57 protein-coding genes (2 of these 57 running past the window's edge) are annotated in these 56,487 nt (G+C 52.4%); 20 read left to right on the top strand and 37 right to left on the bottom strand.

The genetic code is table 11. The features are described from left to right. The 9 genes from recO to rpoE all read right to left on the bottom strand — a co-directional run. Positions 1-95, bottom strand: partial view of a DNA repair protein RecO gene (gene recO / locus AEST_RS03990; RefSeq protein ID WP_238534555.1) — the 5' portion only. It extends 649 nt beyond the left edge of the window; 95 of the gene's 744 nt are visible here — the first part of the coding sequence; the start codon lies at positions 93-95; the stop codon falls past the left edge of the window. After that, positions 55-957 carry a GTPase Era gene (gene era / locus AEST_RS03985; RefSeq protein WP_008607245.1) on the bottom strand — a complete coding sequence of 301 codons (903 nt, stop codon included), beginning with the start codon at positions 955-957 and terminating at the stop codon, positions 55-57. Before era ends, recO begins: the two co-directional genes overlap by 41 nt. After that, positions 947-1,621 carry a ribonuclease III gene (rnc, locus tag AEST_RS03980; RefSeq protein ID WP_039925061.1) on the bottom strand — a complete coding sequence of 225 codons (675 nt, stop codon included), beginning with the start codon at positions 1,619-1,621 and terminating at the stop codon, positions 947-949. Before rnc ends, era begins: the two co-directional genes overlap by 11 nt. 8 nt (positions 1,622-1,629) lie before the next feature. Beyond that, positions 1,630-2,553 carry a signal peptidase I gene (gene lepB / locus AEST_RS03975; protein ID WP_008607242.1) on the bottom strand — a complete coding sequence of 308 codons (924 nt, stop codon included), beginning with the start codon at positions 2,551-2,553 and terminating at the stop codon, positions 1,630-1,632. Positions 2,554-2,565: 12 nt separating this feature from the next. Continuing rightward, the gene (gene lepA, locus AEST_RS03970; protein WP_008607241.1) at positions 2,566-4,365 is read right to left on the bottom strand and encodes a translation elongation factor 4; all 1,800 of its coding nucleotides are present in this window, start codon (positions 4,363-4,365) and stop codon (positions 2,566-2,568) included. 151 nt (positions 4,366-4,516) lie between these two features. Next, entirely contained in the window at positions 4,517-4,978 is a 462-nt protein-coding gene (locus tag AEST_RS03965; protein WP_008607239.1) for a SoxR reducing system RseC family protein, read from the bottom strand. Then, a complete protein-coding gene (locus tag AEST_RS03960; protein WP_008607238.1) occupies positions 4,978-5,919 on the bottom strand; it encodes a MucB/RseB C-terminal domain-containing protein in 942 nt (313 codons plus the stop codon). The genes AEST_RS03965 and AEST_RS03960 overlap by 1 nt, the downstream gene beginning before the upstream one ends. Position 5,920: 1 nt before the next feature. Continuing rightward, positions 5,921-6,529 (bottom strand): sigma-E factor negative regulatory protein, encoded by a 609-nt coding sequence (locus AEST_RS03955; protein ID WP_008607237.1) that lies wholly within the window; start codon positions 6,527-6,529, stop codon positions 5,921-5,923. Between the two features lie 34 nt (positions 6,530-6,563). Further along, positions 6,564-7,139 (bottom strand): RNA polymerase sigma factor RpoE, encoded by a 576-nt coding sequence (gene rpoE, locus AEST_RS03950; protein WP_008607236.1) that lies wholly within the window; start codon positions 7,137-7,139, stop codon positions 6,564-6,566. Positions 7,140-7,344: 205 nt separating this feature from the next. Between rpoE and nadB the strand changes: the two genes are divergently transcribed. Continuing rightward, a complete protein-coding gene (gene nadB / locus AEST_RS03945) occupies positions 7,345-8,952 on the top strand; it encodes an L-aspartate oxidase (RefSeq protein ID WP_008607234.1) in 1,608 nt (535 codons plus the stop codon). Here nadB and AEST_RS03940 read toward each other — a convergent pair. Together AEST_RS03940 and AEST_RS03935 are read right to left on the bottom strand one after the other, a co-directional pair. Beyond that, complete coding sequence (locus AEST_RS03940) at positions 8,942-9,370, bottom strand: protein YgfX (protein ID WP_238534554.1); 429 nt, start codon at positions 9,368-9,370, stop codon at positions 8,942-8,944. The genes nadB and AEST_RS03940 overlap by 11 nt on opposite strands. Continuing rightward, positions 9,357-9,608, bottom strand: coding sequence for an FAD assembly factor SdhE (locus AEST_RS03935; RefSeq protein ID WP_008607232.1), 252 nt, complete (start codon positions 9,606-9,608; stop codon positions 9,357-9,359). The genes AEST_RS03940 and AEST_RS03935 overlap by 14 nt, the downstream gene beginning before the upstream one ends. 118 nt (positions 9,609-9,726) lie before the next feature. Between AEST_RS03935 and ygfZ the strand changes: the two genes are divergently transcribed. The 4 genes from ygfZ (at position 9,727) to dbpA (ending at position 13,829) form a co-directional block, all read left to right on the top strand. Continuing rightward, positions 9,727-10,698 carry a tRNA-modifying protein YgfZ gene (ygfZ, locus tag AEST_RS03930; RefSeq protein WP_008607231.1) on the top strand — a complete coding sequence of 324 codons (972 nt, stop codon included), beginning with the start codon at positions 9,727-9,729 and terminating at the stop codon, positions 10,696-10,698. A 9-nt stretch (positions 10,699-10,707) separates the two neighbouring features. Beyond that, positions 10,708-11,193, top strand: a complete 486-nt coding sequence (locus tag AEST_RS03925) for an FKBP-type peptidyl-prolyl cis-trans isomerase (protein WP_008607230.1) — start codon at positions 10,708-10,710, stop codon at positions 11,191-11,193. A 152-nt stretch (positions 11,194-11,345) separates the two neighbouring features. Next, positions 11,346-12,296, top strand: coding sequence for a M23 family metallopeptidase (locus tag AEST_RS03920; protein ID WP_039925058.1), 951 nt, complete (start codon positions 11,346-11,348; stop codon positions 12,294-12,296). Between the two features lie 147 nt (positions 12,297-12,443). Next, positions 12,444-13,829, top strand: coding sequence for an ATP-dependent RNA helicase DbpA (gene dbpA, locus AEST_RS03915; protein ID WP_008607227.1), 1,386 nt, complete (start codon positions 12,444-12,446; stop codon positions 13,827-13,829). Here the strand turns inward: dbpA and arfB are convergent. From arfB to yaaA, 3 genes are all read right to left on the bottom strand, one after another. Further along, positions 13,826-14,242, bottom strand: a complete 417-nt coding sequence (gene arfB / locus AEST_RS03910; RefSeq protein ID WP_008607226.1) for an alternative ribosome rescue aminoacyl-tRNA hydrolase ArfB — start codon at positions 14,240-14,242, stop codon at positions 13,826-13,828. The genes dbpA and arfB overlap by 4 nt on opposite strands. Before the next feature lie 6 nt (positions 14,243-14,248). After that, positions 14,249-15,547: an inosine/guanosine kinase gene (locus tag AEST_RS03905; protein ID WP_039925029.1), complete on the bottom strand. Its 1,299-nt coding sequence runs from the start codon at positions 15,545-15,547 to the stop codon at positions 14,249-14,251. A gap of 163 nt (positions 15,548-15,710) precedes the next feature. After that, positions 15,711-16,487 carry a peroxide stress protein YaaA gene (yaaA, locus tag AEST_RS03900; RefSeq protein ID WP_008607224.1) on the bottom strand — a complete coding sequence of 259 codons (777 nt, stop codon included), beginning with the start codon at positions 16,485-16,487 and terminating at the stop codon, positions 15,711-15,713. A 411-nt stretch (positions 16,488-16,898) separates the two neighbouring features. On the opposite strand from yaaA, the gene tal reads away from it, so the two are divergent. From tal to AEST_RS16965, 3 genes are all read left to right on the top strand, one after another. Further along, complete coding sequence (gene tal, locus AEST_RS03895; RefSeq protein ID WP_008607222.1) at positions 16,899-17,849, top strand: transaldolase; 951 nt, start codon at positions 16,899-16,901, stop codon at positions 17,847-17,849. Between the two features lie 12 nt (positions 17,850-17,861). Next, positions 17,862-19,484, top strand: a complete 1,623-nt coding sequence (pgi, locus tag AEST_RS03890) for a glucose-6-phosphate isomerase (protein WP_008607221.1) — start codon at positions 17,862-17,864, stop codon at positions 19,482-19,484. Between the two features lie 153 nt (positions 19,485-19,637). Further along, positions 19,638-19,811: a DUF3545 family protein gene (locus AEST_RS16965; RefSeq protein WP_008607219.1), complete on the top strand. Its 174-nt coding sequence runs from the start codon at positions 19,638-19,640 to the stop codon at positions 19,809-19,811. Positions 19,812-19,881: 70 nt separating this feature from the next. Here AEST_RS16965 and ung read toward each other — a convergent pair whose 3' ends face one another. The 5 genes from ung to AEST_RS03865 form a co-directional block, all read right to left on the bottom strand. Next, positions 19,882-20,544: a uracil-DNA glycosylase gene (gene ung, locus AEST_RS03885; RefSeq protein ID WP_008607218.1), complete on the bottom strand. Its 663-nt coding sequence runs from the start codon at positions 20,542-20,544 to the stop codon at positions 19,882-19,884. After that, a complete protein-coding gene (gene thrC / locus AEST_RS03880) occupies positions 20,544-21,827 on the bottom strand; it encodes a threonine synthase (protein ID WP_008607215.1) in 1,284 nt (427 codons plus the stop codon). The genes ung and thrC overlap by 1 nt, the downstream gene beginning before the upstream one ends. 5 nt (positions 21,828-21,832) lie before the next feature. Further along, on the bottom strand, positions 21,833-22,786 hold the full coding sequence (gene thrB, locus AEST_RS03875; protein WP_008607213.1) for a homoserine kinase: 954 nt from the start codon (positions 22,784-22,786) through the stop codon (positions 21,833-21,835). A 3-nt stretch (positions 22,787-22,789) separates the two neighbouring features. Then, entirely contained in the window at positions 22,790-25,246 is a 2,457-nt protein-coding gene (thrA, locus tag AEST_RS03870; protein ID WP_008607211.1) for a bifunctional aspartate kinase/homoserine dehydrogenase I, read from the bottom strand. Positions 25,247-25,562: 316 nt separating this feature from the next. Then, the gene (locus AEST_RS03865) at positions 25,563-26,498 is read right to left on the bottom strand and encodes a sensor domain-containing diguanylate cyclase (protein ID WP_008607210.1); all 936 of its coding nucleotides are present in this window, start codon (positions 26,496-26,498) and stop codon (positions 25,563-25,565) included. A gap of 139 nt (positions 26,499-26,637) precedes the next feature. Between AEST_RS03865 and AEST_RS03860 the strand changes: the two genes are divergently transcribed. After that, complete coding sequence (locus AEST_RS03860) at positions 26,638-28,386, top strand: sensor histidine kinase (RefSeq protein WP_008607209.1); 1,749 nt, start codon at positions 26,638-26,640, stop codon at positions 28,384-28,386. A gap of 47 nt (positions 28,387-28,433) precedes the next feature. Next, on the top strand, positions 28,434-29,333 hold the full coding sequence (locus AEST_RS03855) for a recombination-associated protein RdgC (RefSeq protein ID WP_008607208.1): 900 nt from the start codon (positions 28,434-28,436) through the stop codon (positions 29,331-29,333). 48 nt (positions 29,334-29,381) lie between these two features. On the opposite strand, the gene AEST_RS03850 is transcribed toward AEST_RS03855, so the two are convergent. From AEST_RS03850 to AEST_RS03785, 14 genes are all read right to left on the bottom strand, one after another. Further along, complete coding sequence (locus AEST_RS03850; protein WP_008607207.1) at positions 29,382-30,221, bottom strand: HDOD domain-containing protein; 840 nt, start codon at positions 30,219-30,221, stop codon at positions 29,382-29,384. After that, complete coding sequence (locus tag AEST_RS03845) at positions 30,218-32,884, bottom strand: ATP-binding protein (RefSeq protein WP_008607206.1); 2,667 nt, start codon at positions 32,882-32,884, stop codon at positions 30,218-30,220. Before AEST_RS03845 ends, AEST_RS03850 begins: the two co-directional genes overlap by 4 nt. A gap of 68 nt (positions 32,885-32,952) precedes the next feature. Next, positions 32,953-34,242, bottom strand: a complete 1,290-nt coding sequence (locus AEST_RS03840; protein ID WP_008607205.1) for an NCS2 family permease — start codon at positions 34,240-34,242, stop codon at positions 32,953-32,955. A gap of 51 nt (positions 34,243-34,293) precedes the next feature. After that, the gene (gene nqrM, locus AEST_RS03835; RefSeq protein ID WP_008607204.1) at positions 34,294-34,506 is read right to left on the bottom strand and encodes a (Na+)-NQR maturation NqrM; all 213 of its coding nucleotides are present in this window, start codon (positions 34,504-34,506) and stop codon (positions 34,294-34,296) included. A gap of 14 nt (positions 34,507-34,520) precedes the next feature. Further along, positions 34,521-35,528, bottom strand: coding sequence for an FAD:protein FMN transferase (locus AEST_RS03830; RefSeq protein ID WP_008607203.1), 1,008 nt, complete (start codon positions 35,526-35,528; stop codon positions 34,521-34,523). A gap of 66 nt (positions 35,529-35,594) precedes the next feature. Further along, complete coding sequence (gene nqrF, locus AEST_RS03825; protein WP_008607202.1) at positions 35,595-36,821, bottom strand: NADH:ubiquinone reductase (Na(+)-transporting) subunit F; 1,227 nt, start codon at positions 36,819-36,821, stop codon at positions 35,595-35,597. A gap of 19 nt (positions 36,822-36,840) precedes the next feature. Beyond that, a complete protein-coding gene (gene nqrE, locus AEST_RS03820; protein WP_008607200.1) occupies positions 36,841-37,449 on the bottom strand; it encodes an NADH:ubiquinone reductase (Na(+)-transporting) subunit E in 609 nt (202 codons plus the stop codon). A gap of 10 nt (positions 37,450-37,459) precedes the next feature. Continuing rightward, a complete protein-coding gene (locus AEST_RS03815; RefSeq protein ID WP_008607199.1) occupies positions 37,460-38,092 on the bottom strand; it encodes an NADH:ubiquinone reductase (Na(+)-transporting) subunit D in 633 nt (210 codons plus the stop codon). After that, positions 38,085-38,879: a Na(+)-translocating NADH-quinone reductase subunit C gene (locus tag AEST_RS03810; protein WP_008607197.1), complete on the bottom strand. Its 795-nt coding sequence runs from the start codon at positions 38,877-38,879 to the stop codon at positions 38,085-38,087. The genes AEST_RS03815 and AEST_RS03810 overlap by 8 nt, the downstream gene beginning before the upstream one ends. Then, positions 38,872-40,077 carry an NADH:ubiquinone reductase (Na(+)-transporting) subunit B gene (locus tag AEST_RS03805; protein ID WP_008607193.1) on the bottom strand — a complete coding sequence of 402 codons (1,206 nt, stop codon included), beginning with the start codon at positions 40,075-40,077 and terminating at the stop codon, positions 38,872-38,874. Before AEST_RS03805 ends, AEST_RS03810 begins: the two co-directional genes overlap by 8 nt. Before the next feature lie 2 nt (positions 40,078-40,079). Further along, positions 40,080-41,417, bottom strand: coding sequence for a Na(+)-translocating NADH-quinone reductase subunit A (locus AEST_RS03800; RefSeq protein ID WP_039925024.1), 1,338 nt, complete (start codon positions 41,415-41,417; stop codon positions 40,080-40,082). Positions 41,418-41,670: 253 nt separating this feature from the next. Continuing rightward, positions 41,671-42,864, bottom strand: a complete 1,194-nt coding sequence (gene fabV, locus AEST_RS03795) for an enoyl-ACP reductase FabV (protein WP_008607190.1) — start codon at positions 42,862-42,864, stop codon at positions 41,671-41,673. An 86-nt stretch (positions 42,865-42,950) separates the two neighbouring features. Beyond that, on the bottom strand, positions 42,951-43,280 hold the full coding sequence (locus AEST_RS03790; protein ID WP_008607189.1) for a BolA family protein: 330 nt from the start codon (positions 43,278-43,280) through the stop codon (positions 42,951-42,953). A gap of 122 nt (positions 43,281-43,402) precedes the next feature. After that, complete coding sequence (locus AEST_RS03785) at positions 43,403-44,023, bottom strand: alpha-ketoglutarate-dependent dioxygenase AlkB family protein (RefSeq protein ID WP_008607186.1); 621 nt, start codon at positions 44,021-44,023, stop codon at positions 43,403-43,405. Between the two features lie 32 nt (positions 44,024-44,055). Between AEST_RS03785 and AEST_RS03780 the strand changes: the two genes are divergently transcribed. The 5 genes from AEST_RS03780 to AEST_RS03760 all read left to right on the top strand — a co-directional run bounded on the left by AEST_RS03780 (position 44,056) and on the right by AEST_RS03760 (position 48,250). Continuing rightward, positions 44,056-45,213, top strand: coding sequence for a methyltransferase (locus AEST_RS03780; protein WP_008607185.1), 1,158 nt, complete (start codon positions 44,056-44,058; stop codon positions 45,211-45,213). A gap of 2 nt (positions 45,214-45,215) precedes the next feature. Next, positions 45,216-45,767 carry a YajG family lipoprotein gene (locus AEST_RS03775; protein WP_008607184.1) on the top strand — a complete coding sequence of 184 codons (552 nt, stop codon included), beginning with the start codon at positions 45,216-45,218 and terminating at the stop codon, positions 45,765-45,767. Positions 45,768-45,779: 12 nt separating this feature from the next. Beyond that, positions 45,780-46,358, top strand: coding sequence for a peptidylprolyl isomerase (locus AEST_RS03770; RefSeq protein WP_008607182.1), 579 nt, complete (start codon positions 45,780-45,782; stop codon positions 46,356-46,358). A 116-nt stretch (positions 46,359-46,474) separates the two neighbouring features. Further along, entirely contained in the window at positions 46,475-46,798 is a 324-nt protein-coding gene (locus AEST_RS03765) for a hypothetical protein (protein WP_008607181.1), read from the top strand. A gap of 81 nt (positions 46,799-46,879) precedes the next feature. Continuing rightward, the gene (locus AEST_RS03760; RefSeq protein ID WP_008607177.1) at positions 46,880-48,250 is read left to right on the top strand and encodes an AmpG family muropeptide MFS transporter; all 1,371 of its coding nucleotides are present in this window, start codon (positions 46,880-46,882) and stop codon (positions 48,248-48,250) included. Positions 48,251-48,299: 49 nt separating this feature from the next. Here the strand turns inward: AEST_RS03760 and AEST_RS03755 are convergent, their stop codons facing one another. Further along, a complete protein-coding gene (locus tag AEST_RS03755; RefSeq protein ID WP_008607175.1) occupies positions 48,300-48,542 on the bottom strand; it encodes a helix-turn-helix domain-containing protein in 243 nt (80 codons plus the stop codon). 203 nt (positions 48,543-48,745) lie between these two features. Between AEST_RS03755 and AEST_RS17250 the strand changes: the two genes are divergently transcribed. Beyond that, the gene (locus AEST_RS17250) at positions 48,746-48,919 is read left to right on the top strand and encodes a hypothetical protein (protein WP_008607172.1); all 174 of its coding nucleotides are present in this window, start codon (positions 48,746-48,748) and stop codon (positions 48,917-48,919) included. Between the two features lie 37 nt (positions 48,920-48,956). Here AEST_RS17250 and erpA read toward each other — a convergent pair whose 3' ends face one another. Beyond that, positions 48,957-49,298: an iron-sulfur cluster insertion protein ErpA gene (gene erpA / locus AEST_RS03750; RefSeq protein WP_008607171.1), complete on the bottom strand. Its 342-nt coding sequence runs from the start codon at positions 49,296-49,298 to the stop codon at positions 48,957-48,959. A gap of 198 nt (positions 49,299-49,496) precedes the next feature. Here erpA and AEST_RS03745 point away from each other — a divergent pair, with 198 nt between their 5' ends. The 4 genes from AEST_RS03745 (at position 49,497) to hemL (ending at position 53,999) form a co-directional block, all read left to right on the top strand. Next, a complete protein-coding gene (locus AEST_RS03745; protein ID WP_008607170.1) occupies positions 49,497-51,200 on the top strand; it encodes a chloride channel protein in 1,704 nt (567 codons plus the stop codon). After that, complete coding sequence (locus AEST_RS03740; RefSeq protein WP_008607169.1) at positions 51,197-51,628, top strand: CopD family protein; 432 nt, start codon at positions 51,197-51,199, stop codon at positions 51,626-51,628. Before AEST_RS03745 ends, AEST_RS03740 begins: the two co-directional genes overlap by 4 nt. A 67-nt stretch (positions 51,629-51,695) precedes the next feature. Next, on the top strand, positions 51,696-52,700 hold the full coding sequence (locus AEST_RS03735) for an aspartate carbamoyltransferase (RefSeq protein WP_008607168.1): 1,005 nt from the start codon (positions 51,696-51,698) through the stop codon (positions 52,698-52,700). 18 nt (positions 52,701-52,718) lie between these two features. Next, positions 52,719-53,999 carry a glutamate-1-semialdehyde 2,1-aminomutase gene (hemL, locus tag AEST_RS03730; RefSeq protein WP_008607167.1) on the top strand — a complete coding sequence of 427 codons (1,281 nt, stop codon included), beginning with the start codon at positions 52,719-52,721 and terminating at the stop codon, positions 53,997-53,999. Positions 54,000-54,069: 70 nt separating this feature from the next. Here hemL and mrcB read toward each other — a convergent pair whose 3' ends face one another. Both mrcB and hrpB read right to left on the bottom strand, forming a co-directional pair. Beyond that, positions 54,070-56,313 (bottom strand): penicillin-binding protein 1B, encoded by a 2,244-nt coding sequence (gene mrcB / locus AEST_RS03725; protein ID WP_008607166.1) that lies wholly within the window; start codon positions 56,311-56,313, stop codon positions 54,070-54,072. Next, a protein-coding gene (hrpB, locus tag AEST_RS03720; protein WP_008607163.1) for an ATP-dependent helicase HrpB crosses the window boundary here: on the bottom strand, positions 56,310-56,487 show its end. It continues 2,273 nt past the right edge of the window; the window shows 178 of its 2,451 coding nt (coding positions 2,274-2,451); its start codon lies beyond the right edge, outside the window; it ends in the stop codon at positions 56,310-56,312. The genes mrcB and hrpB overlap by 4 nt, the downstream gene beginning before the upstream one ends.

Here is a 56,487-nt window from a genome sequence, read left to right as displayed (position 1 = left end):
TAGGGACGGCTGTGCAGGATGTAAGCTGGCCACAATCTTCCGTCCATCGCCTGGTTAATCTTCGCCGTAGCCCAGACTGCGCAGGGCGCGCTCATCGTCGGCCCAGCCCGATTTTACTTTAACCCATACTTGCAGAAACACCGGCGCTTCCAGCATGGCGGCCATATCCAGCCGGGCTTCGGTAGCAATTTGCTTAATCCGCTCGCCTTTGTTGCCGATCACCATTCTCTTTTGGCTATCGCGCTCCACCAGCACCAGCGCAGCGATATGAAAATGTTTTTCTTCCCACTTAAAGCGCTCAATCTCGACGGTCACTGCATAGGGCAACTCATCACCGAGGAAGCGCATCAGCTTCTCGCGCACAATCTCCGCCGCCATAAACCGCTGCGAGCGATCGGTAACATAATCTTCCGGAAACAGGAATTCACAAGGGGGTAAATGCTGTTGCACCACCTTGCGCAAAGTGGCGACATTGTCACCGCTCTCGGCCGATAACGGCACCACATCCAGAAAATCTAACTGGCTACCCAGCCACTGTAAATGTGGCAGTAATTCCGCTTTGTCTTTATACAAGTCGACCTTGTTGACGACCAGGATCACCGGCTTTTTCGCAGCAATCAGTTTGTTCAGTACCATCTGATCGTCATCATGCCAACGGGTGCCTTCTACTACAAAGAGCACAAATTCGACGTCCAGAATGGAGGTGGCTGCCGCCTTATTCATCAAACGGTTAATCGCCCGCTTCTCATCGATATGCAGGCCGGGGGTATCGACAAACACCGCCTGGTAGTCACCTTCAGTATCAATACCAACAATACGGTGCCGGGTGGTTTGCGGTTTTTTCGAGGTAATACTCACTTTCTGACCAACCAGTTTGTTCAGTAGCGTAGATTTACCTACATTCGGGCGGCCAACGATGGCCACCAGGCCGGCAAAAGTAGAGGGACTAACGGTCATGCTTTAATTGTTCCAAAGCCAGCGCAGCAGCATCCTGCTCCGCCTTGCGCCGGGATGAACCGGTCGCGGTAATAGGAGTCCTTCCCAGCACAGTACAGCGCACGGTAAAGGTTTGTTGGTGCGCTTCCCCGATAGTGGCAATCACTTCATAGGTCGGTAGCGGTAAGCGTAGCCCCTGCAGATATTCCTGCAACTGGGTTTTCGAGTCTTTCTGCTGGCCCGGCGCAATTTCTTCTAATCTTGGACCAAACCACTCAAGGATCCGGCCTTTACAGGCTTCCATACCGCTATCTAAATAGATAGCCCCTAAGATCGCTTCCAGCGCATCAGCCAGAATGGATTCCCGACGAAAGCCACCGCTCTTCAATTCGCCCGGCCCCAGTCGTAAAAAATCCGACAGCCCCAACTCCTGAGCAATAGAAGCCAGGGTCACGCCTTTGACCAGAGCAGAGCGCATCCGCGTCAGATCACCCTCGCGGGTTTGCGGGAAGCGGGCAAACAAGGCTTCTGCGATAATCAGCCCCAGCAGGGCATCACCGAGAAATTCCAGCCGCTCGTTATGTTGACCTTTGCAGCTGCGGTGCGTCAGCGCCTGTTCCAATAAACTCAGCTGATTAAATTGATAGCCCAGCTTACGCATCAGGGGGCTTAAAGATTTTTGCATCGGCATCGCTATTGGATCCGGCCTAAGCGCTCAAAACGAACACCAACCGGCACCCAGCGTGGTAACCAGCTATTCGGATCTTCACTAAATTCGAAACTCATCCAGATAAAGACGGCTTTACCAACCAGATTATCGGCCGGCACAAAGCCCCAGAACCGACTGTCGACGCTATTATCGCGATTATCGCCCAGCACAAAATAATGGCCTTCCGGCACAATAAACTCTTCGATATCGGTACCGCGCTGCCGGAAATAGTTACGGAAATCTTCCGGTTTCATTGGCGTGGTCAGCACCTGATGCTCCACCTCGCCCAACTGCTCCAGGAAGCGGCTTTGTGGCATAGGCCCCAGATAAAACTCGCCCTCATCCTGAAAAGTCATCGGTACCGCTTGCAGCTCACCGCAACCACTGACCACAGGAGTCGCGCAGTTTTTCGCGATAAACAGCTGTTTATTCTGATAGACGATGCGATCTCCCGGCACCCCGACCACCCTTTTGATGTAATCAATTTTGGTATTAAGCGGGTATTTAAAGACTGCAACATCGCCGCGTTGTGGCGTCTTGTTGCTCCACAGCGTCGTGCGCCAGACCGGATCTTTGACATCATAGGCAAATTTTTGCACCAGAATAAAATCACCGACCAATAGGGTGGGCATCATCGAACCGGAAGGGATTTGAAACGGTTCAAATAAAAAGGAGCGTAAAATTGTGATCGCAGCCACCAGCGGAAACAGCGACTTGGCCGTTTCCACTACAGCAGACTCTTTCAGAATTTCCTCTTCGGCCTGCAGCGGCAGCGCAGTTTTTGCCTGCGCCCGGGCACCGGCCAGACGCAGTTGCCGCTGTGGTGCCAGATAAAACTTATCCAGCAACCAGATAACACCAAAACTTAGCGTTAACAGCACCAGTAGAATTGAAAAATAGCCTGCCATTAGCTGTCCTTATTATTTTCCGACTTTCAGAATGGCCAGGAAGGCTTCCTGTGGTACTTCCACATTACCGACCTGCTTCATCCGCTTTTTACCTTCTTTCTGCTTTTGCAGCAGCTTTTTCTTCCGGCTAACGTCACCGCCATAACACTTGGCTAGAACGTTTTTCCGTAATTGTTTTACCGTGGTCCGGGCAATCACATGGTTACCGATCGCCGCCTGGATCGCGATATCAAACATCTGGCGTGGGATCAGCTCTTTTAACTTTTCTGCCAGTTCACGGCCACGGCTTTGCGCAAAATCAATGTGGCTGATAATGGCCAGCGCATCGACCCGCTCACCGTTAATCAGTATATCCACCCGCTGCATATTCGAGGTCTGGAAGCGTTTAAAGCTGTAGTCCAGTGAGGCATAGCCACGGCTGGTCGACTTCAGGCGATCGAAGAAGTCCATCACCACTTCTGCCATAGGCAGTTCATACACCACTGCCACCTGACGGCCGTGATAGCTCATATTGACTTGAGTACCACGTTTCTCAATACAGAGCGTAATAACGTTACCCAGATATTCCTGCGGTACCAGAATATGCGCTTCCACGATCGGCTCGCGGATCTCATCAATATCATTGGTCGCTGGCAGATCACTGGGGTTATCGACCATAATCGTTTCGCCGTTCTTTTTCAGCACCTCATAGACTACCGTCGGTGCCGTGGTGATCAGGTCCAGATCATATTCGCGCTCTAAGCGTTCCTGAATGATTTCCATATGCAGCATACCGAGGAAACCAATGCGGAAGCCAAAGCCCAAGGCTCCGGAGTTCTCCGGTTCATAGAATAACGAGGAGTCGTTCAGACTCAGTTTGGCCAGGGCGTCGCGGAAATCTTCGTAATCGTCACTGGACACCGGGAACACCCCGGCATAAACCTGTGGCTTGATCCGCTTAAAACCAGGCAGTGGCTTATCAGCACTATTTTTAGCCAGCGTCAGCGTATCACCGACCGGCGCGCCTTTAATTTCTTTAATACCGGCAATCACAAAGCCAACTTCGCCGGTTTTTAATTCGCCGGTGTTAGTGGCTTTCGGGCTAAAGACCCCGACTTTATCCACTTCATAAACCTGGCCGGTCGACATAACTTTAATTTTATCTTTGGCTTTGATACTACCGTGCTTAACCCGCACCAGTGACACTACGCCCTGATAAGAGTCGAACCAGGAATCAATAATTAATGCCTGGGTTGGGCCCTCAGGCTCGCCTTCCGGTGCCGGGATTTTCTTAACGATAGTTTCCAGCACATCTTTGATACCCAAGCCGGTTTTCGCTGAGCACTGCACAGCGCCGACCGCTTCGATACCGATAATATCTTCGATTTCTTCCGATACCCGATCCGGATCTGCCTGCGGCAAATCGATCTTATTCAGTACCGGCAGCACTTCGAGATTCATCTCCAGTGCGGTGTAACAGTTAGCCACAGTTTGTGCCTCGACACCCTGACCGGCATCCACTACCAGCAGTGCCCCTTCACAGGCGGCCAGTGAGCGGCTTACCTCATAGGTAAAGTCAACATGGCCTGGGGTGTCGATAAAGTTCAGCTGATAGGTGTTGCTATCATCAGCCTGATAATGCAAGGTCACGCTTTGAGCTTTGATGGTAATACCACGCTCACGTTCCAGATCCATCGAATCCAGTACCTGCTGTTGCATTTCCCGGTCACTTAAACCGCCACAAAACTGGATCAAACGATCTGATAAGGTCGACTTACCGTGGTCAATGTGGGCGATAATTGAAAAGTTTCTGATATGGTCGAGTTTTGGCATCTTATCCGCAAAAAACTGAGTGCACTGTCACCTGAATGCAGCCACAGCGGCGGCATAGTGGGTGGACAATGCGGGTTAGTATTGAAATTAGCGCGAATTGTACTCTATCCGGCTTAAGCTTGCTATGTTTGTTGGCTGAGTGTTTCGCGGCTTAGTCTGGTTGCACGCGATGTAAGGCCAGCTGCGGTAACACTTCCAGGATCTGCACCTGCTCTGACTGCCCCGGCCGCTGATCATAACGCCGGGCTAGATAAAACCCAATCGCCATAGCTATTACGGCCAGCAGCAGCGACCAGATTTCGGCCACTTGCCAAAAGACATTTAACACCGTGACGCTCAGTAACATCAGTGCCAACGGCAACAGATAGACCAGTAACGCCGCCAGCAACAACCCCTGCTGCGCAATGCCAATCCGCACCTGCTCGCCAGGTAACAGCCTAAGCTCAGTGCTGACAAAAAACCGTTGCTGACGCGGGGTAAAGGTTTTGGCGACAATGCCGGTGCCACAGTCGCCACTTACCTGACAGCTGTTACAACTGCCGGCGGGTGTGGTGGTAAGCCAGACCCCGTGCTGTTCGGTGGCGACCACAGTCGCAATTTCATCGACCTGCATTATTTTTGCGTCACGGCTGCCGCCAGACGCTGGGCAATTTCCAGGCTGACTGGACCTATTACCGTAACGTCCTGCTGCGGATCGGATTTGACAAAAATCGTCAGGGCACCATCGCGATAGGCTTGCGCCGGTAAACGCTGACCGGGCTGTACAAACACCGAGATCTGGTGCAGTCCGTCCGACAGCAACCAGTAACTCTGAATTTCCGGTTGCAGCTGCGGGATAGCCAGTGGCTCAGCGACCACCTGATAGCCATCAGGTAACCAGTGTAGCAGGTGTCGTTGTGGCGGTTGGCTCAGGGTCAAGGCCGTCGCATCCGGTAATTCAATCTCCAACAGCTGCTTCAGGTTATCTGACATTTCACTGCTGATACTCAAGTGCGTAACCTGCCAGATCTCAAGTGCTGCCTGTTGCATATCGGCAGAGGTAATTAAGGTATCCAGTCGCAGCGGGAAAGCGGTTTCAACGTCAACCCACAACCAATAGTGGTAGCGGGCGGCCGAATGGGCAGATAAGCGCAATAATTGCGCGCTGCGGCCATCGACCATGGACGCACTACCCAACACCGCATTGTACAGCGACTTTAAACGGGACGGTTCCTGATAGAATAAGGCTGGTAGTTCTTTAATAAAGCGGCTGTGCGTAATTAACGCCGGACGTTCACTAAGCAGATAATACACCTGGCTGTCACGTCGCAGAATGTCGACACCTTCGGCAAACATCGGCACCAGATGCTCAATCTCAGCTTGCTGCTGCCGACCATGTAACCAACGGTAGGACTCAACCTGATTACCTTTGAGGATCACGAAGGAGGTATCAAAATTGTGCTGCCTGACGCTTTGCTGCACCCGCTCCAGCAGGGCCCACCCTTCTTCATCGGCCTTGGCGACAGTGCTGCTGAGAACCAGCACTACGCCTAGCCATAACAGCACTTTGTTCATGTTAACGCGGCTCTTGCTGTTCCGGTTCCTGCTGCGCTTGTGGTTGCTCCATTAAACGCACCTGCTGGCGGTGGGCCTGCAACAACGCTTGTAACCGTCGTTGCTGTTCCAGCATCGCCTGCTGCTCCTGCTCAGCGAAGCGGCTTTCAACCGAAGTCTGGCTTAAACTGACCGGCGTCGCAAAACCGGCTACCGGCCGGGTTTGCAGCACCGGAGTCGGTAACATCAGTTCCTGCTCCAGTGGCTGCTGATATTGCTGTACGCCAAAAACCGCCACCAGCGCCACACCGGCCGCGATAGCACCCTGCGCTGCCGGCTTAAACCACTGCGCATTCGCAGCCTGTTGCAGGGTACCGCGCAACCGGCTTAGCAGGCTATGCTGCGGTTGCAACTGATAGGTTGCTTCCTGCTCCAGACGGGCAGCAAAGCGTTCACTGAAATCCGCCGGCAGCACACTGGCATCTTCATTACGCAATACAGCACCCATCAACTGATAGCGCTCCAGCGTCTGCTGTGGCTCGCGCTGCTGCAACAAGGCATCCAGTTGCGCGGCCGTTAGCGGCTGATTATCTGCGGCTTCTGACAGCCATTCCTGCTTCTCTGACAACATAAAGTTTCCTGTCAAGGTACTTGCTGGGTTTAGCCTAACCTACCAAAGGTTTCAGCTGAGCATCTATCGCTTCACGGGCCCGGAAGATCCGACTGCGTACTGTCCCGATCGGGCATTCCATTACTTCAGCGATTTCTTCATAACTTAGCCCTTCTAACTCACGCAGAGTAATAGCCGTGCGCAGTTCATCAGGCAATTTATCAATGGTGCCGAATACCACCTGCCGGATTTCCTCGGACAACAACAAGCGTTCCGGGGAGTCCTGCTCTTTCAGGGCATCGCTACCTTCAAAATATTCCGCATCTTCCGCGTCCACATCGCTGGCCGGTGGTTTACGGTTATTCGCGACCAGATAGTTCTTCGCGCTGTTAACCGCAATCCGATATAGCCAGGTATAAAACGCACTTTCACCACGGAAGCCAGGTATCGCCCGATAGGCTTTAATAAAGGCTTCCTGTACTACATCTGCAACGTCTCCGTGATTAGAGACATAGCGGGAAATTAAGTTCGCGATCCGGTGCTGATATTTTTTTACCAGCACGTTAAACGCCGCTTTATCCCCTTGTTGTACCCGCTGGACGATTTGCCAATCTAATTCTTGCTCGCTCATTCTTTGAGCCTGCCCCTGTAATGCTATAGGTGTTGTTTCTGAGTGGCGCCAGTCAAGCGTACTGATTATGACTGCAAGCTGAATAAATAGTTCTGCTAACTGTCACAAAAAGGCTAGAATAACCTGATCTTAAATCCGGCACTGCCGGTAAAACCGGCTGTTTCTGCGCATTTTTCAGAGCCATTAATAGAGTTAAGTGTATCGTATGACACAGGCAAATGAACATCTTTGTGACGTTTTAATTATCGGCAGTGGCGCCGCCGGCTTGTCGCTGGCGCTGCAATTAGCCGATCAGCGGCGGGTGCTGGTGCTGAGCAAGGGCCCACTGCGTGAGGGCTCGACCCTGTATGCCCAGGGGGGCATTGCCGCTGTGTTTGACGAAAATGACAGTATTGCGTCCCATGTTAACGATACACTGGTAGCGGGCGCCGGACTCTGTGATCCCGCCGCCGTACAATTTACTGCCGAACACGCCAAGGCCGCGATGCAATGGCTGATTGCTCAGGGCGTGCCCTTCGATCAGTATCAGGATAGCGATGGCAGCATGAAGTATCATCTGACCCGTGAAGGCGGCCATAGTCATAGACGCATTCTGCATGCGGCCGATGCGACCGGCCGTGCGGTGCAGATCACCCTGGTCGATCAGGTGCGACAGCATCCGAATATCGTGTTACTGGAAAACTATAATGCAGTTGACCTGATCACCGGTAAAAAGCTCGGGCTGGATCCAAAACGTTGCTATGGTGCCTATGTCTGGAATAAAGCGGCCAGCCGGGTAGAAACCATCCGGGCCCAGGCGGTGGCGTTGGCGACTGGCGGCGCCAGTAAGGTTTATCTTTACACCAGTAATCCGGACGTGGCCAGTGGCGACGGTATTGCGATGGCCTGGCGCGCCGGCTGCCGGGTGGCCAATATGGAATTTAACCAATTCCACCCCACCAGTCTGTATCATCCGGCAGCGCCCAATTTTCTGATCACCGAAGCGATGCGCGGCGAAGGCGCTTATCTGAAGCGGCCGGATGGTAGCCGTTTTATGCCGGATTTTGACGAAAGAGCCGAACTGGCACCGCGGGATATCGTCGCCCGCGCCATCGACTTTGAGATGAAACGTTTGGGTGCCAAATCAGTATTGCTGGATATCAGCCATCAACCAAAAGATTTTATTATCGAGCACTTCCCTACCATCTATGCCAAATGTTTAAGCGTCGGTATTGATATTACCAAAGAGCCGATCCCGGTCGTGCCGGCGGCGCACTATACCTGTGGCGGTGTGATGACCAATCTGCATGGTCAAACCGATCTGGATAATCTGTATGCGATCGGTGAGGTGGCCTATACCGGCCTGCATGGCGCCAACCGGATGGCCTCGAACTCCTTGCTTGAATGTATTGTATTTGCGCAGGCTGCAGCCCGGCATATCCTGCAGCAGCCGGTCAACAACCTGCAAAACCTGAGTATTCCGGCCTGGGATGAAAGCCGGGTCAGCAACTCAGATGAAGAGGTGGTGATCACCCATAACTGGCATGAGCTCAGACTCTTTATGTGGGATTACGTTGGCATTGTTCGCACCAACAAACGGCTGGAACGCGCCCTGCATCGGGTGGAGTTGTTACAACAGGAAATTCAGGATTACTACAGCCACTTCCGCGTGAGCCACAATCTGCTGGAGCTGAGAAATCTGGTACAGGTGGCGGAGCTGATTATCCGCTGCGCAATGCAGCGTAAAGAAAGCCGAGGCTTACATTACAACCTGGATTACCCGCAGCAACTGGCCAACAGCCAACCCAGCATTTTACAACCCGCTAATTTTTAACCGGATCCGGGTTATGTCGCCAGCGCTGGGTATGTAGCCAGCGCGCCAGACTACGGTAATCGGCGGCAGAAAACTGGTCGGCGAACAGCCATTGCTGCTGCCGCCGGCCTTGGGTATCTGTCCAGCAGAGCAGCGTAGCATAGCGACTGATAACACTGCCCGGCCGCCAACTGCCGGCAGAGAGCGTTGAATCTAACCAACGCAGCCCACCCTCAGCATCCAGCAATAACGCTGAGGCGGACGCAGCCTTGCTGGACCATAACAGATAAAACCAGGCAGTCAGGCTTAACCACGCCAGCAGATAACTGCTGCCCTGCAACGGCAGCAGCAAATACAGCAGCGCCAGCGCAGCGCCGGCGGCCAGCAACAGCCTGCGCCTTAATAACGAAGTGTTAAGCGCCAGGCTATACCCGGACACGATTCACAATCAGCTCAATTAATGCCTGGATGGCGCTATCGGTCGAACGGGCGTGCCCCATAAACCAGGCGAACAGATCTGGATCATCACAGGCCAGTAAACGCTCGAAATCCGCTTTCTGCTGCTCAGTCAGGGCATCATAGCCCTCTTCGACAAAGGGAGCCAGTAACACATCCAGTTCCAGCATGCCGCGGCGGCAGGCCCAGCGTAATTTCGGTTTACTCATTAATTGAGACATCGGGATTCCTCGCAATTTAGGCGTTTTGGCGGTATCTTAACAAAATTCCGGATCCAGGGTTGAGCTTTTGTGCCTCGCCCCAATCTACCTGTTATTATCAGCTTAAGCGTTACATATTATGCAGACATCCTGGCTAAGCGCAGAACAATACGCGGCTTTATCAACAGAAGTTCAACCGGCTTTCCTAAGCCCACTTCCCGGCTTTCAGGTACTGAAGATCAGTGGCCCTGATAACCGTAAATATCTGCAAGGACAAGCCACCTGCGATCTCAATCAACTGACGACAGACAATTTCCTGCGCGGCGCCCATTGCGACGCCAAGGGCAAGATGTGGTCGGTTTTTCATTTGTTTGCACAAGGTGAGGATCTGCTGGTCGTGGCTTTTCGGGATGAATTGCAGGCCTCATTAGTGCAGTGGAAAAAGTTTGGTGTCTTTTCTAAAGTCAGCTTTGACCAAAGCGAACAACCCTATGCTGTGTTCGGCTTAGCCGGCTCTGAGAGCCAGAGTTTAATCCGACAACTGGGGTTTGCGGTGCCGCAAGCCGCCGGTCAGCTGGTGCGTAACGGTGCACTCAGCCTGCTTTGCCTGGCTATGGATCATTATTTGCTGGTATTGCCGCAAACTGAACTGGCCAGCCTGCAACAGGCGCAGCTGCCACTGGCCGCGCCGACGCTCTGGCTGGAGCAGCATATCCGCCATGGCCTGGCCTATTTAGAGCAACCCCTGATTGGCGAACTGGTGCCACAAATGCTTAACTTACAAGCGGTAGATGGCATTAGCTTTACCAAGGGCTGTTATATTGGTCAGGAGACTGTTGCGCGCTTGAAATACCGTGGTGGCAATAAAAGAGCGGCCTATATTCTCAGTGCCGAAACCGATGAAACACCGGTGGCCGGTGCCGACATTGAACTACAACTGGATACTAACTGGCGCCGGATCGGCCAGGTAATCAATGCGGTTAACGTTAACCGGCAGCTGTGGCTGCTGGCGTTGCTGCCTAATGACATAACACCGGCAGATTCGTTACGGCTGGCCGGCGAGCAGCCATTGCTACTCAGCCAGCACGCTCTACCTTATTCACTCAATTAAGAGGTTCGCATGACCATTTCGCAAGACAAAGTTGTCGCCATTCATTACACCGTTACCGATAGCAAGGGTAACCAACTCGATTCTTCTGCCGGTGGCGAGCCTCTGGTATTTATGTTTGGTCAGGGCGCGCTGATCCCGGGTCTGGAACAAGCCCTGGCCGGCAAAGCCGCCGGCGACAAATTTAGCAGCACCATTGCAGCAGCAGACGCCTATGGCGAGCGCCACGACCAGCTGGTACAAGCCGTACCACGTTCCATGTTTGAAGGGATGGACGTTGCTGTGGGTATGCGCTTTCGTGCCTCAGGCCCGGATGGTCGCGAACAGCCGGTCATCATTATAGATGTGTCAGAGGAAGAAGTTGTTGTCGATGGCAACCACCCGCTGGCTGGTTTTGAACTGCAGTTTGATGTGGAAGTGGTCGCGGTACGCGATGCCACTGAGGAAGAACTGGCACATGGTCATGCCCATGGCATCGACGGTCACGCCGGACATTAATAGTTTCTGATATGTGAAATAAATCAAGGCGCCAGCGACAATCCGCGTTGGCGCCTGCTGTTCGCAACTGACAAAGTGCTTGACAGTACCGGTAAAGCCCCCTATTTTTGCTGCTGGTCAACAACTGGTTACAGAGTAAACAATTCGCGCTGATGAAAGATCGTATAATAATTTCCGTCTCAAGCGTACATGGTACCCGACACTTCAATATCAGTAATATCGTGAAACGCAATGCCGTTATTGGCTTGTGGGTACTGCTGTTTTCGGTGTTAATTACCGCTGCGGTGATTCATTATCTGATGTATACCGTCGACTCGGCCAAAGCCGAGCAACAACTGCTGGCTGAGCAAACCTCGGCATTGCAGCAGCAACTGGCGCAATTAACGGAAACCCGCGATACGCTGGAACAGGAGCTGACATTAAAGCAGGACGAGATGGCATTAGTCAGTCAGCGTCTGGAAGAAATTGAGCTGAGCCTGGGATTGGAGCATAACCATGATCAGGGGCTGGAGAGCCGGCTGGATCTGGCAACCGTCACTTCCAGCGCCCGGATGGCGATGCTGCAACTCGTACCTAATGGTTCACCGCTGGATTTTGATAAAAGATCTTCCCGCTACGGCGTGCGTACTCACCCGATTCTGGGAAAACGCAAACACCATAATGGCATCGACCTGACTGCGCCGCGTGGTACCCCGATTTATGCCCCGGCTGATGGCGTAGTAGAACTGGTACGTAAAAGTAATAGTGGTTACGGTAATCTGCTAAAAATCCGCCATGCCTTTGGTTTCTCCACGCTTTACGCCCATCTGCAGGATTTTAAAGTCACTGGTGGTACCTTCGTACACAAGGGGCAATTAATTGCCACCTCGGGCAATACCGGCAGTTCTACCGCACCACATCTGCACTATGAGATCCATTTCCTGGATCGCTCTCTAAATCCCCAGCACTTTGTCGACTGGGATTCCGGTAACTTTGATCTGATCTTCGAAAAAGAGCGCAATGTGCGCTGGGACTCGCTGGTCTCGATGCTGCAAACCAAAGCCAGCACCCAGCTACAACTGGCGACCTTTAAAGAGCAGCCTGTTACTCAGGTGGCAGAATAAGCCGCCGCTGGCGCTGTCATTCCCGGCGCTGCAGCGGCAAAATTTCCAACGCCATTTGTGCTCTGTAATTTGTGCTCTGTAATTTGTGTTATAGTGCGCCGCGATACGCAGACACCGGGTCAGCGTAACCTTAGCTGAGTAATACCTGTGACTGAGTGCCGCCCCTTTTCCGATTTCGCCCTATCCCCAGCCTTATTAAAAACCCTGCAAGAGCTTAACTTTGCGCAGGCAACGGCGGTACAAAGCGCCAGCTTACCGGCCATCCTGGCGGGTAAAGATGTGTTTGCTCAGGCGGCGACCGGCTCAGGTAAAACGGCAGCCTTTGCACTGGGTTTACTCAGTAAACTGAATGTCGGCCGGTTTCGCATTCAAAGTCTGGTGCTGTGTCCAACCCGCGAGCTGGCCGAACAGGTGGCCAGCAAAATCCGTCTGCTGGCGCGCGGTATTCACAATATTAAGGTGCTGACACTGTGTGGCGGCGTGCCAGCCAAAGGCCAGATCCTGTCATTGGAACATGGTGCCCATATTATCGTGGGTACGCCGGGACGGGTGCTTGATCATTTGCAGCAACAGCGGCTGGACCTTGCTGAAGTTTCACAACTGGTACTGGATGAAGCGGATCGCATGCTGGAAATGGGCTTTGCCACTGAACTTGAGCAAATTCTGGCGGCACTGCCACCACCCAAACAACAGCTACTGTTCAGTGCGACCTTTGCGCCGGAGGTAAAAAAACTGGCTCAGGCGCAGCTACATCAGCCCGAGGTGATCATTATCGATAGCCCGGCGCAGGCAGCACGCATTGCGCAACAATTTTATCTGCTGGAGCAACATAGCCGCAGTGAAGCGGTTAAGCGCTTATTACTGGCGCTGCAGCCCGATAGCTGCGTGATCTTTGCCAATACCCGCAAAGAAGTACAGCAGCTGTATAGCGAATTACAGCAACAGGGCTTTAGTGTTGCCGCCCTGCATGGCGATCTGGAGCAACGCGAGCGCGAACAGCAACTGCTGCAATTTGCCAATGGCAGTTTGCAGCTGTTAGTGGCGACCGATGTCGCCGCCCGCGGTCTGGATATCGAAAAGCTGGATCTGGTGATCAATTATCAGCTGGCGCATGATGTCGAAACCCATACTCATCGTATCGGCCGTACCGGTCGTGCCGGTAGCGAAGGTTTAGCCTGCTCGCTGTATACCGTCGACGACAGCCACAAATTGGCCGCGCTGGAGCAAGCCTTTGCCATTGAAATTGAACCGCTGCCGTTGCCTGCCGCCAATAGCAATCAGCCGCGGCAGCCGGCCATGGTGACGCTGGAAATTGATGGCGGTAAAAAACAAAAATTACGCCCGGCGGATATTGTCGGCGCCCTGACCCGCGATAACAAACTGGCGTTTGCCGAAATTGGTAAAATTCAGCTGCAGGATTTCCGGGCCTATGTCGCGGTCAGCCGCAATGCCTATAAAGCCGCGTTACACCAGCTTAATCACAGCAAAATGAAAGGCCGCAGCTTTCGCGCCTGGTTACTGACTGTAGTCTAATCAAAACGCTTTTGCTGGCGTAACGCCTTGGTTTGCCCTTGCTGCTTTTTGCTTTGCAGCCGCTTTTGCTGGCTGCTGTAGCTGGGCTTAGTCGCCAGCCGTTTTTTCGGCGTTTTAGTGGCACTTTGCAACAGCGCCAGCAGCTGTGCCAGCGCCAGTTCGCGGTTTTGCTCCTGACTGCGGCTCTGCTGACATTTAATCGTAATCTTACCGCTTTGGCTGATGCGATGATCGGCAAGCTTTAACAAGCGCTGCTGCAGCCAATCTGGCAAACCAGACTGGCGAATATCCAGCTGCAACAGCACCGCCGTCGACACCTTATTGACATGCTGACCACCCGGGCCGGAAGCGCGGACAAACTGCCAATTCAGCAGTTCTTCGTCAAGATAAATATCAGCCGTGATCGGTAGCACCGCTGCTTAACGCTCCCAGTAGGCTTCTTCCAGGCTGTCTTCGCGCTCTGGCAGGCCTTTAGACAGCCTGGGGGCATTTTGCACCAGGATCTCATAACTGACCCGGTTGGCATATTTACACAGCTGGGCAAATGACGAATAGGCCAGATAAGGCAACTCATGCTTGCTCGACAGCGGCTGTACCTGCTTATGATAGCTGTTAGCTGCCATATCGTGCAGGATGGCCGACAAGGCGCCATCTCCGGCACCATTAGTATTCTTAATCCGCTCCGGCCCGCCCAGGTAAGGGTCAATATGCGAATAGACTTTCAGCGGCTGCTGGCAATGCCGGCGCAGCATTGGCCGGCTAAATTCAAAGCGGTTAAAATCGGCCAGGCTGGCAGACTTAATCGGATTTGAACTCTCGCGTTTAGTGCGCTCGTCAGTATAGCCACACAGATACAAGCCCTCTGCCCCGGCGGTGATCAACACCATATCGGTAATTTCCAGTGCGGCCTCGGCTGCCAGCAGCGGATCGCGAAACCCGGTCAGGGCTTCGGCTTCCTGCTCGTTCATTGCCAGCACATTAACGTAATCATGAATGGTTTGCAGGATCTGGGCGCGGTTTTCTTCTACCAGATGGCGGGTACCCAGGCTCATTAACACCGGCACCTGATGGGCTTTGGCATCGGCCAATGCCTTTAACATCGCCTGCTGGATCGGTTGCCCTGTTGCCCGAAGCGGATAAGCGCTGACCACAAAGGCCGCCGCACCGGCAATAATGGGGGTTGGAATATAGTCCGGCGCCAGCTGATCCATATCACTGGGGTCAATCACAAAGGTGCGCTCGCCATCCGGCGTGATCATGGTAATACCACGCCCGATATCGCCCGCCACCCCTTGCAGATGATTCATATCGACTTTCGAGCTGGTATGACAAACATAATGATAAGCAGGCGAACCCAGTGCAATATTGGCCGACATCACGCCCAGCAATACCGATTTATCATCCGCCAGCACCGAGTAATTATGGATCGTATTGCCGATGGTGCCGCCGGCAAAATGATCGGAGATGGCGTTATTGACGACCAGCTCATGATATATCCGGTTCGCTTTGTCATGTTCAACCAGGTTCGATAACCCCTTCGGGATCTCATACTTTGCCAAAAATTCGTCGGTAACACTGGCAACCACATCAACAATGGTTTGATCTAAACCGACAATATAGGTATCCAACGCCGGACGCACATCCAGACTGGGTAATTGCGGTTTGGGCTGAGAGACCGGAAAGTAATGCTTGATTTTACGCAGACCGGGAAATTTCATTAGCTGACGCTCGGTGACAAACAAAGCGCTATTTTAGCGAAAAAAACGCCGCAACGCGCGGCGAATTTTCGCTAAGTGGCAACATAATGGCGACTTAGTCTCGAATAGTCGCAAACAGTTGCGAATAGTTGCCAATAGTGACGAAAAGTAGCGCTATCAGCCGTTATTGCGGCAGATCACGCAAAAACACCGGCTTATCAGGGCAGGAATGTTCAGCACTGTAGTAATAGCCGGCCAGATTAAAGCCCTGGATACCCTCCAGAGCCGTTAGCCGCTGCTGAATCACATAACGGGCCATTAAACCGCGGGCTTTCTTGGCGTAAAAGCTGATGATCTTGTACTGACCATTTTTCAGATCTTTAAACTCCGGGCTAATCACCCGCGCCCGCAGAGCTTTGGTATCGACCGCCTTAAAATATTCCTGCGACGCCAGATTTAACACCGTATCGGTATTCAGCGCGGCCAGCTCGCTATTCAGATGGGCGGTTAAGCGGCTTTTCCAGTACGCATACAAATCTTTACCAGCCGGATTCGCCAGGCTGGTGCCCATTTCCAAGCGATAGGCCTGCATCAGATCCAGAGGCCTGAGCACGCCGTAAAGGCCGCTTAAGATCCGCAGTTGCTGCTGCGCAAAGCTCAGGTCATCTTTCGATAAAGTCGCTGCGTCTAGTCCCTGATACACATCGCCGTTAAACATAAAGAGCGCGGCTTTAGCATTGTCAGGGGTAAAAGGCGGTTGCCACTCTGCAAACCGTGCGGCATTTAAGCCGGCCAGCTTGTCACTGATATGCATCAGTGAGCTTAAATCAGCCGGCGTCAGGGTTTTGCAAATCGCGGCCAGCGCTGTGGCCTCGGCTAACAGCGCCGGCTGAGTCACCGCTAAGGGTGTGACAGACGGAGTCAGGTCGAGATCTTTAGCCGGTGATACCAGCAACAACATAAGCGGGGCTCCTTTTCTTCAAAAAATCAGTGGTCAGAAAATCAGATATGCCAAAATCAAACGTTAACTGGCGCTGGCATTGGCGATCGGCAAGCCATTAGATAAAACCGCGATTCAGCCAGCCCAACAACTGACTAACCTTAATACTGGCGCGGCAGCCCTTGCAGATCACGCAGGGCGCCATTATGCTTGTTCCAGGCGCGAATGCAAAGGATCCTGCCGCGAACTGCCGCCTGAGCGCGGCCGCTTGTCATCTTTTGTTCAGCCGCTCGACCTATACTGCAGGTTGACCGGCTAACACTCCGCTTATCGGCTGAACTTAGTACGATATTTGTTGTTTTATTACTACACTTTTAGCCGTTTAGCCGTATAATCAGTCTCAATTAACCAACAAAATGGTAAGTGAATAACATGAAAGATTTATTAACTCAGTTAAAAGCGGTCACCACCGTGGTGGTTGACAGTGGCGACCTGAATGCCATCGAGCAATTCCGGCCAGTGGATGCCACCACTAACCCGTCTTTGTTGTTAAATGCCAGCCAGTTAGATTTTGCTAAACCGATGCTGACTGCGGCTATCGCTTACGCCAAAACACAAAGTCAGGACCCAGCGCAGCAACTGGCCTTAGCCAGTGATAAATTCGCCGTTGATGTCGGCACCGCCATCAGCAAGCTGGTGCCGGGCCGGGTGTCTACTGAAGTCGATGCCCGTTTATCCTTTGATACCGCTGCGACCATTGCCAAGGCGCGCCAGTTAGTGGCCCTGTATCAACAAAATGGTATTGGCACCGACCGGATCCTGATCAAAATCGCCTCGACCTGGGAAGGCATTCAGGCCGCCAAAGTACTGGAGCAGGAAGGTATTCAGTGTAACCTGACCTTACTGTTCCATCTGGCACAGGCGCGGGCTTGCGCCGAGGCCGGCGTCTATCTGATTTCGCCCTTTGTTGGCCGGATCCTGGACTGGTACAAAGCCAATACCAAGCAAGACTATACCGCCGAGACCGATCCGGGCGTGTTGTCGGTACGCGAAATCTATCAGTTCTTTAAACAGCATGGCTACAGTACTATCGTGATGGGCGCCAGTTTCCGCAATATTGGCGAAGTATTAGCACTGGCCGGTTGCGATCGCCTGACGATCAGCCCGGCACTGCTGGATGAACTGAGCCAGCAACAGGGCGAGCTGGCAGTGAAACTGCAAGATCAAGGCGTCACGTCGGCCAAACCGGCGGCGTTAACCGAACAACAGTTCCGCTGGGCACTGAATGAAGATGCGATGGCGACCGAAAAACTGGCAGACGGGATCCGTAAATTTGCCATTGACCAGCGTAAGCTGGAAAGCCTGATCCAAAGCCAGCTGTAACGGGAGCACCGCATGACTGCCAGTTTAACTGCCTTATTAAAGCCATTGGCCGAGCGGCAACAGCCGCTGCGTCAGTTATTTGCTGCTGAGCCAAATCGCGCTGCGCGTTTTAGTGCCAAAGCTTGTGGTATCACGCTGGATTTCTCCAAAAATCTGTTGGACGACAGCAGCTGGCAAACCCTGCAGCAACTGGCCGCCCAAAGCAGCATCCGCCAGCTGTGTCAGCAAATGCAAGCCGGTGCCGCTATCAATAATACCGAGCAGCGTGCGGTCTGGCATACGCGGCTGCGGCAGCAAGATTTGCAAGACCTGCGGCTAAATGGCGAGGATATCGGTGCGGCGATTAGCGCCTGTCGCGCACAAATGGCGACACTAATCGACCAGCTCCACCAAGGGACTTACCTTGGTTATAGCGGCAAGCCAATTACCGATCTGATTTGGGTCGGCATTGGTGGCTCGCTGCTGGGCCCGCAAATGGCGGTGGAAGCCCTGACGCCCTATCATTGTAGTCCGGTGCGACTGCACTTTGCCGGCAATATCGATGGTGCTATTGTCAGCGATCTGACCAAACAACTGCAGCCTGAGACGACACTGGTTGTGGTTGCTTCAAAATCCTTTGGTACCGAAGAAACCAAACAAAATGCGTTAGCGCTGCGCGCCTGGTTTAGTGCTCAGGGCGCAGACAAAGCCGCTATCGCCCGGCATTTCTGGGCTACCTCTGCCAACGTGCAGGCGGCCGCCGAATTTGGCATTGTGCCACAGCATATCCTGCCGATGTGGGACTGGGTGGGTGGCCGTTACTCACTCTGGTCAGCGATTGGCTTACCGGTTGCGCTGATGATTGGTAATGACGGTTTTAATCAGCTGTTAGCCGGTGCCGCCGCCATGGACCAGCATTTCTTTAACGCGCCCTTTAGCGAAAATCTGCCAGTGATCCTGGCATTACTGGGCATCTGGTATATCAACGGTTTCGGCTGTCAGGCGCAGGCGCTGCTGCCTTATAGCCATTATCTGCGTTTACTGCCGTCTTATGTGCAACAACTGGATATGGAAAGTAATGGCAAGGCGGTCGATCGCCGCGGCCAGCCACTAAGCGATGTCACCGCCCCGGTGATCTGGGGTGATGCTGGCACCAATGGCCAGCATGCTTACCATCAGTTATTGCATCAAAGCCAGTTGAAAATCCCAGCCGACTTCCTGCTACCGCTAAAGGTCGCGCATCCGCTACAGGACCATCACCAGCGGCTGGCCGCGCATTGCTTTGCGCAAACCCAGGCGCTGATGCAGGGTAAGACCGAGCAGGAAGCTTATCAGGAATGTCTGGCGCAAGGCATGACGGCGCAGGCGGCAGCAGAATTGGCCCCGCATAAGGCGTCACCTGGTAATAAACCCAGTAATACTTTATTACTGGATGAGCTATCACCCTATCATCTGGGCGCTTTGATCGCGCTCTATGAACATAAGGTGTTCTGTCAGGGGGCGATCTGGCAACTAAATAGCTTTGACCAATGGGGTGTTGAGCTGGGCAAGCAGCTTTCCACACCGATTTATCAAGCACTTAAGTCTCAAGGTGATGCTCAGTTCGACAGTTCAACAGCGCAGTTGATTGCCCTGTTCCGCCAACAAAACCGCTAAACCCTGTTTAACATCAGCAAGGCTGCCCGCGGGCAGCCTTTATTTTTTGCGCCGTCATCGTACTGTCACTTTTTAGTTTTATTTTTACACAAAGTGTGGTAGAAACTTGTTGAAAATAACAACAAGAAACAACAATCAGATGAGGCCGTAATTATGGAAAGCTTCGAAGACTTACTGAACATGTTGGAACGTCCGGCGGCGAAAACCCGCACCGTTAAGCGCAAATGGCGGGAAATCGAGGAATTGAAAGAACGCCAAAGACTGAAAAAAGAGCTTTGTGACATTGATTGGACCATTGAACCGGAACTGATTGATATCGAATTATAAACAAAAGGGCCTGCAGTTAACTGCAGGCCCTTTTCGTTATTCGATACCGTCAATACGGCACAAGCGTCAGTTACAACACTGAATGCCAGTTAACCGGCGTTTTGCCAGCGGCGCGCAGCAGGCTGTTGGTCTGTAAAAAATGACCACAGCCCAGAAAGCCGCGATGCGCTGATAACGGCGACGGGTGGGGTGCCTGCAGAATATGATGCCGGTTGGCGTCAATTAGCCGCGCTTTCTTCTGCGCATGAGAGCCCCAGAGTAAAAACACCAGTTGCTCACAGTGCTGGCTGATTTGTCGGATCACCTGATCAGTAAATTGCTCCCAGCCCAGAGCACGATGCGAGTTCGGCTCATTTGCCACCACCGTCAACACAGTATTCAGCAATAACACGCCCTGCTCGGCCCAGCTTTGCAGATAGCCATGTGACGGCACCTGAAAGTCCGCATATTCCAGCGCCAGCTCCTTGTAGATATTCAGCAACGAAGGCGGCACCCGCACGCCCGGCCTGACCGAAAACGCCAGTCCATGCGCCTGGTTCGGGCCATGATAAGGATCCTGTCCCAGCACCACCACTTTCAGCTCAGATAACGGCGTCAGCTTAAATGCATTAAAGATTTCACTGTCCGGCGGATAGATCACCTGGCCGCCGGCGCGTGCCTGCTGGATCGCCGTCAGCGTTTGCTGAAAATAGGGTTGTTGCTTTTCACTGCCAAGAAGGTCCTGCCATTGCATCAGCGATTATCCAGTTGTCGTAATACCTGCTCCAGGGTGGCAAAATCGGCCGGAATATCGCGGCTATAACTTTGCTCAGCGGCACATTTTGCCAAAGCCGCCGGTAAAGCGATAGGTGTTCCTAAAATATTCTCTACCTGTTCTTTAAACTTAGCCGGATGCGCTGTACCAAGGAAGATCCCCACCTCACCCGGCTGCAGGCTGCGTTTTAACGCCTTATAGGCAACAGCCGCGTGCGGCTCACTCAGATAACCCTCTTGCACCAGTAAACGCATACCAAGCTGGGTGTCATCTTCATCGACCTTAACCGCCTCGATATCCGCCCGACTCACTACCCCCTGCGCCAACAACGCTTCTACCCTGGGCCAGTTATTCGGTGCACTGACATCCATCGCATTCGATAAGGTGGCAATGGTTTTATTGGGTTGCCACTGGCCGCTCTGCCAGTAACGCGGCACAGTATCATTCAGGTTCGTCGCAGCGACCATCCGCTTAATCGGCAGCCCCAGCGCCTTGGCAATCAGACCGGCAGTCAGGTTACCAAAGTTACCGCTGGGTACCGCTATCACCGCTTCTGAGCGTTGTTCGGCCGGCAGTTGGGCAATAGCTTCAAAGTAATAACAGATTTGCGCAAATAAACGACTGATATTAATCGAGTTAGCCGAGTTAATATTGTAGGTTTTTACCAGCTCCTGCTGATCAAAGACTTGCTTAACCAGCGCCTGACACTGGTCAAAGTCACCATCCACCGCCAGCGTGGTGATATTCTGCCCCAGGGTGGTAAACAGCTTTTCCTGCAGCAGACTGATCTTGCCTTTCGGGTACAGGATCACCACCTCTACCCCTGGCTGCTGATAAAACGCATGCGCCACAGCCGCACCGGTATCGCCGGAGGTGGCCGTAACAATAGTGGTTTTGCGCCCGCCCTGGGCTTTGGCCAGCGCCTGCGCCATAAAGCGGCCGCCAAAGTCTTTAAACGCCAGCGTCGGACCATGAAACAGTTCCAGACAAAACGTCTGCGCCGTGACGGGTACCAGTGGCGCGGCAAAGGTAAAAGCGGCACTCACCATCTGAGCGACTTCAGCCTCGGTTAGCTCATCGCCAATGAATGCAGCTAAAATTTTGGTACTGCGTTCTACCAGCGGTAAGGCAAGTAAAGCGTCAATATCCAGCTTTGGCCAGCTGGTCGGGAAAAATAAGCCTTGTTGCTGGCCCAGGCCCTGTCGGACCGCCTGTAAAAAACTGACTTGTTCGGTTGGGACTTTTAAATTCGTTAACATCATCTTTATCACTCCGTGAGCGCTCTGGCGCCCTGTGGCGCTAACCGGCAGATGGCGGTCAGCGCGTCCTGATTCTTGGCATAATGGGCATTAAGGTAGGCTGCTGTGGTGGCGGCCTGTGCATCATCCCGGCAAAGCGCAAATACGGTCGGGCCGGCACCGGAAATGCCCAGATGTAGCACCCCTTGCTCACTTAGGGCGGTACGCAAGGGCAACAATTCCGGCATCAGATTCTGCCGGGCCGGCTCTGCCACCCGATCCTGTAACGCCGCCGCGGCATCCTGTTCATCGCCGGCGTAGAGCGCACTGACAAAGCGACTAAGCATACCGGCAAAGGCGATACTGTCGGTTAAACTTAACTGCTTTGGCAAAACAGCGCGTGCGGCCTTGGTCGAGAGTACAGTACCCGGATAACAGAGCACCACCCGCCAATGCTCGAACCAGGGCAAGCTGCGGCAAATCTGCGCACTATCCGGTAACATCAGCTGTAAGCCACCATAATAAGATGGCGCCACATTGTCATAATGCACACTGCCACTTACCCCGCCCTCCGCCACCGCCATTAACTGTAGCAGCTCACTCTGGCTAAACGGCTGGCCGAAATAGTCATTAAAGGCATAAAAAGCCACGACGATTGAACAGGCGCTGGAGCCTAAACCACTGCCAACCGGCAAATGCTTGTTAAGTTGCAAACGCAAGCGCGGTAATGGCTGGCCCAGTGCCTGTTCAAAGGCATAAAAGGCTTTAAACACCAGATTATCTTCGGTTGCCGCCGGTAGCTGATGCAGATAGCGGCCGCTTAGCTGCAAACTGAGCTCTGCCGCCTCGCCCAGGATCAGCAGCTCATCACCGAGCAGGCTGCCGTCTACCGGTTCAAAGGCGGCGCCCAGCAAGTCAAAACCGACGCTGAGATTGCCGGTCGAGGCCGGCGCATAATAACGCTTAGTTGAATGTGATTGCATAGACTATACCTGCTGCTGCCAGCTCAGGGTGCGCAAAATATCGCTAAAGACCCCGGCAGAGGTCACAGCGGCACCGGCACCATAACCACGCAGCACAAAGGGGATCGGCTGATAATAGCGGCTTAGGATCGACAGCGCATTTTCGCCGTCTTTTACTTTGGCCAGCGGATGATCAGCCGCCAGCGCTTTAATCGCGACCTTACATTTGCCATCGCGGATCTCGCCGATATAACGCAACACCTTACCCTCAGCTTTGGCAGCAGCCAGCCGCTCAGCAAAGGCCTGGTCTAACTGCGGCAGCTGCGCCATAAAGTCTTCGACGTTAGCGCCCTCAGCAAAACCGGCCGGCAACACCGAGTCCACTTCGACCTCGCTCAGATCCAGCATTAAACCAGCTTCGCGCGCCATAATCAGTAGCTTACGTGCCACATCCATACCGGATAAGTCATCGCGCGGATCCGGCTCTGTAAAGCCCATCGCACGGGCTTTGGCGGTCACCACCGATAGCGGCACCCCGGCTTCCAACTCGCCAAAGATATAGGACAAGGAGCCGGATAAAATGCCTTCAAAGGCCAGCAACTGATCGCCGGCATTTAGCAGCCCTTGCAGGGTATCGATTACCGGTAAACCGGCACCGACCGTGGTTTCATACAAAAAGCGCCGCCGTTGCTGCTGGGCAACAGCACGCAAGCGATGGTAATACTCCAGGCTGCTGGTATTGGCTTTTTTGTTTGGCGTAACGACATGGAAGCCGGCGGCCAGATAATCTGCATACTGGTCCGCGACTGCCTGGGCACTGGTGCAATCGACCAGTACCGGATTGGTTAAATGCTGTTCCTGGACAAAGCGGTTTAACTCCGCCAGCGAAAAATGTGCATTGGCCTCTGCCAATGCCGGCTGCCAGTTTTTCAGATCCACACCGTCTTTCGCCAATAACAGCTGCTTACTATTGGCGATACCGTACACGGTAAGCTTAACCTGGCGCTGCTGTAAAAAGGCTTGTTGCCGTTCGATCTGGGCCAGTAATTCACTGCCGACCACCCCGCAACCGACCAGAAACACATCAATGCTGGGGATATGGCTGAAGAAGTTCTCATGGCAGACCTTAACTGCATTCTGACAGCTGCGCTGCTCGACTACCGCAGAGATCGAGCGCTCACTGCTATCCTGCGCAATGGCTACTACGTTCACCCGCGCCTGCGCCAGCGAAGCGAAGAACTTCGCAGCCACACCTCTGTGCTGCCGCATGCCATCGCCGACCAGGCTGACAATCGCCATATCAGATTGGATGGCTAATGGCCGTAGCAGTTTGTTTTGCAATTCTAATTCGAACTCGGCTTCCAGCGCCTTTTTCGCCGCCACCAGATGCAGCTGCGGCACACAGAAGCTGATGCTAAATTCCGACGAGGACTGGGTAATTAAGCTTACTGAAATCTGTGCGCGCGCCATGGCAGCAAAGACCCGGCTGGCCATGCCCACCACGCCCTTTAAACCCGGGCCAGATACCGTAATCAGCGCCAGATGCTCGAGGCTGGAAATGCCCTTCACCAGCGCTTCACCATCGCCTTCCACATCGATACAGGTGCCCGGCGCACTGGGGTTAAGGGTATTTTTGATATAACAGGGAATTTGCACCCGCGCCAGCGGGCCGATTGTTTTCGGATGCAGCACCTTAGCACCGAAATAAGATAACTCCATCGCCTCATCGTAAGACAGACGATCGATTAAGCGGGTTTGTTTCACCTGCCGTGGATCGGCACTGTAGACGCCATCGACATCGGTCCAGATCTCACAGGCACTGGCTTTGATCGCCGCAGCAATGACGGCGGCGGAATAATCCGAACCATTGCGTCCCAATAAGGCCGTCTCGCCCTGGGCGTTACTGGAAACAAAGCCTGCCATCACATAGATGCTGGCAGTTGTCGCCGCCATAGCGGCATCAATCACGGTTGCTGTCGCCGCCACATCGGCAGTGGCATTTAAAAAATCACCCTGACTTTTCACCAGCTTTACCGAGTCCAGCGCTTGCACATCCGCACCTTGCCCCTCTAACAAGGCCGTCATCAGTGCCACGCTGAACTGCTCCCCCAGGCCCAGAATCTGCGCTTTAATATGATCCGGGCAAAACTTTAATAAACTCATGCCCTGTAACTGCCAGCCTAGCTGCTGGATCTGGCTATTGATCAGCGCCTGCACCTGCTGCCGGCGTGCCTCACTGACGCCTGGTACCGCGGCTAACAGCTGCTGATAACGCTGCTCAAGCTGGCTTAGCGGTGACTGAAAGTCTGCTCCCAGATACGCCAGATCGGTTAATTCGACCAGCGTATTGGTTACCCCCTGCGGGGCCGATAACACCAGACAGACTTGTTCTGTTGTTGCCTGCTGCAACACAATTTGCGCCACTTCAGAAAATCTGGCCACCGACGCCAGCGATGACCCGCCAAATTTTAGCACCCTCATAATTTCTCCTCGCGCATCCAAGTCTTTAGTCGTTTTGTTATCGCAGACCTTTGTTAGTCAACCGGCTGTCACGCTATGTTGCGTGATCAACGCCGGTTAACCTGGGCCAAGTGGCCAAAAAAAAGGCCCGGAACCTTTGAGGTCACGGGCCTTTTTACAGACAGCACACCGCCGACCTCCTACCCCGCGGGGTTGGTGGTGGTAATAATGGTGGTGAGTACTGCTGCTTTTATATTCATAGACTACACTATGCACAGACTTTTAGACGTCTGTCAAACCTTTTCTAAGTTGTTATTGTGGGTGGGCAGCCACGACGCTAAGCCAGCGCAGCCTCGCTCCAGATACTGATCTGGTTACGCCCGGCCCGCTTGGCCTGATACAAGGCCTGATCCGCTTGTTGCAGCATAGTTTCCACACTGCAGCCTGCTGCGCCAGTGCTGATACCGCAGCTAATCGTCAACTTTACGGCCGCACTTTGCACAGCACAGAATTGCTCCATTTGCTGACGCAACCGCTGGGCAACCTCAATAGCCCCAGCCAGCTCAGTATCGGGCAAGATCACGGCAAACTCTGCTCCGGCCAAGCGCGCCAACAAATCATTATCGCGCAACAAGGCGCTAAACTGGCGGGCCAACCCCTGCAACATCTGGTCGCCGTGTTGATGGCCGTATTGATCATTGAGCAGCTTGAAACGATCCAATTCGAAACGCAGTAACGCTAAAGGTCGCTGGTAGCGCTCAGCCCGGGTCAGTTCCAGTTGCAATTGCTGTTGCAGATATTGCCAGTTTGGTAAGGCCGTAAGCGTATCGAAACGATCCAGCTGTTTCAGTTGTTGCGTTTTAAATAACACCTCAGCGTGGTAGCGGGCGGCTTCGCTGGCATCTTCCAGCCACAGTGCCAGTTGTGCCTCCTCCTGCGGATTACTCAGCGGGATAAAGCTGACATTCTGCGCCATCTGGAACTCACTTTGTTCAGCCTTTGCCTGGCGCGGCAGCTTGAGCAAATACAAACGTTGTTGCCAGCTCAGCTGCTGAGTTTGTTGCTGCTGCAACACCTCAGCCATTTTACGGCAGAACCAGCTCTTAGGTACTTCCGGGAACAGGCTGAAAAAATCCTGCCCCAGGATCTGAGCTTCGGATAACTCCAACTGTTGGCATAAAAAGGCGTTAACATAGCTCAGCTGATAACGGCTATTCAGCACCAGTACAGCACCAGGTAACTGATTAATCAGTCGTTGCAGATTAAGATTCATGCCGTTATCACTCCTGAGGCGAAAGTCTATTGCCAAAACTCTTCTATTTTGTGAAATAATTATTTTAAATAACAACTATATTCGCTATGGTAGCAGGAGTGAATCGCTTTTTGCTCCGAATGCCAATCAGGGTGACTCCATGCCGCAAACCAGCCTGTCTAAAAAGCTGCTGACCAAGGTTTTATCGGTTTATTTTATCTTGACGCTGATTGTCACCCTGGGTCAGATCGTGGCCGAGTACTACAACGCCAAAAGCTTTATCCGTAACGAACTGACGACCTTACAGCAAACCTTCGCCGGTAGTCTTACCCGGGCTATCTGGGAGCTTAATACCCCACAAACGCTGAATATCGCTGATGGTCTGCTGGCGGTACCGGCCATTGAAGGGGTCATTGTCCGGGATGATAATGGTACTGTTATTACCCAGTCCGGCCGCTATATCGACATCCAGCAACGCTTTAGCAACCAACTGGTACAGCAGGAACTCAGTCTGAGCGACCAGCAAAGCGGCATCTTTGGTTATACCTTCCCATTGATCTTCGAATTTTCCGGCCGTACCAGCCAGGTCGGTGATGTTACCCTGTTCTCCAGCCGCAAAGTAGTCATTGAACGGATTGAAATGGGCATCTATTTCCTGATTGGTAATGCGATGCTAAAAACCACCTTTTTAATTATTTTGTTTTTAATGGCTTTCCGGCGTTATCTGACCGAGCCGCTGGCAGATCTGAGCCAGCAGATTGAAAGTCTGGATTTGGACCAGCTGGACGGCTCTAAAGTACGTATTACGCCAGATGAAGGTGCCGAACTGACAGTAATGGCGAATGCCTACAATAAGTTAATCGACCGGTTGCAGGATAATCAGCAGCAGTTAAAGCAAACGCAGCAGCAACTGATGTTATCCAACAACAAACTGGACCAGCAAAATTTACTGCTGGAGCAGGAAGTTGCCCGTAAAACCTCAGGTTTAAGTCAGGCCATGATGGATCTTCAGCAACAGAAACAGGAATTGCTGCAGAAGAAGCAGGCGCTGCGCGAGGAAATCGAGCAGCGTCGCCAGACCGAACTCGACCTGCGGCAAAAGCAACGGGAACTGCAGGACACCATTGATAACCTGAATCAGGCGCAGGACCGGTTGGTACAATCAGAAAAAATGGCCGCGTTAGGTGGTTTGGTCGCCGGCATAACCCACGAGGTGAATACTCCGGTCGGTATTGGCGTAACGGCCACCAGTTTTCTGGCAGAGCGCTTGCGTCAACTGGAACAGGCCTTTCGTGAAAAAACCCTTACCCCGAAAATGCTGGAAGATTTTCTATCTGAAGCCGGCCAAAGTACCGACTTGCTGCAATCCAATCTGAGCCGGGCGTCGGAGCTGATTGCCAGCTTTAAGCAAATTGCGGTCGACCAAGCGAGTGAAGCGATCCGTACCATAAATCTGTGCCACTATATTCACGAAATTATTCGCTCGCTGCAGCCACACTTCAAAAAAACCAAACACCAGCTCGAAGTTAACTGTGCCGAGAATATTATTCTGGATTGTCCGGCAGGCGCTATCTCACAAATCTTTACCAATTTCCTGATGAACTCGTTAATTCACGGTTTTGAGGGGATTGAGCAAGGATTGATCCGGATCACCGTTACGGACGACGCCGATAATATTGATATCCATTACAGTGATAACGGTATCGGTTTGTCAGAAGCGCAGCTGGAGAAACTATTCCATCCTTTCTTTACCACCAAACGCGATCAAGGCGGCAGTGGCCTTGGCACTCATATCGCTTACAACCTGGTACGGCAGACGCTGGGCGGCAGTATTGAGGCCAGCAGCAGTCCGGGCAAGGGCTTGCATTATCATATCAACTTCCCGAAAAAACCAAGATTGCCTCGCTAAGGCAGGTTATACTGCAGCGTCTTTAATGAAACGGAAGTTAAGTTGTTATGTGGTTTAAAAATGTGCGGGTGTACCGGTTAAGTGCGCCTTTAACAATTGACGCCGCCGCGCTGGAACAGGCGCTGGCGGAATACAAATTTACCCCCTGTAGTGGCCAGGAAGCGGTACGCAGCGGTTTTAGCTTCCCGCTGCATCCCTCGATCAAACACTACAGCCATCAGCAAAATCAGCGCTGGTATTTCGCGATCAAACGTCAGGAAAAGGTGTTGCCGGCAGCAGTGATTAATGAAGAACTGGCGCCGAAACTGGACGCGGCAGCCACAGAGGCCGGTCGGCCGCTGAGTCGCAAAGAGAAGCAGGCACTAAAAGAAGATCTGATCCAGACGTTATTGCCCAGAGCCTTCAGCCGCTCCAGCCTGACTCAGGGCTATTACGATGCAGAACGGCAATGGTTGGTATTAAACACCGGTAGTGCCAGTAAAGCCGAGGATATCCTGGCTCTGCTGCGTAAGGCGTTAGGCTCATTGCCTGCCCTGCCCTGGCTGGATAGTCATAAATTGAATCAACAACTGCAACTTTGGCTGCAACAGCAGTCCTTGCCAGCGCAATTTCAGCTGGGCGCCGCAGTTGAGCTGAAAGCGCCGGATGAAGAAGGTGCCAAGGTTAAATTCAGTAACCACTTACTCACTGCTGACGAGGTGCAGACCCATTTGCAGGATAAACTGGTTACCCGGCTCAGTCTGCAACAAGAGCAGGGCTTAGCTTTAACCGTCGCTGATGATGGCGGTATTAAGCAGATCCAATATCCGGACGCCCTGTTTGAACAAAACGAGGAACTTGGCTGGGATGATTTAATTAGCCGCCTGGATGCGGATCTGATCCTGATGGCCGATAGTCTGGATCAGGCGTTACAGGCAATCAGCGCTCAGGTAAGCGGCAGTCATTAAAGCTGTCAGAGGCTGCCATACCTTAGCGGTTAGGCAGCCCCTGATGTTCTAGCTAAACAAGCAACGAATATCATTATAAAGTTCAGTAAATACCGGTTGCTTGTTAAATTCGGGTACAGTGATCAGTTGCTGCTGCAAATAATATTGCAGTAACTTGATTTCAGCTTCTGCCGACTTATAGTAGCCTCGGGAGATGGCTGCCAGCCGGATAAAATCCGTATAATCCGGTGGTACTCCCCCCTGACAGAGGCGCCAGTTTTTGGCCGCGCTCTGAAACTCCGCGCCAAAATCCCAAGCCTGCAGTATTTTCACGCTGATATAGGGGCTGACTTTCTCAACCAGATTATGTAAAAACACCGGGTGCCCAAACACCTCCGGATGACGCTCAGCCTCGGCAATCACCGCCAGTGCACCGATATTATGCACCAGAGCGCAGAGCGTCATCACATCGCTACTGAGGGTGCAAGCACGGTTATGTTGCTGGTGCAGTTTCAAACAGGTCACAGCGATAGTCGCAACCTGTACATTATCAGCCCACAGTTTATCCAATTGTTGCTGCACCAGTTTATATTTAGACACAAACAGCTGCTCCAGCGCTAAGGCTGTCGCCACATGCTTAATCTGACTTAAACCGATCCGGGTCACGGCCTGTTGCAGCGTATTGCATTTGATGGCCCGTCCCAGAAAGGCACTGTTCGCCAGTTTCATCAGGCGGGCAGCCAGCGCCGGATCCTGCGCAATAATCTCAGCCATTTGCGCCAGGGTCACCTCAGGATCATCGGCATACTGTCGAACCCGCAGCGCGATCTCCGGCAGGGTCGGTAGCAGTAAGCGATCAGTTTTAATCTTTTCATCCAGAATGGTCAGTAATGCTTGTTGTGCGCTCATTGCTGTGATAATTCCCCTGTTGACCCTGCTTCTGCCAGCGGTGCTAACTCACCGTCCATTTGTTGCAACAACCTGAATATCTCATCTTTCGCTGCCTGACTTGCCGCCTTCTCCAGCAAGCCCGCTAATCTGGTCAGTTCCGGATAACCCATACTGCCAGCACTGCCTTTTAAACTGTGCGCCGCAAAGCCAAGCGCTGACCAGTCAGCCGCAGCGGCCAATTGCTGCAATTCTGCTAACAGTGCCGGTAATTGCTGCCGGAATTGTTGCAGTAACAGCTGCATCGCCGGATCAGCCGCCAGTTGCTGCTCCAGCGCTGACGCTTTACCGACATTTTGTCGGGCATAACGCTGAATCATCTGCTGGAATTGCTGTGGTACCACCGGCTTGGCCAGAATGTCCTGACAACCTGCCTGGCGATAACGCTCTGCGTCTTCAGTCATCACATTAGCAGTAACGGCGACAATAGGTGTTTGGATCCCGGCCAGACGAATTAACCGGGTTGCCTCCTCGCCGCCCATCACCGGCATTTGCATATCCATAAAAATCAAATCAAAGGACTCGACCAGCACCCGCTCCACCGCCTGATGACCATTCTCCACCATAACATGTTCCAGCCCAAGCTGTTGTAGCATCAGTTCCAGCAGTAGTTGGTTGTCTGGATTATCTTCCGCAACCAATACCCGTAACGAAGCTGGCAGGGTTAATGGCTGGCTTGGTTCCGCCGCCGCAGTGCAGCTTTGATAACTGTCGACCAATCTTGGATTGGGCGCCAGCCGGAACTGTACTTCGAAGCTACTCCCCACACCTTTGACACTTTGTACCTGGATATCGCCATCCATTTGTTCCATCAGCTTCTTCGAAATACACAGGCCAAGACCAGTACCGCCAAAGTGCCGGGTAACAGTCGCATCGGCCTGAACGAAAGGTTGAAACAAGCGGGAGACTTCTTCAGCCGTCATGCCAATGCCGGTATCTTTAATCTTAATTGATAATAGCGCACGCAGCGGCTGATAACTGACACTAATCACAATTTTACCTTTACGGGTAAATTTAACCGCATTACTGGTCAGATTCAGCAATACCTGGCGCACTCGTAAACTGTCGTTAAAGAGCTCAGCAGGCAGCGGGAAATGCAGTTCCAGCTGGCAGGCCAAACCTTTCTGCGTCGCTTGTTCCCGGGTCTGCTGATAAATTTCATCCAGCATCGCCAGATAGTTAAAATGCTCTGGCTGTAACTCCAGTTTCTCCGCTTCGATTTTCGACAGATCCAGAATATCATTAATCAGCTGCAGTAAATGCCCACTGCTGCGCAGTACCCGGCTAAGATAGTCAGAGCGACGCGAGGCGTCCTGCTCCTGCAAGGCCTGCTGGCTAAAGCCGATCACTGCCGTCAGCGGCGTGCGGATTTCATGGCTCATATTAGCTAAAAATACACTTTTTAACCGGTTGGCTTGCTCAGCCAGCTCCCGCGCTACGATCAACTCCTGATTGGCGGCGGCCAGATCATCATTAGCCCGGGCGAGCGCCTGAGTGCGTTGTAGTACCTTCTCTTCCAGTTGCTGCTTATACGCCAGCTCCCGCTCCCGATAGACACGCAATTGCCGGACCATCACATTAAAAGCAGCAAACATATCACCGAGTTCATCCGGCCGCCGCGGCTCCAGCACAAAAGACAGATCCCCCTTACCCACCGCAGTTTTGGCTAAAGTGAGTTGCCGAACAGGCTCAAACACCTGCCGGATCAATAACCGATAAATCAACAAAGGGGCCAACAACGCCAAGGTAAGGGTAAAGATGGCAATCCATAGCGGCCAGTTGGGGGCATCCTGGTACAGCTCAGCGGCATCAATGCCATATAACAGCTGATAGGGACCGGCCAGATTACGGCCTACCAATAGCTTGGGTTGGCCGAGTAATAAACCCTGACTGAACCGGGTCTGGTCGATACTTTGCTGCAAGGCCCGATAATGGCTGGGGGTAAAGGCGCTGCCAATCAGGGCCTCATTTGCGGCGTAGGCAATGGTTGCCGTGCGGTTGATAATTAAGGTTACACTTTGTGGCGTTACCGGGTCCTGCACTACTCTGGCAAACGCCGCCGGCTCAGTAACGATCAGCAAATAGCCCCACAGCTGACGGTTGCCGGCGCTGTCCGGCAGATAAAGCTTACGGGCAAAAAATAACTTCAGTTGCCGCTCTGCGCCATCTGGTGCAATAAAGATACCCTGCTCATCTATCATGCCCTGAATGGCAGAAAAATACTCATTTCTAAAGCGCTCGGGGACGGTTTGCTCAGTGCTGGCAGTAGGATAAAGCGTATCTTCATCACCATTCAGGCGTAACAGCTTGATAGCGTGAATATTGGCGTCCTGCTCAACGAACTTTTGAAATAACTGGCGGGTTAACTCCCGACTCTCGGGTAGCGGTTGTTGGATATGCTGTACTAAGGTACGGGCCGTAGCCAATACCGAAAGCCGGATCTGATGAAACAACAAAAACTCATTTAACTCTTGTTGTTGTTGTTGCAGCTTTAACGCGACCTGATTGTAATACTGTTGTTGCTGATACTGGCCGCTAAAATGATAAGCCAGGTAGCCCAATGCCAGCACCGGCAGCACCAATAAAGGAATAATATAGACCAGCAGCGTGGCTCTGAGCTTCATCTGGTCTGTACCTTCCTTTGCTAAACTACCCTGGACACAGCATAACGAGCATCAGGCAGCAGAACAAGTCAGGCGAAAATAAATTTCGCCATAAAAATCAGCGCCAACAGCCAGACACTCAGGGTAGTTCGTTCCACTTTACCGGTGAGCAGACAAAGTACGGCGTAGCTGATAAAACCCATACCAATACCATCGGCAATTGAAAAGGTGAGCGGCATCATAATCAGCACTACCGCGACCGGTACCGCCTGCAACATATCATCCCATTCAACATGCTGTAAGCTGGTCAGCATCAAAGTCGCTACATACAGCAAGGCTCCTGCGGTAGCATAGCCCGGTACCATGGCAGCCAGTGGTGAAAACCACAAGGCCAATAAAAACAGCAGGCCTGTTACAATAGCGGTCAGGCCGGTGCGCCCACCTGCCGCCACACCACTGGTGCTTTCGACATAGCTGGTGGTAGTCGAAGTTCCCAACAGGGCGCCAACCATACTGGCGCTGCTATCGGCCACGAGCGCACGGCTTAAGTCCGGTACCTTGCCATCTGCTTGTAACAAGCCCGCTTTTTGGGTTACCGCTACCAGCGTACCTGAGGTATCAAATAAATCGAGAAACAGTAAGGTCAGTACTACCGGGATAATGCTCAGTGTCAGCGCAGCCGTAAAATCCAGCTGCATAAAGGTCGGTGCCAGCGAGGGTGGCATAGCAACGATACCGCTAAACTCAGTGTCACCTAACCACCACGCGGCCAGCGTTACCAGCAAAATACTGACCAGGACAGCGCTATGCCAACCGCGATGCGCCAGCGCAAAGATCAGAAAAAAGCCGGCAATGGCTAACAGTACCTGTGGACTATGCAAATCACCAAGAGTAACCAGCGTTGCCGGGCTGGCGACGATAATATTGGCCGTTTTCAGCGCGATCAACGCCAGAAACATGCCGATACCGGCGGCAATCCCCAACTTTAGCGGCAAGGGGATACTGTTAATAATCCATTCCCGGATCTTAAAAATGCTTAGCAGTAAAAATAAACAACCGGAAAAAAATACCGCAGCCAGCGCCGTCTGCCAGCTATAGCCCTGCTCCAGCACTATCACATAAGTAAAAAAGGCATTCAGCCCCATACCCGGTGCCAGGGCGATCGGCAGATTCGCCAACAGCCCCATCAATACACAGCCCAGTGCAGCGGCCAGACAGGTTGCGACAAAGACCGCACCATGATCCATGCCGGCCTGCGCCAGTAAGCTGGGATTGACAAACAGCACATAAGACATCGCCATAAAGGTCGTCAGACCGGCCAGCAGCTCCTTGCGGACCGAGCTATGGCGGGCGGATATTTTGAACAGTTGCTCGAACATATCAGTTCCGGCGGGGCGCTTGGCCGCGGCCCGCAGTAAGAAGAAAGGAAGTTAGATAATTTTGTTATCCTGCCAGAATTTTTCTTTTTCCAGCCGTTTTTGCCGCTTTTCGCACGGCTTATCACAATCACAGGCTTTATCTATGCCCAGCTCACCTAAACCGCCACAACTGCCGGCCAGCGTTTTGCGCTGCAACAGATAGCCGACCGCCATCGCTACCACAACCACTAAAAACAGCCCAAATGTCAGCAAAAAGATCGTCATACGCTACCTCAGGATTAATTTAAAAAAGGTGTGAACGCATCAGAATAGCGCTCTTCAAAACCGGTTTCGGTTTTTACAATCAGGATCGCTGCCAGCTGGTGCTGATTGGCAAAGGCAATCGCCTCGTCAGCAGGCAACACATTTAAGGTGGTGGCATAAGCATCAGCAACAATCGCATCCGGATGCAGTACAGTACTGGATACGGTCTTATGCTGAATAGGCTTGCCGCTACGCGGGTCAATCAGATGTGAATAGCGAATACCGTCTTCTTCAAAGTAGTTACGATAATCACCCGATGTCGCCAGTGCCATGCTCTGTAATGCCAGTATTCGCTGCACTGAGCGTTCGCTACTGACCGGACGCTCAATAGCAATCTTCCAGGGGCCGCTTGGCTTGGCTGTGCCTACCCGCATATCACCGCCGATATCGACCATAAAGCTCTGATAACCATGTGCCAGCAGAATTTCAGCCAGGCGATCTACACCATAACCCTTGGCAATAGTCGATAAATCAATCGCCACCCGCGGCTCCAATTTGCGCAGCACCTGCCCCTCTAACGCAATTTTATCTATTCCGACATAAGCGCGAATGGCATCCAGTTGGGCTTGCTCCGGGGCATGAGTAATGCGTCCCTGAGCACCAAAGCCCCACAATTCCACCAAGGGGCCAACAGTCACATCCAGAATGCCACCACTTTGCTGACCAATGCGGATTGCTTCGGCAATCACCTTCGCAGTTTGTGGCGTTAGCGTGACCGGTTCAGTGCTTTGCTGGCGGTTAAAGCGCATCAGCTCTGACTCCGGCCGGTAAGTCGACATCAGATCGTTGATCAGTTCCAGCTCGGTATCCAGCTCTTGCTGCAGTGCAGTCAGATCCGGTTGCTGTTCACTGTAAAACTTCACCACATAGTAGGTGCCCATGGTCTTGCCTTGTAGCTGATACTCTTTCGCCTGCTGCGCGGGCTGACAACCCATCACAAGTAACAGCAACAACAGCGGAACCAAACGACAGACAGACCACATATTTACTACTCCGGTAAAAGAAAAGGGGCGACTAAGTCGCCCCTATTTTACCGTGTTCGCGGTTGATTAACCACCGAAGTCGTCTAACAGAATGTTGTCGTCTTCTACACCTAAGTCTTTCAACATGTTGATTACCGCCTTATTCATCATTGGCGGACCACACATGTAGAATTCACAGTCTTCCGGTGCTTTATGGTTTTTCAGGTAGTTTTCATAAATCACGTTATGAATAAAACCGGTATAACCTGTCCAGTTGTCCTCTGGCTGCGGATCTGATAACGCCGTGTGCCAGACAAAGTTTTCATTCTCTGCTGCCAGCATATCGAAATCTTCAACATAGAACATTTCTCGCTTCGAACGGGCACCGTACCAGAAGCTGATCTTACGCTTGGATTTTAAGCGGCGTAACTGGTCGAAAATATGTGAACGCATTGGCGCCATACCGGCACCACCACCGATAAATACCATCTCAGCATCGGTATCCTTGGCAAAGAACTCACCAAATGGACCGGAAATCGTCACCTTGTCACCGGCCTTTAATGACCAGATAAAGGACGACATCTTACCGCAAGGTAATGACAGGTTATTTGGCGGCGGTGTTGCGATCCGCACGTTCAGCATGATGATGCCTTCTTCTTCCGGGTAGTTCGCCATTGAGTAAGCACGAATGGTCGGCTCATCAACTTTAGATTCCAGCGTAAAGAACTTAAAGCGTTCCCAGTCGCCACGGTATTGTTCAGGGATATCGAAATCCTTGTACTTAACATGGTGGGGTGGTGCTTCGATCTGAATATAACCACCGGCACGGAATGGCACTGACTCGCCATCCGGGATCTGCAGCTTCAGCTCTTTGATAAAGGTCGCTTTGTTATCGTTAGAGATAACAGTACAGTCCCATTTCTTGATACCGAAAATCTCCGGCTCTACCTCGATCTCCATATCAGATTTAACGTTAACCTGACAGGATAAGCGGCAACCTTCACGGGCTTCACCCTTAGTGATGTGACCCAGCTCAGTTGGCAGAATTTCACCGCCACCGGCGTGTACGTGCACCCGGCACTGACCACAAGAACCACCGCCACCACAGGCTGATGATAAAAAGATACCGTTGTCTGCTAAAACATTTAACAGTTTACCGCCGGCTTTGGTTTTAATGGCTTTGCTTGGATCACCGTTAACACTGATGGTAATGTCACCGCTGGCAACCAGCTTTGACTTGGCGGCCAGGATAATAAATACCAGCGCCAGTACCACGACAGTGAACATGCCAACGCCAAGATAAATCTCTTGCATGGTGCTATTCCTCTACTGCTTACAGTTGAACGCCGGAGAAGGACATAAAGCCTAATCCCATTAAACCTACTACCAGGAAGGTAGTGCCCAGACCGCGTAAGCCATCCGGAATATCGGCATACTTCAGTTTTTCACGTACTGCAGCCAGTAAGGTAATCGCCAGCGCCCAGCCAACACCACTACCTAAACCGAATACTACGCTTTCACTAAAGGTATAATCACGCTCAACCATAAAGGCTACCGCACCGAAGATCGCACAGTTTACTGTGATCAACGGCAGGAAGATCCCCAGGGCGTTGTACAGAGCCGGGAAATACTTATCCAACGCCATCTCCAGGATCTGTACCAGCGCCGCAATAACGCCGATATAGGTCAGGAAGCCGAGGAAGCTTAAATCTGCATCCGGGAAACCGGCCCAGGCTAAAGCGCCCGGTGCTAACAAGTTAGCGTACACCAGATTGTTCACCGGTACAGAAATACCCAGTACCACGATAACCGCAACACCTAAACCAAAGGCAGTTTTAATCTTCTGCGATACCGCCAGGAAGGTACACATACCGAGGAAGAAGGCCAGTGCCAGGTTTTCAATAAAAACGGCACGTACAAACAGGCTAATATAATGTTCCATGCGTTACTCCTTAAGCCTTTTTCTCAACCTGCTCTGGGCGGAAAGTCCGCAATACCCAGATAAAGCAGGCGATAATGATAAAGGCGCTTGGCGGCATCAACAGGATACCCATAGGCTGATACCAGCCGCCTTCACTGATCAGTGGCATAATTTGTACGCCGAACACTGAACCTGAACCACCCAGTTCGCGGATAAAGGCGACGACCAGCAGTACCACGCTGTAGCCTAAACCGTTACCGATACCATCCAGGAAGCTCATCCCCGGAGTACTCTTCATCGCATAGGCTTCAGCACGGCCCATTACGATACAGTTAGTGATGATCAGGCCAACGAACACTGACAGCTGCTTCGATAAATCGTAAGCGTACGCTTTCAGGAACTGGTCAACGACGATTACCAGCGACGCAATAATCGTCATCTGTACGATAATCCGCACACTGGACGGAATATGGTTGCGAATGGTCGAAATAAACAGGTTAGAAAATGCCGTTACAAAGGTCAGTGCCAGACACATAACCAAAGCAGTGGACATCTGAGTTGTTACTGCCAGCGCAGAACAAATACCCAGTACCTGCAGCGCAATCGGGTTATTGGCAAAAACCGGCCCGAACAGTACGGTTTTGATTTCTTTTGCATTAGCCATTGCTTAAGGCTCCTTGACGTACTTTAGCCAGGAATGGACCAAAACCATTCTCACCGATCCAGAAAGTAAAGGTGTTCTGCACGCCATTGGCAGTCAGCGTTGCACCTGATAAACCATCAACCTGATGCGCAGATTGCGGATCAGCATTACCTGGCTTCAGGATAGATAACGCCAGCTCACCGGCCTCATTGGTCAGTTGCTTACCGACAAACTGGGCTCTCCAGCGTGGGTTCTCGATCTCACCGCCTAAGCCTGGTGTCTCACCCTGCTCATAGTAGTTCAGACCGATAATGGTATTACCATCCACTTCCAGCGCCAGGAAGGCGTGCATAGTGGACCACAAGCCATAGCCATGTACCGGCAGCACGATCGCTTTCAGATTACGCTCAGTATCATACGTCAGATACACAGGCGCAAATTCAGAGATGCGGCGGATAGAGGCAACATCATCAGGCTGAGCCAGAGCCCGGCCATCTTTCAGCGCTTTACGGTAATCAAAATTTTCAGCACAGCTGCGGTCACAGCTGGCATCAATTTCACCCGTGCTCAGGTTCACCAGACGGGTTTCGATATGCTGGTTAAACAGCTCTGCTACCCGGGCGGCTGGCGCACTGCCCTCAACCAGACCGACGCTGCGCAAAATGTTGATTTGCGAGTCTAACTTTTTATTCGCTTGCTGAGCTGGTCGTAATTGTACCGCCGCAGTAGACACCACGATGGCACAGACCAGACATAAAGAAATTACTACGATCAGCGTTTTGCTGATGCTGTCGTTATTACTAGACATTACGTGCCAGCCTCCGCTTGATATTGGCTTGCGCCACGAAGAAATCGAATAAAGGAGCGAACAGGTTAGCAAACAGGATCGCTAACATCATGCCCTCTGGATAAGCCGGGTTAACCACACGGATCATCACCACCATAAAGCCGATCAGAATACCGTAGGCCCACTTGCCCTGGTTGGTAAAAGATGCCGATACCGGATCTGTCGCCATAAAGAACATACCGATGGCAAACCCACCCAGCACCAGATGCCAGTGCCACGGCATAGCAAACAGCGGGTTAGTGTTCGAACCAATAGCATTAAACAGGTAGCTGGTCAGGATCATACCGACCATCACACCCAGCACAATACGCCAGGACGCAATGCGGAAGTAAATCAGCGCCAGACCACCGATTAACAGCGCTAACACAGAGGTTTCACCGACTGAACCCGGAATAAAGCCCAGGAACGCATCCCACCACAGTTGGGTGTTAGCAGCATAGTCCAGTTCGCCCATCTGCGCTTTACTCAGCCAGGTGGCGCCTGAATAACCGTCAGCAACAGTCCATACCGCATCACCGGAAATTTGTGCCGGGTAAGCAAAGAACAGGAAAGCACGACCAGCCAGTGCCGGGTTCAGGAAGTTACGGCCTGTACCACCAAAGACTTCTTTGGCAACAACGACACCGAAGGTGATACCCAGCGCAACCTGCCACAACGGAATAGTGGCGGGCAGAATTAACGCAAACAGGATTGAACTGACAAAGAAACCTTCGTTCACTTCATGCTTACGGACAGAGGCAAATAAAACTTCCCAGAAACCACCGACAATAAAAGTTACGGCGTAAATAGGTAAGAACCAGACGGCACCGTAGAACATCTTGCTACCCCAGCCGGAGTCAGCAGTTAATTCACCGCCTAAGGCTGAGAAAATCGCTACCTGCCAGGTATCCGGCGTCGCAAAACCCTGCGCCAGCGCCAGTGCTGCCTGATGGCCGATGTTATACATGCCGAAGAACAGTGCCGGGAACAAGGCTAACCAAACGAAAATCATAATCCGCTTCAGATCGATACTGTCGCGCACATGAGTGCCGTTTTTGGTAACGTAGCCAGGCGTATACAGCACTGTCGCTACAGCCTCGTATAAGGCGTACCACTTTTCGTATTTGCCGCCTTTTTCAAATTGCGGCTCAATGCGCTCTAAAAAATGCTTTAAGCTCATGATTAGCCTTCCTTCTGGATGGTCGTCAAGCAGTTGCGCAGAATGGTGCCGTAGTCATATTTGCCTGGGCACACATAGGTACACAGCGCCAAATCTTCCTCGTCCAATTCCAGACAACCTAAAGTTGCTGCCTCGTCAGTGTCGCCGGCAATCAGGTTACGCAGTAACAGCGTAGGCAGGATATCCAGCGGCATTACCCGCTCGTAGTTACCGATTGGTACCATGGCGCGTGACGAACCGTTAGTCGTGGTCGTCAGATTGAACAGCTTTTTCGGGCTTAAATGGCCCAAATAAGCGCGGGTTACTGAGTGCTTTTCGGCACCAGGTGCAATCCAGCCCAGGAAGTGTTTTTCAAAGCCTTCCGCCAACACTGAAACCTGAGTATGGAAGCGCCCTAAATAACCGTGCACACCGTGCGCTGTAGTACCAGCCAGTACTGAGCCAGAGATAATACGATTTTGACCGTCAGCAAGTTCACCGGCTGTCAGCTCAGCGGTCGACGCACCCAGTACGGTTTTCACCAAACGTGGATTTTTCACTACAGGACCAGCCAAAGCAACCACACGCTCACTGTGCAGCTGACCGGTGGTAAACAGCTTACCGATGGCAATAACGTCCTGATAGCCAAGGTGCCAAACAACCTTCTTGGCGCCAGCACCATCCAGGAAATGGATATGGGTACCAACCAGACCAGCCGGGTGTGGGCCGTCAAACTCAGCGACAGTAACCTGGCTGACGCTAGGGATACTGCTACCCGCTTTTTTAGTCAGGTAAGTCTTACCGTCGGTTAAGCGCGAGATCACCGTTAAACCTTGCTTAAAGGCTTCGGCATCGGCATTGATTATCACTGCAGGATCGGCGGCCAACGGATTGGTGTCCATTGCATTGACGAAGATAGCACGTGGCGTACTGTCAATGGCCGGAGATTGGGAAAAGGGCCGGGTACGGAAGGCAACCCATAAACCCGAATCAACCAGGTTTTGTTTTACCTGTTCTGCACTCAGGGTAGCCAGTTGCTCGGCCGGATACTGCGTGAAAGTCTCAGCCGCATCGCCTGACACCGCAATCACTACCGATTGCAGTACGCGTTTGGCGCCACGATTGATTTCCTTCACCGTACCAGCTGCCGGAGCTGTGAATTTCACGCCAGGGTTTTTCTTATCTTCGAAAAGCACCTGACCTTTTTTCACGCTGTCACCCACTTCGACCGCCATGGTCGGACGCATACCTACATACTCTTCGCCGAGTACGGCGACAGTAGTAATGGCATTGCCCGTAGTGATCTCTTGTTTAGGACTGCCTGCAAGGGGAATGTCCAAGCCTTTTTTGAGTTTTATCATACGTACTTGCACTACTATTTTGGGAAGAAACAGGGCCTAGTTTTTCAGCTGCGCCAGCGCAGCACACCTGGTTTGCGTTTTGCACCACCTGCAATTGTACAAAAGTTAACCAGATACACGTATTAAAGTCGCGAATTTTAGCACTAATACCGTCTTCTATCCATGGTATTACCAAAAATTCTGTGCCAATTACCACCTGTCGGGGGTAGAGAAAAACCGCCCTCGGGCGGTTTTTGCGGCTTTGTCAATACGACTAATTGACCAGATGCTGTAATGGACTCAGCGGTGACACATCCGCCTCGTAATCCACATGCTGGTAGCCAAAGCCGAACAAACGTAAAAACTCATTATGGTAGCCGACATAATCGGTCAGACTATCGATGGTGTCTGTCGTGACCTGGCCCCATAAGTCTTTCACCGCCTGCTGCACATGATCGCTTAGTTCTTTGCCGTCCATCCGTAACCGGCCGGCATCGTCCAGTTGCGGGGCTGTCGCATATAAGCCCTGGCGGAACAAACCATTAATCTGTTCAATACAGCCTTCATGGGTACCCTCAGCTTTCATCACTCGATACAACAGCGAGATATACAGCGGCATAATTGGAATAGCCGAACTGGCTTGAGTCACCAGGGCTTTTAATGACGCAACATAGGCTTTACCCTGCTGCGCACTGAGCTTAGCGGTAATGGCAGCGGCAGCGCGATCCAGATCTTCTTTTGCCTTGCCGATTGTCGCCTTGCCGTAGATTGGCCAGGTGAGTTCCTTACCAATATAGGTATAAGCTACCGTCTGACAGTTGTCTGCTAACACACCGGCGGCATGCAGTTGATCCAGCCAACGCTCCCAATCTTCGCCACCCATCACCTTAACGGTATTAAAGATTTCTTCGTCATTAGCCGGCTCTACCGACACCTCTTCAATTTCACGCTTCGACGTATTCAGATTCTTGGCGGTATAGGCCTGACCAATAGGTTTGAGTACCGAGCTGTACACCTCACCGCTCACCGGATCTTTACGCCGTGGTGCGGCCAGACTGTACACCACCAGATCAATTTTCCCCATTTCGTGACGGATCAAATCAATCGCTTTGGCTTTTAACTCATCGGTAAAGGCATCGCCGTTTAAGTGCTTGTTCCATAAACCTTCAGCATCGGCAGCAGCTTCAAAGGCGGCAGTGTTATACCAACCGGCAGAACCGGTTTTACCCTCAGTCGGTTCTTTTTCAAAGAAAATACCCAGGGTCGCGGCACCTGAACCAAAGGCGGCAGTAATGCGTGAGGCCAGGCCATAACCGGTAGAGGCGCCGATCACCAGCACATTCTTTGGACCACCGCTTACCGGCCCCTGCTGCTTAACATAAGCAATTTGCTCTTTTACATGCTCCGCACAGCCAACCGGGTGTGCGTTAGTACAGATAAAACCACGAATCTTTGGTTGAATAACCATAGCCAATCCTGTTGTTGTCTTTATGAAAAGTGTCGCTAGTGTAAAACTTTACCGCTAAAAACAGGTCGGATCAGCAAAAATCGTGCTCAGGACGCTTTTTCGGCTTTACTGCCACCAAAGCACTTCGGCGAAACCGGCGGCTTTTCCGCATAATATTCGTACCATTCCGACGGCGTGTAAGTATGTAAAGCCAGGGCATGGATTTTCTCAGCCAGCTCTTCCGCGACAATGGCATTTACGGCACGGTGGCGCTGTAATAAGCGCATGCCTTCAAACTGCGGGGTCACAATCACCACCTTAAAATGCGATTCCGAACCCGGCGGCACATTATGGTTGGCACTCTCATTGACTACGTCCAGATGAATAGGGTTAAAAGCATCCAGTAATTTTTGCTCTATTGCAGTATGGATTAACATCTTGTCCAGCTCCTGTTGGCGTCCTGAACTTAATTTTAGTCAAAGCCGACCGCTTTGTCCCCAGTCGATCAAGCTACAGCAGCTGGATCTTGGCTAAGCTGATAACGGCATTATAAAAATAATTATTTTGACGCTATGTATCGAAAGGTCAGATTGATCCGCTCCGTATTCGCCGCCGCCTGCTTCGGTAAGCGATGCTGCCAGTATTGCTGACATTCGCCCGCCATCAACAGCAAGCTGCCGTGCGGCAGCATCAGCTGCAGCTGACAGCCCAGCTCACGATGTTTTAAATCAAAGCGGCGCGGATAGCCCAGACTGACCGAAGCAATTTGCGGCGCAACACCCAGTTCCGGCTCATTATCAGCATGCCAGCCCATATGATCCTGACCATCGGCGTACTGATTTAACAACACACAATTAAACGGCAGCTGTAAGGCCTGACTTAGCTGCAACGCCAGCGACTTGACTGCCGGATGCCAGGGCTCTGGTAAAAAGTCGGTGCCCGAGTAACGATATTGACAGTGGGGCTCCCCCATCCACACCTGCCGCCTTGGGATTGGCACTGCCTTACCATAAAGCCGGATGCTGGCACGCTGCCAGGCTAACTGCTGACTTAACACTTGCTGTAGTTGATCTGCCGCCGTGGCCGGCAAAAATGCCGGCCAAAGCTGCAGTTCAGCCTGCGGTAAACTAAAGCATTGCCGTTGCTGATTGCGGTTGTCGCTGGGGGTGGCTCGTGTCAAAATAGCTCCCTCTCTGTTCTGAATAGGTTGTTATGAATACTCTGTTTACCCGCGCTGACTTACAGTTGCAACTGGCACGTTGGCCACTACAACAGCCTAATCACAGTTTACAGGCCTGGGATGCCGCTGATGAACTGTTACTGGATCGCGCCCTACCCGCGTTAAGCGCTATCACCGCCAGTGGCAGAGTCGCCAAGATCCTGATTTTAAATGATAGCTTTGGTGCTCTGTCCTGCGCGCTTGGCAACAGTCAGCAATATCTGGTGCAAGACTCCTATATCGCCCAGCAGGCCTGCCGCCATAACCGGCAACAAAATGGCCTGACGCTGGAAGGCATTACCGAATTGACCAGTCTGGATAGCTTGCCCGCTGCCCCCGATTTGGTATTGCTAAAACTACCGGCTAATCACAGTTATCTGGCCTGGCAACTGTCAGCACTGAGTCAGGTACTCAGCGCCAATACCCAGCTGCTGATTGCCGCCAAAGCCAAAGATATTCACCGCAACGTATTGGCCATTTTTGCCCGCTATATCGGTCCGACTCAGGCCTCGCTAACCCTGCGCAAGTGCCGTTACCTGGATTGCCAATGGCAGCCGGGATTACCACATACTGCCCCGGATTATCCAAGCCGCTGGCCCTTGCCTGAAACCGGCTTTATGCTGGTGAATCATGCCAATGTGTTCGCCCGCGACAAACCGGATATCGGCGCCCGCTTTTTTCTGCAACATTTACCCACGGTCACAGCCGGACAACAGGTCATTGATTTAGGCTGTGGTAACGGCATGTTAAGCCTGCAGCTCCTCGCGCAGCAAGCAGACTGTCAGCTGCTACTGACGGACGAATCTTATATGGCCGTCGAATCGGCCCGGCTCAGTGTGGCAGAAAATTTTCCTGCCGCGCTATCGCGTTGCCGCTTTGTGGTCGATGATTGTCTGAGCCAGCAAGCCGATAACAGTGCCGACTGGGTACTCTGTAATCCACCCTTTCATCAGCAGGCTGCAGTGACCACCCATATTGCCAGTCAGATGTTTTACGACGCCAAACGGGTATTAAAACCCGGTGGTAAAATCAGAATTGTCGCCAACCGCCATTTGCCTTACCGTCAACAACTGGCAAAATGCTTTGGTAACTGCCGGCAATTAGCGGCTAACCCGAAATTTATTATTCTAGAGTCCACCAAAAGGAGTTAACTATGCGCTATTTATGGCTGACGCTGGCAATACTGCTGGCTGGCTGTGCCACCCAGGTGCCGTCTTTTATTGTGGCACCCCAGATCTTCTGGCCGCAGCAAATGGAGCTAAACGGCAAGGTATTTAGTTTTGCACTGGTCGATCTTCGCCCCAGAGCTCAGACGCTGACCATCCGCCAGGGCAGCAATGAACAGCACTACCGCACCAGCAATGATGTGCGCGCCCAATTGGAACAAACGGTAGCCGCTGCGTTACAGGAAAAAGGTGCGACGCTGAATAGCCAGAGTCCGGTACAGATGAAAATCCAGATCAATCAATTGCAATCTAATGTAATTCAACGGCCGCTGGATCATCAGGTCACTAACCAGGTAACAATGACGGTTTTTATCCAAAGTGATAATGGGTCCTTTACCAAGTCCTATGCCGGTGACAGTAACTTTACCTCGCCGTTAAAAGTTGACCTGGCTGCCGTTGAGCGCGAATTACGGGTCCTTACCGAGCAGGTATTAAATCAGCTGCTGCAGGACCCGGCCTGGAAAGATGCCCTGAATTAACGGAGGTCACAGATGCGTATTCTGCTTTGCTGCTTATTGCTGCTAAGCCCGGCCTTATCAGCCGGGCAGTTTATGCAACCGGATAATCTGTTTCCTAAAGTGCAGCTAATAACCTCGCATGGCGACATCGTGGTCGAGCTGGACCGCAGCCGGGCGCCATTAACGGTTAATAACTTTCTTAGCTATGTGAAGAAGAACAGTTACAACAATACGGTGTTCCACCGCCTGATCCCAGGTTTTGTGCTGCAGGGCGGCGGCTATAACCCGGACTTCAAAGCAATCGAGACCTTAAAGCCGGTTTTTAATGAGTCCGGCAACGGCTTAAAAAATCAGCTGGGCAGCATTGCCATGGCCAGACAAAGCGATCCGCACAGTGCTGATAGCCAGTTCTATTTTAATCTGAACGATAACCCAAGCCTGGATCCTGGCAGTCGCTGGGGCTATACAGTGTTTGGTCAGGTGGTTTCCGGTATGGACGTGCTGGAAAAAATTCAACAAATCGAAACCGACGTCTCAGAGCAACTGGGCTGGCCGGATGTACCAAAAGAGCCGATTATCCTGAAAATGGTCGTACTGCTGCCGCAGGAATAGCAGCCTCAAGACGCTATTCTACTCCCGATTAAGCTGTAGAAAAAACGCCGCTGGCCCAGCAGGGTCAGCGTTTCTGCACTATACTGTGGCAAAGGTCAGCAGACCGGAGCAGGAGCATGCCGCAAGGTTTTATTGAGCAAAAATCCCGCCAGCTGGTTTTTTATGCCTCACGCTTTTTGCGTGGTCAATTGCCGCAGGCAGAATTGCATCTGTTTATCTGGGATACGCTGGAGGAATGGGCTGCGCTGCCGGTACGCCCTGCCTGGCCGCCCAGTTATCAGGAGCGGGTGTTCTGGCATTTGCTGCATCAACTGGAATATTGGCCGGAACAGCAATTACGCGCCGACCGACAACTGAAGCGCCGGCTGCAACACTGCCTCGGTTATCTGGCCGGCAAAGGCCAGCGCCCGGCCGATTGCGTTGGTTTACGCCCACTTTAAGCTAATTTTCTGCAACCAAAAGGCTTTGCCGCCGCCTTAGTCTCTGTTAAGGTCAGCCTCAATTCTCTGCAAGGTTTTTTTATGCTCTCAAAACAACAAGGTGCGGCACAAAGCTGGCGCCAGGCGCTTGCCAGTTATCAGGATATCCGGTTGCTGTTTATTTTTTTTATGGGCTGTGCTTCCGGCTTTCCCTGGGTATTGATTGGCTCCAATATGAGTGGCTGGCTGAACGACGCAGGCCTGTCCCGGGCAGCTATCGGCTATTTTGGCTCCATCTTTGTGGTTTATGCGCTGAATTTTTTGTGGGCACCCTTGTTGGACCGGGTGAAGCTACCACTGCTGGGAAACTGGTTAGGACAAAGACGCAGCTGGATCCTGCTAATGCAAAGCCTGATGCTGTTCGCTACGCTGGCGATTGCCTACACTAACCCTGGTGAAAGTCTGCTATTTACCTCGCTATTGGCGATGACCATTGCCCTGGCGTCCGCAACCCAGGATGTGGCGATCGACGCCTACCGGATTGAGCTGATTGGCGATGACACCAATCGGGTGGCTCCGGCGGCAGCAATGGGAGTAATTGGCTGGTGGACCGGCTATTCACTGCCGGGCTATCTGGCGTTTAGCCATGCCGATCAGTATGGCTGGCCGGCGGTCTATCTGGGTATGGCCGCGCTGATCGCTTTGTTGATGATATTTACCCTGCTCAGCCGCGAACCAAACACAGAACGTGAGCAGTTACAGCAAGCTGCCGCCGCGCGTTATCAGGCATCGCTGGGCCGCACCGCCGGCAAACCCTACCTGGTCTGGTTATCGGTTACGGTATTTGAACCCTTTGTGGAGTTTTTCCGCCGTAATGGCTGGCAACTGGCCATCCTTATCCTCAGCTTTGTGTTCTTATTTAAGATTGGTGAAGCCTTTTTGGGCCGGATGTCGATCCAGTTTTATAAAGAAGTGGGATTTAGCAACGAACAGATCGCAGAATACTCCAAGCTGGTTGGCTGGGTGGCGACTATTGGTTTTACCCTGATTGGCAGTGCTATCAATATCCGTTTTGGTATTATCCGCGGCCTCTTTATCGGCGGTGTGGCGATGGCAGCCAGTAATCTGATGTTTGCCTGGATTGCGCTGGCAGGGCCGAAACCGGAGCTGTTTATTGCCGCTATTCTGGTAGATAACTTTACCGCAGCGTTTTCTACAGTGGCCTTTGTCTCATTCCTGACCTGGCTGACCGGCCGCGCCTTTACTGCTACGCAGTACGCCTTACTGGCGTCATTAGGCAATCTTGGCCGTACCACGCTGGCGTCCTTTAGTGGTGAGTTGGTCGATGCCTTAGCAGGTAACTGGGCGTTGTTCTTTGTGATCACCGCGCTGATGGTGATCCCCGGCTTGTGCTTATTGCTGATTGTCGGCAAGAAATTACAGCAACGTGAACAGCAACGAACCTCAACCTAGCTCAAGAACGCAACAGGCCGCATAATGCGGCCTGTTGCTTTGCTTAAAATTAGTTACTGGTAACCTGCCTGAGTCCCTCTGCCGGATCCACTTCCAGCGCCTGACAATACCGCACGAATTCCACCACATCCAGCCGCCGCTCCTGATTCTCCACCTTACCGATAAAGGAATGTGGCGTACCCAGAAGCTCGGACAAGCTGCGCATCGTATGTTTCTTTAGTTGGCGCTGTTGCTTCAGCCAGGCGCACAACTTTTTATTCTCATCCGAAATAACGCTTTTTGTACCTTTCATTTTTTTTCTTCTCCCAGCGTGTTACGCTTTGTTTTAATTATGATATCGCTGCGTCCTGCGCCTGACTCCAGACCGAACTTAGCCGGCCGCAAAATGTGTGGTGTCTTAATTAATATCATAGCTTGCGACGAGCGTACAGCTTGGCGCGACAAAAAACAGACCGCAGGGTCAGAAAATCATCTAAACGGCACTGGAGATCACCGATGGTAAGACTGCTGTTTCTATTACCGATACTGATGTGTCTGGGCTGGTACCTGTTTCTCAGACACTATCAGATCCCGCTAAAACAGGGCGTAAAAGGCTTTAGCTATATTATCGCCTTTAATGCTGTACTGGGGCTGATCTTGTGGGGCTTGCTGATCCTGACCAACCGTTAACGGTTGATCAGGTAAGGGCATATTGACGCCTTAAGCATCAAACAGAGAACGAAGAACCGCAACCGCAGGTGGTGGTCGCGTTAGGGTTTTGTACAACAAAACGGCTGCCCTGCAAGCCTTCGGTATAATCGACCACGCCGCCCATCAGGTACTGCAGACTCATCGGATCAACCACCATGGCGACGCCCTGCTTTTCGATCAGCAGATCGCCTTCGTTTACCTTTTCATCGAAGGTAAAACCATACTGGAAACCCGAGCAACCGCCACCGGTAATATAGACCCGTAATTTCAGTTCAGGATTTTCCTCTTCGCTCACCAGAGCAGCAACCTTGCGGGCGGCAGCATCGGTAAATTCTAACGGGATTTGCATTTCAGACATGATGGCTCCAACCGGGTTACAACAGTGTGGATTATCTAATACCTGACTAATTTATTCAAGTATTCCGGGCTGCCACCTGTTAACTGCTCCGCTGGTTTTACCAACCAAGGGCTCCCTATCTTAGTCGTCATAGCTAACAGGCAGCGGGCAAATTTTGTGTTAAACTTCTGACACTAAAACTAAAAACGAATCTCTGTTATGCGGCGCTGGCAAGAGCAGCTGCCCGCCTTACAACGGCGGCTGGCGGTTCCTCAAACTTCGTTACAACTTTGTCTATTAGGTATGCTGGGCGGCCTGATCGCGGCGCTGCTGATTATTCTATTCCGGCTGGCCATTATCGGCCTCCAGGGTTTCTTTTTGCAGCACAGCGACGACTTTAGCAGCATCAGTGCCGAGTACCGCTGGTTGTTACCGCTGCTTGGCGCTACCTTAATTGGGTTAATTGCCCTGGCAACCGGCTATAAACACTACCGGCTGGGTATTCCGTTTGTCATTCACCGCATCAAAACGGCTTACGGCATTATGCCGTTTCGCAATACTCTGAATCAGTTTTTTGGCGGCATTCTGGCACTGGCCAGCGGTTTCTCGGTTGGCCGTGAAGGCCCGTCGGTACATCTTGGCGCCTATGGTGCCAGTACCGTGGGCCGCTACCTGCAGCTGCCTTACAACAGCGTGCGCATTCTGGCCGGTTGCGGTATTGCTGCCGCGATAGCGGCGTCTTTTAACACGCCGCTGGCGGCGATGATCTTTGTGATGGAAGTGGTACTGCGTGAATACCGTATTCATGTCTTTATTCCGGTGATGCTCGCCTCCGTCGTCGGCGCTATGGCGACGCAACTGGTGTTTGGCCACGATAAAGAGCTGGCAGCACTGGAGATTATCAGCCTAAGTGTCTGGCATTTTCCTTATCTGGTGCTGTGTGGCGTGGTGATTGGCGCCTTTGCCTGGCTATTTAACCGTAATTTAATGCGGATGCTGCAATGGTTCAAAAACTGGCCCTTATTACTGCGACTGGCACTGGCGGGCGTTATCACTGCTGCGGTTGGCTATATCATTCCCCATGCGATGGGCGCAGAAACCGGCGCTATCCAGTTTGCCATCGACAGCCCGACCGCAGTGCATTTGTTGCTGCTATTATTAGCGGGCAAAATGATTCTTACGCTCTGTGCCATTGGTCTGGGTGTACCCGGCGGCATTATCGGCCCGATCTTTGGCATGGGTGTCGTACTCGGCACCATTCTGGCGATAGTGCCGGCAGTACTGGTTGATAATACCAGTAACTCTGGCACCTATGCGGTATTGGGTATGGCTGGCCTGATGGCTGCCACCCTGCATGCGCCCCTGGCAGCGCTGGTGGCAGTAATGGAGCTGGCGGCAAACCAGCAAATCGTGTTGCCGGCCATGTTGGTGATTGTTACCGCCTATGTCACCACGGTACAGTTTTTTAATAATAAATCCATCTTTATGACCCAACTCGATTTTATGCAGCTGCCCTATAAGCTGTCGCCGGCGGACGATGTGCTGCAGAAAGTAGGGGTACTGGCCGTGTTAAATCAGGACTATAAGTTACTGCTCAACCCGGATGAGGCCACAGTGCGTCGTGAGCTGGCGGATTTGACACCACCGCAACAATTATTGATTAAACGCAACGACACCGACACCTGGCAGTTTTACACTGCCCAATATGATGTCAGTTTATCGCTCAGTGGCGACAGCAGTATTCAGTACGCCGCAGTAAAAGGCTTGTCACATCAGGCAACCATGGCTGAAGTATTGCATGAACTGGAAGATCGCCGTGAAGGGCTGGTGTATATTTACCAGCAAGAACCGACCGAACCTATTGGCATTATCCGCTGGGACCAGTTGCGGGCCCTGCTGATTAAACAGAATAATTTAATATGACGCTAATCCTCATTTACAAAGCCCTGCATGTGTTTTTTATGGTGGCCTGGTTTGCCGGTATTTTTTATTTACCGCGGCTGTTTGTCTACCATGCCGAAACCCAAAGCCCGGACTGCGATGCCACCTTTAAGGTGATGGAGCGACGCTTACTGTACTTTGTTACACCTTTTGCCATCCTGACGCTGGTATTTGGCTTGCTGTTGATCGTCAGCTATGGCCGGGCCTGGTTCGCGGTAAGTAGCTGGCTGCATTACAAACTGCTACTGGTGACAATACTGTATCTCTACCATGGCTACTGCTTTAAATTACTGGCCGACTTTAAACATAACCGCAACCGCCGTTCTGCCCGCTTCTACCGTATTTTTAATGAGCTACCGGTCTTGCTGCTGTTGGCGATTATTTTACTGGCAACACTGAAGCCGCTTTAGCCAAAGCCGGCTTTGCCGTATAATCAGCCAGCCGTGTTGCAACGCCCTACGACAAGTGAGCATCCCGATGAGCTTTAAAGGTCAGCATATTCTGTCGGTCAAACAATTCGACCGCGACAATATCCAGTATATTTTTCAGATCGCCCGTAAGATGGCGCCCTACGCCAGCCGGAAAAAACGCACCAAGGTCTTGGATGGCGCCATCCTCGGTAACTTATTTTTCGAACCCAGTACCCGCACCCGGGTCAGCTTTGGTTGTGCCTTTAACCTGTTGGGTGGCGAAGTCCGTGAAACCACCGGTATGGAGTCCTCCGCCTTATCCAAAGGTGAGTCCTTGTATGATACCGCGCGGGTGATCAGCAGTTACAGCGATGTGATAGCGATGCGCCATCCTCAGGCTGGCTCTGTCGCAGAATTTGCTGAGGGCAGCCGGGTACCGGTATTAAACGGTGGCGACGGTGCCAATGAGCACCCCACGCAAGCCCTGCTGGACCTGTTTACCATTGAACGCGAACTCCAGGCCTCGGGCCAGAGTATTGATGGTATGCACATTGCGATGGTCGGCGATCTGAAGTTTGGCCGTACCGTGCATTCGTTATCTAAATTGCTGGCACTGTATAAAAACCTGCAGATCACCCTGATTTCGCCGCAAGAGCTGGCGATGCCGGATGAAGTGGTCAGTGCCCTGGATAATGCCGGCCACCGCTTAACCATTACCGATAAACTGGAAGGCAATCTGAATGCCGATATCGTCTATCAGACCCGGATCCAGGAAGAGCGCTTCCCCTCTAAAGCCGAGGCCAATCAGTACCGCGGTAAATTCCGGCTGAACCAGGAAATTTACACCCGGCACTGTAAATCCAATACCGTGATTATGCACCCGCTGCCGCGCGACTCGCGACTGGAAGCAAACGAGTTGGATAATGATTTGAACCTGAATCCAAATCTGGCCATCTTCCGCCAGGCGGATAACGGTATTCTGGTGCGGATGGCACTGTTTGCGCTGACTTTAGGCGTACAGGATCTGGTACAGGACTACGAGTGCACTGTGCCCTGGTACACCAATAAATAAGCGGTTATAGGAATTATTATGTCTTTATCATCTGAATTATTTCAACGCGCGCAGCGTACTATCCCGGGTGGGGTTAACTCGCCGGTGCGTGCCTTTAAAAGCGTTGGCGGTGAGCCTTTCTTCGTCGCCAAAGCCGACGGCGCCTACCTGTTTGATGTTGATGGCAAACGCTATATCGACTATATCGGCTCCTGGGGCCCGATGTTACTGGGTCATAACCATCCAGCGATCCGTGATGCCGTGATTCGTGCGGCAGCCAATGGCTTAAGTTTCGGTGCGCCCTGCCCGGCAGAAGTGACCATGGCCGAAAAAGTGGCTGAACTGGTACCCAGCATGCAAATGCTGCGGATGGTCAGTTCCGGTACCGAAGCAACGATGAGCGCAATCCGACTGGCGCGCGGTTATACCGGTCGCGATACCATCGTAAAGTTTGAAGGCTGTTACCATGGTCATGCTGACTCCTTGCTGGTTAAAGCCGGCTCTGGCGCCCTGACGCTGGGCGTACCCAATTCACCGGGCGTACCGGCAGACTTTGCCAAATATACCCTGACCTGCGAGTTTAATAATCTGCCACAAATTCAGCAGTTATTTGCCGAACAGGGTAATCAGATCGCCTGTATTATCGTCGAGCCGGTGGCCGGCAATATGAATTGTATTCCGCCTGAGCCTGGCTTTTTAGAGGGGCTGCGCGCCCTTTGTGACGAGTACGGCAGTGTGCTGATCTTTGATGAAGTAATGACGGGTTTCCGCGTTGCGCTGGGTGGTGCTCAGGCCTATTACGGCGTGACGCCGGATCTGACGACACTGGGTAAAATCATCGGTGGCGGTATGCCGGTTGGTGCTTTTGGCGGTAAAAAAGAGATTATGCAACATCTGGCGCCGCTGGGCCCGGTGTATCAGGCCGGCACCTTATCCGGTAACCCTATTGCGATGGCGGCGGGTTTAGCGGCCCTGACTGAAATCAGCAAGCCGGGGGTGTACGAGGCATTAACCGAAAAAACCGCCCAGCTGATTAAAGGCTTAGCTCAGGCCGCGGCTAAACATGCTGTACCGGTGAGCTTTAATCAGGTCGGTGGTATGTTTGGCTTGTTCTTCACCAACGAGGGTCGGGTCAGTAACTACCAGCAAGCCACCCGCTGTGATATCGACGCCTTTAAACGCTTCTTCCATCTGATGCTGCAACAGGGGATCTATCTGGCGCCTTCTGCCTATGAAGCCGGCTTCCTGTCGCTGGCACATAGCGCAGAGGACTTAAAGGAAACCATCGCTGCGGCTGACTACGCTTTCTCGGCATTATAAAGCGCCAACAGTAATCGGGTTATACCAAAACGCCAGCGCTATGCTGGCGTTTTATTTTGGTGTTCTCAGCTTAATCGCAATCCGCTAAACCCAATAGCGAGTTTTTATGGGCTGGTAACAGCCAGCTGTTGGGGCAGTATTCCGGCACCGGTAAACCGCTTTTGGTCGAAAAACGCTGCCACTCCACCTGCTCCGGCATATAGCGGATCAGATTCTGGCTGCCTTTCTGCCGGAAATAATCGGCAAATAAGCGTAAGGCGCCGGTACCACCGGTCAGGCCGGTACTCTTATTATCATCCCGGCCCAGCCATACTGTTACCAGGGTGTCCTGGTCAAAACCGGCAAACCAGCTGTCGCGGTAATCACTGGAAGTCCCGGTTTTACCGGCAAAGGTCGGTCTGGGCCAGCTACGCGCCAGCGACTGGGCGGTGCCAGTCAGGGTTGACTCAATCATCGCGTAGTGCAGCAGATAAATATCTTCCACTGGATAACGCCGGCTTGGCTGTTGTGACCTTTGATAGAGCGCGCTACCTTGCTGATCGGTCAGTGCCAGCACTGTGGCTAATGGCTGATGCACCCCATTGTTAGCAATAGTCTGGTATAGCTGGGTGACTTCATAGGGGCTTAAATCAATAGCGCCCAGTAAGGCTGAAGGATACAAATTGACCCGCCGCTCCAGCCCCAACCGGCGCAAACTTTCCTGCACCTTCGGCAGCCCGAGCTGCAAACCGAGGCGCACTGTTGGCACATTCAGCGAGTCGGCCAAGGAGCGCAGCAGAGAGACGTCACCGCGGAATTTTTTATCAAAGTTTTGCGGCTGCCAATCCTGATTATTGTTTCGTAAACTGATTGGGCTATCGTCCAGCATAGTGCCCAGCGTATAGCGACCGCGCTGTGCCAATGCCTCCAGATAAATCGGTGGCTTAACCAGGCTGCCAATCGGCCGGCGGGCATCCAGTGCCCGGTTAAAGCCGGCGAAACCAGCGGTTTTACTGCCAACCAGTGCCTTAATCGCTGCTTGCTGATAATCAACGACCAGCATCGCGGCCTCCAGCTCCGGATTCATCGCCGGCACCGTGTCGGCCACAGTGCGCTCAGCCTGAATTTGCGCCAGTGGATCCAAATAGGTAAAGACTTTAATGCCGCTATGCAACATCCGGCTATCCAGGTTCAGTTGCCGCAACTCTTTGCGCACGGCATCCAGATAAGCGGGGAAATTGGCATTCAGGAACTGGCCGCGTTCAATCACCCTAAGTGGTGTCGCAATGGCGCGCTCATAGGCGGTTTTATCCAGCAAATGTTGTTCAAACATCAGCCGCAGCACCAGATCGCGGCGCTGTTGCGCACGCTGTGGAAAGCGGCGCGGGTCATAGAAACCCGGACCTTTGACGATACCGATCAGCAAGGCGTACTGTTCCGGATTTAACTCGGCCAGCGGCTTACCAAAATAAAACCGGCTGCCCAGACCAAAACCGTGGATCGCATTATTATGGTTTTGCCCCAGATAGATCTCGTTCAGATAGGCTTCCAGGATCTGATCTTTACTAAAGCGGTATTCCAGCACCAGCGCAATAAAGGCTTCGTTGATTTTCCGCCACAGAGTACGGTCCTGTGTCAGATACATATTCTTTGCCAGCTGCTGGGTCAGGGTAGAACCGCCCTGCACCGTGCGCCCGGCACTCAGATTGACGAAGAAAGCCCGCACTATCGATAAGGGGGAAACGCCTCTGTGCTGATAAAAATCACGATCTTCAACCAGCAATAAGGTTTCTTTCAGTAGCTCAGGTACCCGCTCCAGCCTGACCAGCTCGCGGTCCTCCTGCTCAGCCGACACCAGATGTTCAATCAATTGCGGTTCCAGCCGGGCAAAATCAACCGCGCTATTCTGGCGCACAATACGGCTAACACCATTGCGGTTAAACTCAACACTAAACTGTTCAGCGGGGACTTCGCCTTCCAGGTAAACAAAGCCGCGCCGGAATATGGTAACGCTGCCGCCACGCACGTTAAACTGCCCGGGACCGGTTAGCTGGTCACTGCGCCGGTACTGCAACTGCTCCAGCTCCCGCACCAGATTGGCCTGAGTTAGAAACAGGCCCGGGTAGAGGGTCAGGCTGCGGCCATAAATTTGTGCCGGGATCTGCCATTTCTGGCCGGAGAAGGTACTGGTGATCTTACTGTCGAGATAAATCAGATAAATGCCCAGCCCGAGTACCAGCGCCAACGCCAGTTTCAGGCTGGTTTGCCAGATCAGGCGCCACCAGCGGCCCGGACGGCTGCTGGATACGGCTTTTTTGCTGCGCTTTCGGCTCATAACTGCATCGCTTTTTTCGTTTTGGTGGTCGGCAGCGCCGTCGCCGGATCGTCCGGCCAATAGTGTTTAGGGTAACGCCCTTTCATTTCCTTTTTTACCTCTGGCCAGGCTTGTTGCCAGAAGCTCGCCAGATCCCGGGTAATTTGCAGCGGCTGCCGCCCCGGTGACAGCAAC

The organism is Alishewanella aestuarii B11, from assembly GCF_000280055.1.
Classification (GTDB): Bacteria; Pseudomonadota; Gammaproteobacteria; order Enterobacterales; family Alteromonadaceae; genus Alishewanella; species Alishewanella aestuarii.
Note: the sequence above shows the minus strand (reverse complement) of the source record. Positions and strands in the feature narration are given on the sequence as shown.

What these genes read in the sequence shown, in the direction of transcription:
- nqrE (WP_008607200.1), bottom strand. Translation starts at nt 37,449, where the DNA reads ATGGAACATTATATTAGCCTGTTTGTACGTGCCGTTTTTATTGAAAAC.
- AEST_RS03955 (WP_008607237.1), bottom strand. Translation starts at nt 6,529, where the DNA reads ATGTTGTCAGAGAAGCAGGAATGGCTGTCAGAAGCCGCAGATAATCAG.
- AEST_RS03755 (WP_008607175.1), bottom strand. Translation starts at nt 48,542, where the DNA reads ATGAAAGGTACAAAAAGCGTTATTTCGGATGAGAATAAAAAGTTGTGC.
- AEST_RS03800 (WP_039925024.1), bottom strand. Translation starts at nt 41,417, where the DNA reads ATGATAAAACTCAAAAAAGGCTTGGACATTCCCCTTGCAGGCAGTCCT.
- AEST_RS03810 (WP_008607197.1), bottom strand. Translation starts at nt 38,879, where the DNA reads ATGTCTAGTAATAACGACAGCATCAGCAAAACGCTGATCGTAGTAATT.
- AEST_RS03935 (WP_008607232.1), bottom strand. Translation starts at nt 9,608, where the DNA reads ATGTCTCAATTAATGAGTAAACCGAAATTACGCTGGGCCTGCCGCCGC.
- hemL (WP_008607167.1), top strand. Translation starts at nt 52,719, where the DNA reads ATGTCTTTATCATCTGAATTATTTCAACGCGCGCAGCGTACTATCCCG.
- nadB (WP_008607234.1), top strand. Translation starts at nt 7,345, where the DNA reads ATGACACAGGCAAATGAACATCTTTGTGACGTTTTAATTATCGGCAGT.
- AEST_RS03920 (WP_039925058.1), top strand. Translation starts at nt 11,346, where the DNA reads ATGAAAGATCGTATAATAATTTCCGTCTCAAGCGTACATGGTACCCGA.
- era (WP_008607245.1), bottom strand. Translation starts at nt 957, where the DNA reads ATGACCGTTAGTCCCTCTACTTTTGCCGGCCTGGTGGCCATCGTTGGC.
- AEST_RS03860 (WP_008607209.1), top strand. Translation starts at nt 26,638, where the DNA reads ATGCCGCAAACCAGCCTGTCTAAAAAGCTGCTGACCAAGGTTTTATCG.
- ung (WP_008607218.1), bottom strand. Translation starts at nt 20,544, where the DNA reads ATGCAATGGCAGGACCTTCTTGGCAGTGAAAAGCAACAACCCTATTTT.
- fabV (WP_008607190.1), bottom strand. Translation starts at nt 42,864, where the DNA reads ATGGTTATTCAACCAAAGATTCGTGGTTTTATCTGTACTAACGCACAC.
- AEST_RS03840 (WP_008607205.1), bottom strand. Translation starts at nt 34,242, where the DNA reads ATGTTCGAGCAACTGTTCAAAATATCCGCCCGCCATAGCTCGGTCCGC.
- AEST_RS03765 (WP_008607181.1), top strand. Translation starts at nt 46,475, where the DNA reads ATGCCGCAAGGTTTTATTGAGCAAAAATCCCGCCAGCTGGTTTTTTAT.
- AEST_RS03830 (WP_008607203.1), bottom strand. Translation starts at nt 35,528, where the DNA reads ATGTGGTCTGTCTGTCGTTTGGTTCCGCTGTTGTTGCTGTTACTTGTG.
- ygfZ (WP_008607231.1), top strand. Translation starts at nt 9,727, where the DNA reads ATGCAGACATCCTGGCTAAGCGCAGAACAATACGCGGCTTTATCAACA.
- nqrF (WP_008607202.1), bottom strand. Translation starts at nt 36,821, where the DNA reads ATGCAAGAGATTTATCTTGGCGTTGGCATGTTCACTGTCGTGGTACTG.
- AEST_RS17250 (WP_008607172.1), top strand. Translation starts at nt 48,746, where the DNA reads ATGGTAAGACTGCTGTTTCTATTACCGATACTGATGTGTCTGGGCTGG.
- lepA (WP_008607241.1), bottom strand. Translation starts at nt 4,365, where the DNA reads ATGCCAAAACTCGACCATATCAGAAACTTTTCAATTATCGCCCACATT.
- AEST_RS03905 (WP_039925029.1), bottom strand. Translation starts at nt 15,547, where the DNA reads ATGAAATTTCCCGGTCTGCGTAAAATCAAGCATTACTTTCCGGTCTCT.
- AEST_RS03805 (WP_008607193.1), bottom strand. Translation starts at nt 40,077, where the DNA reads ATGAGCTTAAAGCATTTTTTAGAGCGCATTGAGCCGCAATTTGAAAAA.
- AEST_RS03760 (WP_008607177.1), top strand. Translation starts at nt 46,880, where the DNA reads ATGCTCTCAAAACAACAAGGTGCGGCACAAAGCTGGCGCCAGGCGCTT.
- AEST_RS03770 (WP_008607182.1), top strand. Translation starts at nt 45,780, where the DNA reads ATGCGTATTCTGCTTTGCTGCTTATTGCTGCTAAGCCCGGCCTTATCA.
- AEST_RS03790 (WP_008607189.1), bottom strand. Translation starts at nt 43,280, where the DNA reads ATGTTAATCCATACTGCAATAGAGCAAAAATTACTGGATGCTTTTAAC.
- AEST_RS03865 (WP_008607210.1), bottom strand. Translation starts at nt 26,498, where the DNA reads ATGAATCTTAATCTGCAACGACTGATTAATCAGTTACCTGGTGCTGTA.
- erpA (WP_008607171.1), bottom strand. Translation starts at nt 49,298, where the DNA reads ATGTCTGAAATGCAAATCCCGTTAGAATTTACCGATGCTGCCGCCCGC.
- AEST_RS03740 (WP_008607169.1), top strand. Translation starts at nt 51,197, where the DNA reads ATGACGCTAATCCTCATTTACAAAGCCCTGCATGTGTTTTTTATGGTG.
- thrA (WP_008607211.1), bottom strand. Translation starts at nt 25,246, where the DNA reads ATGAGGGTGCTAAAATTTGGCGGGTCATCGCTGGCGTCGGTGGCCAGA.
- AEST_RS03960 (WP_008607238.1), bottom strand. Translation starts at nt 5,919, where the DNA reads ATGAACAAAGTGCTGTTATGGCTAGGCGTAGTGCTGGTTCTCAGCAGC.
- thrC (WP_008607215.1), bottom strand. Translation starts at nt 21,827, where the DNA reads ATGATGTTAACGAATTTAAAAGTCCCAACCGAACAAGTCAGTTTTTTA.
- mrcB (WP_008607166.1), bottom strand. Translation starts at nt 56,313, where the DNA reads ATGAGCCGAAAGCGCAGCAAAAAAGCCGTATCCAGCAGCCGTCCGGGC.
- AEST_RS03775 (WP_008607184.1), top strand. Translation starts at nt 45,216, where the DNA reads ATGCGCTATTTATGGCTGACGCTGGCAATACTGCTGGCTGGCTGTGCC.
- AEST_RS03965 (WP_008607239.1), bottom strand. Translation starts at nt 4,978, where the DNA reads ATGCAGGTCGATGAAATTGCGACTGTGGTCGCCACCGAACAGCACGGG.
- AEST_RS03850 (WP_008607207.1), bottom strand. Translation starts at nt 30,221, where the DNA reads ATGAGCGCACAACAAGCATTACTGACCATTCTGGATGAAAAGATTAAA.
- AEST_RS03735 (WP_008607168.1), top strand. Translation starts at nt 51,696, where the DNA reads ATGAGCTTTAAAGGTCAGCATATTCTGTCGGTCAAACAATTCGACCGC.
- thrB (WP_008607213.1), bottom strand. Translation starts at nt 22,786, where the DNA reads ATGCAATCACATTCAACTAAGCGTTATTATGCGCCGGCCTCGACCGGC.
- yaaA (WP_008607224.1), bottom strand. Translation starts at nt 16,487, where the DNA reads ATGTTGTTGCTGGTATCACCGGCTAAAGATCTCGACCTGACTCCGTCT.
- rnc (WP_039925061.1), bottom strand. Translation starts at nt 1,621, where the DNA reads ATGCAAAAATCTTTAAGCCCCCTGATGCGTAAGCTGGGCTATCAATTT.
- AEST_RS03855 (WP_008607208.1), top strand. Translation starts at nt 28,434, where the DNA reads ATGTGGTTTAAAAATGTGCGGGTGTACCGGTTAAGTGCGCCTTTAACA.
- AEST_RS03745 (WP_008607170.1), top strand. Translation starts at nt 49,497, where the DNA reads ATGCGGCGCTGGCAAGAGCAGCTGCCCGCCTTACAACGGCGGCTGGCG.
- AEST_RS03845 (WP_008607206.1), bottom strand. Translation starts at nt 32,884, where the DNA reads ATGAAGCTCAGAGCCACGCTGCTGGTCTATATTATTCCTTTATTGGTG.
- AEST_RS03925 (WP_008607230.1), top strand. Translation starts at nt 10,708, where the DNA reads ATGACCATTTCGCAAGACAAAGTTGTCGCCATTCATTACACCGTTACC.
- tal (WP_008607222.1), top strand. Translation starts at nt 16,899, where the DNA reads ATGAAAGATTTATTAACTCAGTTAAAAGCGGTCACCACCGTGGTGGTT.
- rpoE (WP_008607236.1), bottom strand. Translation starts at nt 7,139, where the DNA reads ATGAGCGAGCAAGAATTAGATTGGCAAATCGTCCAGCGGGTACAACAA.
- AEST_RS03815 (WP_008607199.1), bottom strand. Translation starts at nt 38,092, where the DNA reads ATGGCTAATGCAAAAGAAATCAAAACCGTACTGTTCGGGCCGGTTTTT.
- lepB (WP_008607242.1), bottom strand. Translation starts at nt 2,553, where the DNA reads ATGGCAGGCTATTTTTCAATTCTACTGGTGCTGTTAACGCTAAGTTTT.
- nqrM (WP_008607204.1), bottom strand. Translation starts at nt 34,506, where the DNA reads ATGACGATCTTTTTGCTGACATTTGGGCTGTTTTTAGTGGTTGTGGTA.
- AEST_RS16965 (WP_008607219.1), top strand. Translation starts at nt 19,638, where the DNA reads ATGGAAAGCTTCGAAGACTTACTGAACATGTTGGAACGTCCGGCGGCG.
- AEST_RS03780 (WP_008607185.1), top strand. Translation starts at nt 44,056, where the DNA reads ATGAATACTCTGTTTACCCGCGCTGACTTACAGTTGCAACTGGCACGT.
- pgi (WP_008607221.1), top strand. Translation starts at nt 17,862, where the DNA reads ATGACTGCCAGTTTAACTGCCTTATTAAAGCCATTGGCCGAGCGGCAA.